This is a genomic window from Frateuria sp. sgz306004, from assembly GCF_057750885.1.
This window is the reverse complement of the sequence record NZ_JBYLFE010000011.1, coordinates 1-57,671: the sequence shown is the minus strand read 5'-3', so window position 1 is coordinate 57,671 and position 57,671 is coordinate 1. Positions and strand designations below refer to the sequence as shown.

The 57,671-nt window shown below is 57.3% G+C and carries 50 protein-coding genes, 1 tRNA gene and 3 pseudogenes (1 of these 54 running past the window's edge); 28 read left to right on the top strand and 26 right to left on the bottom strand.

Annotated elements, in window-relative coordinates:
* Positions 1–2,148 carry the 3' end of an Lhr family helicase gene (locus tag AC3G2C_RS18950; protein ID WP_488386182.1) on the top strand. The gene continues 2,283 nt to the left of window position 1, outside the view, so the window shows 2,148 of its 4,431 coding nt (coding positions 2,284–4,431); the start codon falls outside the window, past its left edge; its stop codon occupies positions 2,146–2,148.
* On the opposite strand, the gene AC3G2C_RS18945 is transcribed toward AC3G2C_RS18950, so the two are convergent.
* Positions 2,136–2,507, bottom strand: coding sequence for a nuclear transport factor 2 family protein (locus AC3G2C_RS18945; RefSeq protein ID WP_488386181.1), 372 nt, complete (start codon positions 2,505–2,507; stop codon positions 2,136–2,138). The two genes, AC3G2C_RS18950 and AC3G2C_RS18945, sit on opposite strands and share 13 nt — an antisense overlap.
* Positions 2,508–2,693: 186 nt before the next feature.
* Here AC3G2C_RS18945 and AC3G2C_RS18940 point away from each other — a divergent pair.
* A tRNA-Ile gene (locus tag AC3G2C_RS18940) sits at positions 2,694–2,769 on the top strand.
* 1,539 nt (positions 2,770–4,308) lie between these two features.
* On the opposite strand, the gene AC3G2C_RS18935 is transcribed toward AC3G2C_RS18940, so the two are convergent.
* Both AC3G2C_RS18935 and AC3G2C_RS18930 read right to left on the bottom strand, forming a co-directional pair.
* Positions 4,309–5,289, bottom strand: coding sequence for an AAA family ATPase (locus tag AC3G2C_RS18935; RefSeq protein WP_488386180.1), 981 nt, complete (start codon positions 5,287–5,289; stop codon positions 4,309–4,311).
* Positions 5,290–5,330: 41 nt separating this feature from the next.
* Positions 5,331–7,718 (bottom strand): TnsA endonuclease N-terminal domain-containing protein, encoded by a 2,388-nt coding sequence (locus AC3G2C_RS18930; protein ID WP_488386179.1) that lies wholly within the window; start codon positions 7,716–7,718, stop codon positions 5,331–5,333.
* Between the two features lie 1,017 nt (positions 7,719–8,735).
* Between AC3G2C_RS18930 and AC3G2C_RS18925 the strand changes: the two genes are divergently transcribed.
* A complete protein-coding gene (locus tag AC3G2C_RS18925; RefSeq protein WP_488386178.1) occupies positions 8,736–8,996 on the top strand; it encodes a hypothetical protein in 261 nt (86 codons plus the stop codon).
* Between the two features lie 249 nt (positions 8,997–9,245).
* On the opposite strand, the gene AC3G2C_RS18920 is transcribed toward AC3G2C_RS18925, so the two are convergent.
* The 4 genes from AC3G2C_RS18920 to AC3G2C_RS18905 all read right to left on the bottom strand — a co-directional run bounded on the left by AC3G2C_RS18920 (position 9,246) and on the right by AC3G2C_RS18905 (position 12,505).
* Positions 9,246–10,004 carry a hypothetical protein gene (locus AC3G2C_RS18920; RefSeq protein WP_488386177.1) on the bottom strand — a complete coding sequence of 253 codons (759 nt, stop codon included), beginning with the start codon at positions 10,002–10,004 and terminating at the stop codon, positions 9,246–9,248.
* Positions 10,005–10,129: 125 nt separating this feature from the next.
* Positions 10,130–10,594: a ubiquitination-like system serine protease family protein gene (locus tag AC3G2C_RS18915; protein ID WP_488386176.1), complete on the bottom strand. Its 465-nt coding sequence runs from the start codon at positions 10,592–10,594 to the stop codon at positions 10,130–10,132.
* Positions 10,582–11,778: a ThiF family adenylyltransferase gene (locus AC3G2C_RS18910; RefSeq protein WP_488386175.1), complete on the bottom strand. Its 1,197-nt coding sequence runs from the start codon at positions 11,776–11,778 to the stop codon at positions 10,582–10,584. The genes AC3G2C_RS18915 and AC3G2C_RS18910 overlap by 13 nt, the downstream gene beginning before the upstream one ends.
* The gene (locus tag AC3G2C_RS18905; protein ID WP_488386174.1) at positions 11,753–12,505 is read right to left on the bottom strand and encodes a multiubiquitin domain-containing protein; all 753 of its coding nucleotides are present in this window, start codon (positions 12,503–12,505) and stop codon (positions 11,753–11,755) included. The genes AC3G2C_RS18910 and AC3G2C_RS18905 overlap by 26 nt, the downstream gene beginning before the upstream one ends.
* Before the next feature lie 293 nt (positions 12,506–12,798).
* Between AC3G2C_RS18905 and AC3G2C_RS18900 the strand changes: the two genes are divergently transcribed.
* The 6 genes and pseudogenes from AC3G2C_RS18900 to AC3G2C_RS18875 all read left to right on the top strand — a co-directional run.
* Positions 12,799–13,167 (top strand): helix-turn-helix domain-containing protein, encoded by a 369-nt coding sequence (locus tag AC3G2C_RS18900; protein ID WP_488386173.1) that lies wholly within the window; start codon positions 12,799–12,801, stop codon positions 13,165–13,167.
* Positions 13,168–13,179: 12 nt separating this feature from the next.
* The gene (locus AC3G2C_RS18895; RefSeq protein WP_488386172.1) at positions 13,180–14,058 is read left to right on the top strand and encodes an ImmA/IrrE family metallo-endopeptidase; all 879 of its coding nucleotides are present in this window, start codon (positions 13,180–13,182) and stop codon (positions 14,056–14,058) included.
* A 198-nt stretch (positions 14,059–14,256) separates the two neighbouring features.
* The gene (locus AC3G2C_RS18890) at positions 14,257–14,640 is read left to right on the top strand and encodes a hypothetical protein (protein WP_488386171.1); all 384 of its coding nucleotides are present in this window, start codon (positions 14,257–14,259) and stop codon (positions 14,638–14,640) included.
* The gene (locus tag AC3G2C_RS18885; RefSeq protein WP_488386170.1) at positions 14,633–15,676 is read left to right on the top strand and encodes a serine/threonine-protein kinase; all 1,044 of its coding nucleotides are present in this window, start codon (positions 14,633–14,635) and stop codon (positions 15,674–15,676) included. Before AC3G2C_RS18890 ends, AC3G2C_RS18885 begins: the two co-directional genes overlap by 8 nt.
* Before the next feature lies 1 nt (position 15,677).
* Complete coding sequence (locus tag AC3G2C_RS18880; protein ID WP_488386169.1) at positions 15,678–15,842, top strand: hypothetical protein; 165 nt, start codon at positions 15,678–15,680, stop codon at positions 15,840–15,842.
* Between the two features lie 53 nt (positions 15,843–15,895).
* A pseudogene (locus AC3G2C_RS18875) lies at positions 15,896–16,496 on the top strand (integrase core domain-containing protein); the annotation flags it as partial.
* Positions 16,497–16,705: 209 nt separating this feature from the next.
* On the opposite strand, the gene AC3G2C_RS18870 reads toward AC3G2C_RS18875, so the two are convergent.
* A complete protein-coding gene (locus AC3G2C_RS18870; protein WP_488386168.1) occupies positions 16,706–17,608 on the bottom strand; it encodes a LysR family transcriptional regulator in 903 nt (300 codons plus the stop codon).
* Between the two features lie 161 nt (positions 17,609–17,769).
* Here AC3G2C_RS18870 and AC3G2C_RS18865 point away from each other — a divergent pair, with 161 nt between their 5' ends.
* The 6 genes from AC3G2C_RS18865 (at position 17,770) to AC3G2C_RS18840 (ending at position 25,364) form a co-directional block, all read left to right on the top strand.
* Positions 17,770–18,381 carry a helix-turn-helix transcriptional regulator gene (locus AC3G2C_RS18865; RefSeq protein ID WP_488386167.1) on the top strand — a complete coding sequence of 204 codons (612 nt, stop codon included), beginning with the start codon at positions 17,770–17,772 and terminating at the stop codon, positions 18,379–18,381.
* 405 nt (positions 18,382–18,786) lie between these two features.
* A complete protein-coding gene (locus AC3G2C_RS18860; RefSeq protein WP_488386166.1) occupies positions 18,787–20,496 on the top strand; it encodes a thiamine pyrophosphate-dependent enzyme in 1,710 nt (569 codons plus the stop codon).
* 237 nt (positions 20,497–20,733) lie between these two features.
* Positions 20,734–21,021 (top strand): YtcA family lipoprotein, encoded by a 288-nt coding sequence (locus AC3G2C_RS18855; protein WP_488386165.1) that lies wholly within the window; start codon positions 20,734–20,736, stop codon positions 21,019–21,021.
* 39 nt (positions 21,022–21,060) lie between these two features.
* On the top strand, positions 21,061–22,059 hold the full coding sequence (locus tag AC3G2C_RS18850) for a hypothetical protein (RefSeq protein ID WP_488386164.1): 999 nt from the start codon (positions 21,061–21,063) through the stop codon (positions 22,057–22,059).
* Complete coding sequence (locus AC3G2C_RS18845; protein ID WP_488386163.1) at positions 22,043–23,974, top strand: FUSC family protein; 1,932 nt, start codon at positions 22,043–22,045, stop codon at positions 23,972–23,974. Before AC3G2C_RS18850 ends, AC3G2C_RS18845 begins: the two co-directional genes overlap by 17 nt.
* Positions 23,955–25,364, top strand: coding sequence for a TolC family protein (locus AC3G2C_RS18840; protein WP_488386162.1), 1,410 nt, complete (start codon positions 23,955–23,957; stop codon positions 25,362–25,364). The genes AC3G2C_RS18845 and AC3G2C_RS18840 overlap by 20 nt, the downstream gene beginning before the upstream one ends.
* 194 nt (positions 25,365–25,558) lie before the next feature.
* Here AC3G2C_RS18840 and AC3G2C_RS18835 read toward each other — a convergent pair whose 3' ends face one another.
* The 3 genes from AC3G2C_RS18835 to AC3G2C_RS18825 are packed head-to-tail and all read right to left on the bottom strand — an operon-like array spanning position 25,559 to position 28,132.
* Positions 25,559–25,699 carry a DUF2474 domain-containing protein gene (locus tag AC3G2C_RS18835; RefSeq protein WP_488386210.1) on the bottom strand — a complete coding sequence of 47 codons (141 nt, stop codon included), beginning with the start codon at positions 25,697–25,699 and terminating at the stop codon, positions 25,559–25,561.
* 2 nt (positions 25,700–25,701) lie between these two features.
* Positions 25,702–26,709, bottom strand: a complete 1,008-nt coding sequence (gene cydB / locus AC3G2C_RS18830) for a cytochrome d ubiquinol oxidase subunit II (RefSeq protein WP_488386161.1) — start codon at positions 26,707–26,709, stop codon at positions 25,702–25,704.
* A gap of 19 nt (positions 26,710–26,728) precedes the next feature.
* Positions 26,729–28,132, bottom strand: coding sequence for a cytochrome ubiquinol oxidase subunit I (locus AC3G2C_RS18825; RefSeq protein ID WP_488386209.1), 1,404 nt, complete (start codon positions 28,130–28,132; stop codon positions 26,729–26,731).
* A 553-nt stretch (positions 28,133–28,685) separates the two neighbouring features.
* On the opposite strand from AC3G2C_RS18825, the gene AC3G2C_RS18820 reads away from it, so the two are divergent.
* The gene (locus tag AC3G2C_RS18820; protein ID WP_488386160.1) at positions 28,686–31,829 is read left to right on the top strand and encodes a sensor histidine kinase; all 3,144 of its coding nucleotides are present in this window, start codon (positions 28,686–28,688) and stop codon (positions 31,827–31,829) included.
* A gap of 157 nt (positions 31,830–31,986) precedes the next feature.
* Positions 31,987–32,598 (top strand): response regulator, encoded by a 612-nt coding sequence (locus AC3G2C_RS18815; RefSeq protein ID WP_488386208.1) that lies wholly within the window; start codon positions 31,987–31,989, stop codon positions 32,596–32,598.
* Positions 32,599–32,684: 86 nt separating this feature from the next.
* On the opposite strand, the gene AC3G2C_RS18810 is transcribed toward AC3G2C_RS18815, so the two are convergent.
* The 3 genes from AC3G2C_RS18810 to AC3G2C_RS18800 all read right to left on the bottom strand — a co-directional run bounded on the left by AC3G2C_RS18810 (position 32,685) and on the right by AC3G2C_RS18800 (position 36,754).
* A complete protein-coding gene (locus tag AC3G2C_RS18810) occupies positions 32,685–34,223 on the bottom strand; it encodes a LuxR C-terminal-related transcriptional regulator (RefSeq protein ID WP_488386159.1) in 1,539 nt (512 codons plus the stop codon).
* A 463-nt stretch (positions 34,224–34,686) separates the two neighbouring features.
* Complete coding sequence (locus AC3G2C_RS18805) at positions 34,687–35,187, bottom strand: hypothetical protein (protein ID WP_488386158.1); 501 nt, start codon at positions 35,185–35,187, stop codon at positions 34,687–34,689.
* Positions 35,188–35,740: 553 nt separating this feature from the next.
* On the bottom strand, positions 35,741–36,754 hold the full coding sequence (locus AC3G2C_RS18800; protein ID WP_488386157.1) for a catalase family protein: 1,014 nt from the start codon (positions 36,752–36,754) through the stop codon (positions 35,741–35,743).
* Positions 36,755–38,616: 1,862 nt separating this feature from the next.
* Here AC3G2C_RS18800 and AC3G2C_RS18795 point away from each other — a divergent pair.
* Entirely contained in the window at positions 38,617–38,874 is a 258-nt protein-coding gene (locus AC3G2C_RS18795) for a hypothetical protein (RefSeq protein WP_488386156.1), read from the top strand.
* 61 nt (positions 38,875–38,935) lie between these two features.
* Entirely contained in the window at positions 38,936–39,211 is a 276-nt protein-coding gene (locus AC3G2C_RS18790) for a hypothetical protein (RefSeq protein WP_488386155.1), read from the top strand.
* A gap of 91 nt (positions 39,212–39,302) precedes the next feature.
* Here the strand turns inward: AC3G2C_RS18790 and AC3G2C_RS18785 are convergent, their stop codons facing one another.
* From AC3G2C_RS18785 to AC3G2C_RS18760, 6 genes are all read right to left on the bottom strand, one after another.
* Positions 39,303–39,734, bottom strand: a complete 432-nt coding sequence (locus AC3G2C_RS18785) for a hypothetical protein (protein ID WP_488386154.1) — start codon at positions 39,732–39,734, stop codon at positions 39,303–39,305.
* A gap of 44 nt (positions 39,735–39,778) precedes the next feature.
* Positions 39,779–40,297: a hypothetical protein gene (locus tag AC3G2C_RS18780; RefSeq protein ID WP_488386153.1), complete on the bottom strand. Its 519-nt coding sequence runs from the start codon at positions 40,295–40,297 to the stop codon at positions 39,779–39,781.
* An 84-nt stretch (positions 40,298–40,381) separates the two neighbouring features.
* On the bottom strand, positions 40,382–41,659 hold the full coding sequence (locus tag AC3G2C_RS18775; protein ID WP_488386152.1) for a TniQ family protein: 1,278 nt from the start codon (positions 41,657–41,659) through the stop codon (positions 40,382–40,384).
* Positions 41,652–42,677: a TniB family NTP-binding protein gene (locus AC3G2C_RS18770; RefSeq protein WP_488386151.1), complete on the bottom strand. Its 1,026-nt coding sequence runs from the start codon at positions 42,675–42,677 to the stop codon at positions 41,652–41,654. Before AC3G2C_RS18770 ends, AC3G2C_RS18775 begins: the two co-directional genes overlap by 8 nt.
* Positions 42,678–43,354: 677 nt before the next feature.
* Entirely contained in the window at positions 43,355–44,350 is a 996-nt protein-coding gene (locus tag AC3G2C_RS18765; protein WP_488386150.1) for a VOC family protein, read from the bottom strand.
* A gap of 236 nt (positions 44,351–44,586) precedes the next feature.
* Positions 44,587–45,342 carry an SDR family NAD(P)-dependent oxidoreductase gene (locus AC3G2C_RS18760; RefSeq protein ID WP_488386149.1) on the bottom strand — a complete coding sequence of 252 codons (756 nt, stop codon included), beginning with the start codon at positions 45,340–45,342 and terminating at the stop codon, positions 44,587–44,589.
* Positions 45,343–45,478: 136 nt separating this feature from the next.
* Between AC3G2C_RS18760 and AC3G2C_RS18755 the strand changes: the two genes are divergently transcribed.
* The gene (locus AC3G2C_RS18755) at positions 45,479–46,405 is read left to right on the top strand and encodes a LysR family transcriptional regulator (protein WP_488386148.1); all 927 of its coding nucleotides are present in this window, start codon (positions 45,479–45,481) and stop codon (positions 46,403–46,405) included.
* Positions 46,406–46,418: 13 nt separating this feature from the next.
* Here the strand turns inward: AC3G2C_RS18755 and AC3G2C_RS18750 are convergent, their stop codons facing one another.
* Positions 46,419–46,661, bottom strand: a complete 243-nt coding sequence (locus tag AC3G2C_RS18750; RefSeq protein ID WP_488386147.1) for a hypothetical protein — start codon at positions 46,659–46,661, stop codon at positions 46,419–46,421.
* A gap of 113 nt (positions 46,662–46,774) precedes the next feature.
* A complete protein-coding gene (locus AC3G2C_RS18745; RefSeq protein WP_488386146.1) occupies positions 46,775–47,521 on the bottom strand; it encodes a sensor histidine kinase in 747 nt (248 codons plus the stop codon).
* Positions 47,522–48,011: 490 nt separating this feature from the next.
* Between AC3G2C_RS18745 and AC3G2C_RS18740 the strand changes: the two genes are divergently transcribed.
* On the top strand, positions 48,012–49,277 hold the full coding sequence (locus AC3G2C_RS18740; protein WP_488386145.1) for an MFS transporter: 1,266 nt from the start codon (positions 48,012–48,014) through the stop codon (positions 49,275–49,277).
* Positions 49,278–49,641: 364 nt separating this feature from the next.
* Here the strand turns inward: AC3G2C_RS18740 and AC3G2C_RS18735 are convergent, their stop codons facing one another.
* Both AC3G2C_RS18735 and AC3G2C_RS18730 read right to left on the bottom strand, forming a co-directional pair.
* Positions 49,642–50,343 (bottom strand): pirin family protein, encoded by a 702-nt coding sequence (locus AC3G2C_RS18735; RefSeq protein ID WP_488386144.1) that lies wholly within the window; start codon positions 50,341–50,343, stop codon positions 49,642–49,644.
* Positions 50,344–50,370: 27 nt separating this feature from the next.
* A complete protein-coding gene (locus tag AC3G2C_RS18730) occupies positions 50,371–51,123 on the bottom strand; it encodes an SDR family NAD(P)-dependent oxidoreductase (RefSeq protein WP_488386143.1) in 753 nt (250 codons plus the stop codon).
* Between the two features lie 106 nt (positions 51,124–51,229).
* Between AC3G2C_RS18730 and AC3G2C_RS18725 the strand changes: the two genes are divergently transcribed.
* The gene (locus AC3G2C_RS18725; RefSeq protein ID WP_488386142.1) at positions 51,230–52,156 is read left to right on the top strand and encodes a LysR family transcriptional regulator; all 927 of its coding nucleotides are present in this window, start codon (positions 51,230–51,232) and stop codon (positions 52,154–52,156) included.
* Between the two features lie 5 nt (positions 52,157–52,161).
* Here AC3G2C_RS18725 and AC3G2C_RS18720 read toward each other — a convergent pair whose 3' ends face one another.
* Positions 52,162–53,181 carry an alpha/beta hydrolase gene (locus AC3G2C_RS18720; RefSeq protein ID WP_488386141.1) on the bottom strand — a complete coding sequence of 340 codons (1,020 nt, stop codon included), beginning with the start codon at positions 53,179–53,181 and terminating at the stop codon, positions 52,162–52,164.
* A gap of 158 nt (positions 53,182–53,339) precedes the next feature.
* Here AC3G2C_RS18720 and AC3G2C_RS18715 point away from each other — a divergent pair.
* A pseudogene (locus AC3G2C_RS18715) lies at positions 53,340–53,615 on the top strand (ATP-binding protein); the annotation flags it as partial.
* A 67-nt stretch (positions 53,616–53,682) separates the two neighbouring features.
* Here AC3G2C_RS18715 and AC3G2C_RS18710 read toward each other — a convergent pair.
* On the bottom strand, positions 53,683–54,126 hold the full coding sequence (locus AC3G2C_RS18710) for a GFA family protein (protein WP_488386140.1): 444 nt from the start codon (positions 54,124–54,126) through the stop codon (positions 53,683–53,685).
* 432 nt (positions 54,127–54,558) lie between these two features.
* On the opposite strand from AC3G2C_RS18710, the gene AC3G2C_RS18705 reads away from it, so the two are divergent.
* The 5 genes and pseudogenes from AC3G2C_RS18705 to AC3G2C_RS18685 all read left to right on the top strand — a co-directional run.
* Entirely contained in the window at positions 54,559–55,191 is a 633-nt protein-coding gene (locus tag AC3G2C_RS18705) for a response regulator (protein ID WP_488386139.1), read from the top strand.
* An 86-nt stretch (positions 55,192–55,277) separates the two neighbouring features.
* A complete protein-coding gene (locus AC3G2C_RS18700) occupies positions 55,278–55,607 on the top strand; it encodes a hypothetical protein (protein ID WP_488386138.1) in 330 nt (109 codons plus the stop codon).
* Positions 55,604–55,921, top strand: a complete 318-nt coding sequence (locus tag AC3G2C_RS18695; RefSeq protein ID WP_488386137.1) for a hypothetical protein — start codon at positions 55,604–55,606, stop codon at positions 55,919–55,921. The genes AC3G2C_RS18700 and AC3G2C_RS18695 overlap by 4 nt, the downstream gene beginning before the upstream one ends.
* A 402-nt stretch (positions 55,922–56,323) precedes the next feature.
* Positions 56,324–57,097 (top strand): helix-turn-helix domain-containing protein, encoded by a 774-nt coding sequence (locus AC3G2C_RS18690; RefSeq protein ID WP_488386136.1) that lies wholly within the window; start codon positions 56,324–56,326, stop codon positions 57,095–57,097.
* Positions 57,098–57,148: 51 nt separating this feature from the next.
* A pseudogene (locus tag AC3G2C_RS18685) lies at positions 57,149–57,508 on the top strand (alpha/beta fold hydrolase); the annotation flags it as partial.
* Positions 57,509–57,671 lie beyond the last annotated feature (163 nt).

Here is a 57,671-nt window from a genome sequence, read left to right as displayed (position 1 = left end):
GCGCTGCCGCGCTTCCAGGGTGGCCGCAAAGTGCCGCCGCAGCTGCAGCGCATGAAAAGCGAAGACCTGCTCGCCACCGTGTTCCCCGACCAGGTGGCGTGCCTGGAAAACATCGTCGGCGAACGCGAAATACCCGACCACCCGCTGGTCAACCAAACCCTGCACGACTGCCTGCGCGAAGCCATGGATGTGGATGGCTTGCTGCACATTTTGCGTGGGTTGGAGCAGGGCGATATCCGTGTGCTGGCGCGCGACCTCGCCGCGCCCAGCCCACTCGCCGCCGAAGTGCTCACCGCCGCACCCTACGCCTACCTCGACGATGCACCGCTGGAAGAGCGCCGCACCCAGGCCGTGCAATCGCGCCGCTGGAGCGATGGCGACAGCGCCGATGACCTTGGCCGCCTCGACCCCGACGCCATCGCCGCCGTGCGCGACGAAGCCTGGCCGCAAGTGCGCAGTGCCGACGAAATGCACGAGGCCCTGGGCATACTTGGCGGCGTCACCGCCCACGAGGCCGAGCTCAACCAAGGCTGGAGCGCATGGCTCAAAGCGCTCGCCAGCAACCACCGCGCCACGTGCCTTTCCCTCGCGGGCAGCGACATCTGGACCACCGCCGAAAGCCTGCCCAAATGGCAGGCCGTGCATGCCGGCGTAACGCTGCATCCACCCATCGATGCACCCGCCGAATACGCCGCGCAAGCCTGGACCCGCGAAGACGCCCTGCTGGAGCTGGTGCGCGGCCGCCTCACCGGCCTGGGCCCCGTCACCGTGCCCGCCCTGGCCGCCTCGCTCGCCGTACCCATCAGCGACGTGGAGCTGGCACTGCTGCGCCTGCAGTCGGAAGGCTACGTGATGCAGGGCCGCTTCTCGCCCGAGGCGCCCGCTGTGGAGTGGTGCGAGCGCCACCTGCTCGCGCGCATCCATCGCTACACCATCGGCAAGCTGCGCCGCGAAATCGAGCCCGTCAGCCGCCGTGACCTCATGCGCTTCCTGTTCGAGTGGCAGCACGTGGCGCCCGGCACCCGCCTGAGCGGGCCCGATGCACTGCCCGCCGTCATCACCCAGCTCGAAGGCTTCGAAGCCGCCGCCGGCGCGTGGGAAACCGAACTGCTGCCGTCGCGCATCGACGACTACGCCATCACCTGGCTGGACGACCTGTGCCGCGCCGGCCGTGTGAGCTGGAGCCGCCTGCGCAGCGGCGCAGGCAGCAGTGGCCCCGTGCGGGCCACGCCCATCGTGCTGCTGCCGCGCCGCAGCCTGCCACTGTGGACCGCCACCGCCAGCACCGACGACAAACCGCAGGAGCCACTGGCCTCCTCCCGCGCGCAAGCCGTGCTTGAGGCACTGCGCGACCAAGGCGCCCTGTTCTTCGATGAACTCATGGCCGCCACCCACCTGCTGCGCACCGAGCTGGAAGACGCGCTCGGCGAACTGGTCGCCGCCGGCCGCATTACCGCTGACAGCTTCGCTGGCCTGCGCGCGTTGCTGGTGCCCGCTGCCAAGCGCGACGCCCACCGCCATCGCCGCCTGCGCCGCCACATGCTCACCGGCATCGAAGACGCCGGCCGCTGGTCGCTCGTGCGCACGCCGCGCCCGGTGAGCAAGGCGGCGAGCAGCACGGAAGAAGGTCGCACCACCAACGAGCCAAGCCGAGTCGAGTCACCCGACCCGCTGGAGCACATTGCCCGCACCCTGCTGCGCCGCTACGGCGTGGTGTTCTGGAAGCTGCTGGAGCGCGAGGCGCCCTGGCTGCCGAGCTGGCGCGAGCTTCTACGCGTTTACCACCGCCTGGAGGCACGCGGCGAAATTCGCGGCGGCCGTTTCGTGGAGGGCCTGGTGGGCGAACAGTTCGCCCTGCCCGAGGCTGTGGCCCGTCTGCGCGCCGTTCGCCAGCAACCGCCCGAGGGCGAGCTGGTATGCATCAGCGGCTCAGACCCGCTCAACCTCGTCGGCACCGTACTGGCCGGCAACAAGCAACCCGCTGTGGTGGGCACGCGCGTGCTCTATGAGGGTGGCGTGCCAGTGGCCGCCTGGGTTGCCAACAAGGCGCAGTGGCTGGTGGAAAGCACCAGCGAACAACAACAACGCTGGCGCAACGCCCTGCTGCGTCGTGCCGAGCCCGACATGCTGCGCGATTACTCGCTGTAATCGGCGATATACACCAGCAAGCCGTCGCGCTGGCGGAACATGCTGCGACCACTCATGGTGATGGATTGGCCCGCGCGCACGCCATTGGGCAGATCCACCGCAAACGTGCCGTCAAACAGAATCTGCGCCGTGGCCGTGCCCTCGTGTTCCTCATAGGCCAGCACCAGCTGGCGACGGGCCGAGAACAAGTAGCGCGAGCTTTCCGCCAGATGACGCAATTCATCCATGCCCTGCGTGCGCACGCTCAGCACGCCTGCCGTGTAGTTCTCAAACACCACCTCGCGGTGCATCGTGGCGAGCATGCCGTCCACGTCCATGCGGTTGTAGGCGCCAAGGTAACGTTCAATCAATTCGCGCACGGCGCTAATCCCAAAAAGCGCCAAGCCCCGGCGCATTGGCCGCGAGTCTACGTTACCCACGCCCAGAATCCGAACTTTCCGGCCCGCCCAGGCGGCCTAAACCCCCCAGGCCCGTCGACGCCCCCACCCCAACCCCGCTACCATGTCCGGCCTCCCAAGCCCGCGCGCAAAGCGCCGGCACACATTGGGCCTATAGCTCAACGGTTAGAGCAGGGGACTCATAATCCCTTGGTTCCAGGTTCGAATCCTGGTGGGCCCACCATATATTTAAGGCGTTTGGGGCAAATTTGCGCGGTCGCACATAGATTGGCCGCTTTGGCCAATCTATGAGAGATATTCCCTATCTTTGTCCATTTTGGGTGGCAATCCCAGGGATGCGCGCACTCATAGCGGGCAGCTTTTGTGGCTAGTGTGCCTGGGAGGTACATGGGTGGGGATTTAGCCCAGGTCTGAGCCTGGCGACGAACGTCGTGTCGTCGGACACCGCGGGGTCAGTCCGGATCCAGAGCGTTATTTTCGCCGCTCGACTCTTTTAGCGCGACAGATCGCCGCTGAAACCTGCTTGCGAACCACGTGTTTCTTCGCGGAACAGGTCGTACACAGATGATCTACCAGTTCATCTTGACTTGAATACTCACCTTGGAGAAGCGCTGAAGCCAGACCATTGTCCAGCGCCTGCTTCACAGCATGCCGCTTCGCAAGAAAAATCCTGCAGTTTTGGAGCTTCACTCGTCGCGTGTACTCCTTGCATAGATCGGGTTCTCGGTAGCGCAAATATCCCTTCGATACACAGAGCTCAAAGGCCAGTTGTGCAAAGGTCTTTAGCACATCCTCCTCAGGTCGGCTTATTTCTAGCTCTAGGCGGTGCTTTACCGAAAGAGCTAGCTCGTCGGTTCTACAAGGTTTTGATCGAACTGGAACATTGAGTTTCCCGTATTCCAATTCACTGCATGAGTGCGCGGCTCCGATTGGATCGGTTAACACGTCAATCAACTTTGCACCCGTAATGTGGCAGCGCTTGAGCAGCGTCAAAAATGTTGGCGTAGACCTATTCTTCCAGGTACGGGGGCAACGTCTATGGACTCTTGGGAGTCCCCTTAGTGGAACGCAAAGATCGGCCATCACGTCTGAAAAGATCTTGCATGCGCCTTCTACCGATTTCGTGAGCGTTCCTGTCGCAATCGCCTCGACAAGGGTTACGCAGTCCTCTTCGCCGAAGCTTGGTCTATCGATGAATGCCCACTGATTGGGCTTACTTATCAGTGATCGATGACACCTCCAGCACAAGAGCATGCTCTTCGATTCATAATATCTTTGAGGCGCATTGCATGCTGGACACACCCCAGAGAGCTCCGTTCGATGTGCGATACATCTCTTGATCGGAAGTAGGCTCCAGATTAGGCGGTCATAGAAGGTCTCGCCGTTGCGTTCTGCCCAGTACATACAGGCTGGGCACCAAAAGCGGCCAGCCTTTGTCACTTCGTGGCAAACCCTGTCCGCCGCACCTCGAAGTGCAAGGAGCGTTGTCTGAGCTATATCGGAGCGTTGCGCTGCTGCTGATACTAGTTCGACATACGACAGCGTGGCATCGCTGTAATTGCCTAGCTGTCGACCGCGGCCGTTGTATAAGGGTACGGAGCAGAGCTTAAATGGACGGCCTATCTCTTTAGACCACCAGAAGGACAGATGGTTGGCCATGGGAATCATCGTCGTGGAATGGAGCCTCGCGAATCGGTGGAAGTAGGAGTGAAAGATTTCAACCTCAACGGTGCCAAGACCTTTGGGCTCCAACGTGAAATAGTCACTCATCATCCACCTCCGGCATCTGTTGGCCAGAGTGTCGATTTGGATTTCGCTTGAACGGCCGCCGGCTACGAGGCTTGGCTTCGCTACACGCTACGTCAGAGTGTGTGAGAGCTATTGTTGGCAGAGATGCGAGTGCTTCCCTTCCCCTATTGATGTCTCTGTGAATAACCTCGTGCTCCCGCTTCAAGGGGAATGAGGCAAGGAGCGCACGCCCATCGATAGCCCTCTCTGAATTCTTTGCTCGGCAGGACCAAAGTATTTTTTCCAAAAGGCCAAATGATCCATTGCACGCAGCGAGAAGCTCTACTGCGTGGTCTATGAGAAGAGTATTCGGGCTAAGGTTTAGGTTGGCGCTGAATGCTTTTAGAATCCGAAGCCATTCTTCGAAGTCTCTCCTGCAATCGGTGTAAGGGCTAAACTCGACACACACTAGGCGACCTGCGAAGTGCGCAGAGTCGAAAAGACCCCGGTAGGCAAGCTCATAGCCACCGCACAAGAATAGGGTTCTCTCGATCGCGCTGAAGCACTTGATTGATTGAAGTACGTTGGACCTGACGTTCGGGTCGCGCGTATGGGTTAGGTGATGTGCTTCGTCCAGGTTTAGATACATGGTCTCTCTGGCTTCAAGAGCGCTTTCCAGCGCAGATCGAAGAGTTCCCTCATCAGATCCCCTCGACGGCCGATAGTGCTGAAGCTCATCCAGGTCTCCGATATGCATGTATATCGGATGGCGGACTGCTTTAAGCAGCTTGAGCGTGAGGTGTTTTGGAGAGATCCGGCCATCTTGGCTCGCTGCAATTGTCAGAGACACAACTGGCATTGCCGCGGGGTTGCCCGAAACCAAACATTTTCCAAGCTCTGCAACTACATGGCGAAAAATCTTGGATTTTCCCGTTTGTGTCGGACCCAGCAAGGCGACGACCTTTCCTCCAGGTGAATTCTTGAGAAGGGTGGTGACGGTGTCGCGAGCGGACACGAAATTTCTGTGTAGGAGCGCTGAGCTAAAGAAGGGCGACTTCATGGCGAAGGCCCGTCGAACATCAGGTCATCAATTTGATCTAGCGACGGCTGATTGTTACTGTTCGCCTGCGGTTGATTGACTTGTTTCGTCCTGGTGATGCTCTTCGTGGATCCTAAGCATTTACGGCTGAGCAACTCGAGCTTTGCCGTATATGCGCGGACAGAAGCTTCATCTGAAGCCATGTTCCGAATTGCCCGAAGCTGATAGTACTTTGTGCTTTTCGATACAACTTCTAGGTCAGAGATTGAGTTATTGACGATGGATTCGCTACTTCGGCAGACATGCCATTTGCTCTCAAGGCATACATAGACGATTGAGCTGTCAAAAGGATCAACGCGGAGGTCCACGTCCTTTTTGAAACCTCGATAGTCCAGGATGGCCTCATTGGCGTACCACCTGCCGAGTACTCGAACCCCTTGGTTTGGGTAAAACGTATATGTTTCGTCTGGAGCTTCAATCGAGGTCAGTATGAGGAAGGCCTTGTTCCAGGCAACCGGTCTGCCGGAGAAGGGGAAATTTGAGTCAGACAAGCATCGAAGTTGATGGCGGCTTTCTAACTGCTCCGGCTTCGGCGCATGGTTGTAACAACCATATGCGTAGTGTTCAATGCTTTCGACAAAGTCACTCAGATCAAGCTTTGCTCGACGTTTTGGTGCATGGCTTCCTGAAATTCTCCTTGTGTACTTGATTCCAGGAATGAAGCCGGGCATTCCACGCAAGAACAGCTCTTTGAATGAGCCAAAGACCCTTTCAACTTCCTTGCCAAATCTCGGATCCACGGGTGGTCGATTTGATCGTGTGATCTGAAGGGAGGCGAGCATTACTGTGTAATGCACGCTCTCAAAGTCAGGGCCGCCATCCATGATAAGCACTTCGGGTACTCTGCCGTGGCGAAGGACACAGCAGCGGATTGCCATTGCACAGCTTTCGCGGCATGGAGTGCGGAAGGACACCCAAAGAGCAAGTACTTCGCCAGAGTAGGAGTCGACTATTCCAGTGACCCATGGGCGCTGTGTCACGGTTTTGCTTTCTGTAGTGCAGACGATCAGTTCGATGTCAGCTTGCCAGTGGTCTACATGGGCAATTGAGAACGCGCGCGTTGGAACTAGTGCGCGCTTGGAAGGATCGATAGGCCTTTCCTTCAAATTGCGCAGTCGCCGTCCACCTTGGTGGCCTGCGCTTTCCGCGATCCTGTGTACGTATCTCCAGTGTCGATAGATGGTTGACCTTGCCAGTGGAGATTCTGAATGGAGGACTGGGTGAGTCTTTAGTAGTGCAAGATACACTCTGCGTGCATGTGCAGGGTTTGCGTGATCCTTGTTTGCTTGCGAATCGTGAATCACCTGGTGGAGAAAATCATAATGTTGTTGTGATTTTCGTAGAGTGTGATTCCCGCACTTTTCCCACTTTGGAAAGAGTGAGCGTATATCTCCTCCCGATCTTCGAAGAGCCTCCCTGTATCGTCGTGCTGACCGTGCCGATCTCGCTTCTGGGTCAGATTTGTTCCCTCCGAGGGGCCCTTCGCAAGTTTCCAGCCTCTTTGTTAGCTCTACTAGATGTCTCGGATGAGCAATTGTATCTGTTGTGATTGCCTCGCCAGCCTGAAGGCATGAAAGGGCTTTCGCGCGTGATCTGGTAAGGGCATCTGCCTCCTCGTTTGAAGCGCAGATCCATGTGTCTCTGATCGATGTTAGTAGCGTTGTGTCTAGATCGGCATGTACGATTCTTGCGTCGACGAGTTGGAAGATTGCGGTGGTATCAGCTAATCCGAGGTCGTTCAAGAGATCTGAAAGTCTGATGATTCTTTCTTTGCATATGATCCTTAGCGCTCGTTTTCTGACTCCTTCGAGATAAGCGCTGTCAAGAATGCCGCGCACTGCTGCTAGCAGGCGGAGATTCTCGGCCCTTATCGACGAAGTCGTACTGTTGCGGATGGTTGTATGGGTTATGCCGAGCTTCTCGAAGTGTCGGTAGGCGGTCTCGTAGCGGAACCCGTCATCCGTGCGCACCCAGTCGAATGGACGCTCTCTGCATAGATTTTCCAGCTTTGAATCTTCTTTGACCTCATAGGCAACAACACAATCGTTGTGGATGATGAGGAAGTCAGGTGTGTAGGAGATTGGAGTTCGTACGCCACGCTTGTTGGTGATCATCAAATGCACCGCATTTGGCTGATCAAAGATCGCAACAATGTCCTCATCACGAGATCGTTCGAGAAGGAAGAAATATTCTCCGGAGCCAGACTCCGCTTGAAGGACAAGTCCAAGTCGCGGTATCGGTACATCAAAGATGAGGTTTCGATTTCGGTGTTCACCTACTAGACGGCTTGGCGGGGATGTTGCGACGTCTAGTACGTATTCCTCCCCTTTTGTGGGAAGCGACATCCTTCGCAATGCCGTGCGTATGTCGTCTGCTGTGGGTGGCTTTGCAGTCGGACGAAGTGAATACGTCGGCGATCGAGACTCGCGAATCACGGCACCCTCCTTCGTGCTCAGGGGCAGGTGCGTCGAGAGCACTAAGAATGTGAGCTACCAAGAGCGTCAAACAACCTTCTCGCGTGATGTGAGAATGTGCGGCTTCTTGACAGGGGATATCGAGGCTCGGAGGATAAGGGGCGCGGGGTTCTCGTTCCGCATGCTCCAAGAGAAGCCCCGTCAGCAGAACGGGGCTTTCTCTTTATCGACGAGCCCTCGTGGGTTAGCTATCCACTGGGGCGTCCTCCTCCGTCGAGCGTTGGGTAGTTGTGCGCGGCATTAGCGAAGCTTCGAGCCACGATTTCACAATTGAAGTGGCTGCAAACCAGCCACGTCTTCCCGGAAGTCGGAACATTTCGATAGGGAGGCGACCGGCTTGTCTCGCTTTGTAGAGCGCTTCGGTTGTCGGAAAGCCCATAAGGCGTGCCGTCTCCGCGCCGGTCAGAACCGGAGTCCGAGGAAGATATAGATCCAGGTCTATCGGCGATCGATCGCTGACGCGCATGTTGGCGCCTCTACGTACGGTTTGGTCCGGACTAACCGGGACAGAGGGGGCTGGGTATTGATGACACCAACCGAACCCAGAACCGCTTACCGTTGAGGAAAGGCTGGCATGATGGCGCTGCAGAAGTCAAGTAAACACATGAAAATAAAGATATTTTCTTTACGCCGAACGTACATACTACGGAAAACGTGAGGGAGTTAGCGCCGGGAGCTGAGGGTGCCAGGTAATGCGGTTAGCTGATCGCTCCTAACACGAGCTCAAAGTCAAATCTGCTCGTGTTCAGGATCATGGCAATCTTGCCAATATTAGGTTCGGAGCCGTTGTTCTTGGCACATCACTTTGGCCGATCTCTAATAGGGCCAGGGCGCCGTAGGTTTCCTGAATCTTGGCGGAAACTTAGGAGCTTGAGGGCGAGGTCGCACATGAGCAACGAAGAGAAATTTGCCGTCACGATAAGACCTGAGCTTCTGAAGTCGATTGAGGGAGCGCTCAAGACCGAAGAGACGCTGGTCCAGTTTGTTGAGGCCGCGTTGAGTGTCGCCTTAGCGAATCGCGAGGCTCGTAGCTCATTCACGCGCCGGGCATTGGCGTCGCGAGATGACGCGCTAGCGACGGGAAAGTACGCAACTACCGAAGAAGTGTTACAGGATCTGGAGGAGATTCTGCGGAAACACTCTTCCTGACAAGTGCGAATCATCTGACCATCTGACCTGCTCTCGGGTTGGCGACGCGACTACAACGAAGTGCGATCACGCAGTTCGCTCGGCAAGCGTATGCATTCCGCGTTCGTCGCTAGACCGTCCTAAGCAGAGGCGATTACTCTGAACCCTGGTGAAGTGGAGTGGGTGCTGCCTGTGCTGTCGAGCGGCCCTCACCGCAGCCGCTCGTCGCTCAGCACTCCGGACGAGTTAAAGCCAGGGACGAATTTGCCATCACTTATCGGGCGGTGGTGAGTCGGCCCACACGACAGCCGATAAAGGTGCAGTGCTGGCGTGGCCATTTCCCCAGAGCGCACAAAACTGTGGGCCGCAGCCAAGCTCCCGCAACTCCACGATGTCGCCTTTGGCCGACTTTACCGACACCAGAGGCTCTTTCTCGAAGTTGATAGCCACCGCCTTCTTCGCTTCGTAGCGGCCCAATTTGTAGAACGGAAGGCTCAACGCTGCAAATCCAAGCGTCATCAAGGAAATAAGCTCGATGGCTAGGAATAGGGCGAGTGCAACAATCACGGCGCGCGAAAAGACGGGAGAAGCAAGTGCGACCAGGCGGTTCTTTACTTTGAAAGGGCGCTCTGTCTTCCTTCCGCCTTTGTCCATCCTACGGTTGATCCATGCGAAGACGGACCAAATTAGCGCGATGGAAAAAATCGTCAGCAGAAGGACGAACCAATGGGTGGCGATCGACTCAAGAGTTGCGGCTATCAATTCTGCCAGTGCGTTGCCCCAAGCAACCGCTCCCTCGGTCAACATTCCAGGAGTGTCTAGCGGGAACATCTGTTGGTCGAGATGAAGGTAGTCATACCAACCGTCGTGATAAGCGCGACCGTTGAAATACGTTACAGGTGTCATCACCACGAAGAGCAATGAAAGTAAGGTGAGGATCTGCGTCCCTGTTTGTAGTCGAGCGGATGGCTTATCCGTAGCCAGTGTGGCCGACGGATCGACGGCAATTTGTGGTTCTAACTTGGTCATGAGGTTCCCCTGGTTGATTAGCGTTCGGTGGCCTTTTGAGAAGTCGATCGTCTTGTAAAAGGCCCACCCCAAATTCCTTAGCCTTCCAAGCTCACATCATTCGCTGAGATTGAAGAGCGCTTGCTCTAGAGCTGTCGCAACCAGTTTCGCAGTCGCTCCCATATGGATTCAGTTGTTGGTTGCGGTACCGAAGCGGGCGGTCTCGGCGCAGTGGTCGGGTGCTGCGCCAAGGCGGCATTTGGTTCCGTTTGGTAATACCGCGCGCGGGCGATTGCGTCGCTCTTCCGAGCCTTGGCAGTCAGCTCATCGGTCATTGCGCGGCACCAAACAATCCGGTTGCCTCGGATGAAGTAGTGAGACCGACAGGAGAGGCGGCTACTACCAATGGATGGATCGAGCGTGACGGCATCGCCATCGAACCGCATCGACCAACCCGCCGGCGAAAGAGGCGTGACCACCTTGTTGCCGCATCCGCAGGCACATAAATGGGCGGCCGTGCGGAATCGGAGCGAGACATAGAGAACACCCCTTTCCAGGGGTGTTGGGAAGCTTTCCACGAATCGGTGTTCAACGCGACTCAGACGGGACATGGGGTGGCCTCGCTGGCAGCCATGGTGCTGTTGGAGGTCGCATACACGGTTAGCGAGCTGGAGGATCGAGACGCGTAGAACCCAGATCGCTTTTTCCACGTTTCTACCGCCATGACGGCGTTCAGGGCGTTGAGGTCGGCGACCTGGATATTCGTGGCGTAGAGATTGTCGTCGTCATGGCCAGCCAACGGCAGTGTGGCCATGGCCTCGGGATCGCGCCCTGGATCGACGACGGTGACACGGCACTGCCCGAGAAGCGCCTGCGCGGCGTTCATGCGGACACCCATGCCGACATCGATGAGCGTGGCCGACGATCCCTCGATCGCGCTGAGGATAAGGCGTCGGGCGTCGGCTCGGTCGACGCAGGCGAACACGTAGTCGAAGTCGCGAAGCAGATGAGCGTTGTCCGCAGTGATCATCTCCGGGTGCGGGACGATGTGCCGGTGCACGGCCTGGTAGATGCCGGCCAGATACCCGACCTTGGTCGGCGCCGCTCGAAGGGTCTCGAGTGGTACCGCACCTGGATAGCGAAACGCGTTGTGCTGCTGGAGGACATCGCCGTCCCAAAGATCGATCTTGGCGACGGGCGTTTTCGCCACGAGGTCGAGCACATAGGCACCGGTGCCCCCCAGGCCAACAATCGCGATGCGCTGCGATTTAAGGCGGTCGGTGGGTACGCCAATGTGGGCTCGCGTCGAAGCGGTGTCTTCGTATGCGAACACGGATTCATTGCCGTCGGCCACGACGAGCGGAAACGTACGCGCACTGATGCCTGGCGAGAGGTGCTGGGCATGCCCTTCGAGCTGCGCAACGTACTTGGTGACCTTCTCGTAGTAGGACTGATAGAGGTGGTCAGCCGTCCGAGGTTTTGCGGAGAGGTAGTGGTTCACGGTGATGTCGTTTACCACCATGGTCGTGCTGTTGTTGATGATGGCGGACAAGGGTTGTCCCTGCGAATCGCAGGGACATTTGCCGATGAAATAGGCCGTGTGCTCCTGCGGCTTGACCGCGATGTCGCCGGTCAAGTCCAGGCGGAAGGCAAGCGTTCCGCGCTCCACACCGCGCTCCGTGTTGACGTACGGCACATCGTGGACGAGCAGGTAGCCTCCCTGCGGCACGAGATGAAAGCCCTCATTTCGCAGGCGCAGCAGATCAGGACTACGAGCGATCAGTGAGGAAGACATCGAATTCCATGCCCTGTTTGAGTTGGACGGACTGGCCCTTGACCAAGGTGCCGCTCGGGTTCTGTTTCGGTCCCTTGGCGTAGGTAACGGTGTAGGACTCCAGCTCATTGCAGGGGTTGGCCTGCGGGTACTCGAGGCGGACGATGCCCCAGTAGTCCATGACCCGCTGATGGACCGTGTGCGAGACGGTGTTGACGAAGATTTCGATATTGATCCGCACCGTCTCGAACCGCTCCACGCCAGGTTCGGAAAGGTCCACGCGATCATCGTCGCCCACTACGCGGTTCTGGCCTTGCGGGTGAAGGAGGACGACGTCCATGTCATCGGGATTGACCCCGGCGAGGATCTTCAGCACCCGCCCCGTGATCCACTGACTGCCCCAGTCGACGGAGCGATCATCCAAGGTCAAGCGGTAGATGCGGTCGCCGTAAAAGGCCAGGAACTTTTCCAGGCCGGGAGCCCGTAGGTCGACGAGGTCCTCAGGCCGCACCTCCCGGATCGTTCCGTTCGTCATCACCTGAAACAGCAGATGCTCGCGAGTGGGCCGCAGTTCCGCCACCACCAAGATCTGTTCGCCGGTCGGAACCGGATCAGCCACTACGACGGGGCGGAAGTGCAAATCGCCGTCGCCGACCAACAGGCCATAAGGACCGTGATCGCGGGGAGGCCGGCCTTCGCGGGAGGCCTGTGCAATATCTTCTACGTGGTCTTCGAAACGCTGATTCATCGGGGTAGTCCTCGATCGGGGGAAGGGGCCTAGAGCGGCTTTGGTTTGTGTCGGGTGGCAACGACCAGGCGGTAAGGGCCGGGGCTGAACGACGACTTCGTGCTCGTCACTTGCTCCTGTTGCCGAATCAGGCAACACTGGGGTACTTAAAAAACGGCCCTCCGGCCGTTGCTTTTCCAGGCAACACTTGGATTTTTAAAAAACCGACTAGGTCGGTTGCACAAGATCTTGGGTGTTGACTAGTTAGGCAACAGCTTATCTGGGGTGTCGTAAGAAATCAACATGAGGTGTTTATGGAACTTTCTGGTTTCCTCGCGGCAATGCGTAGCCGGGAAGAACTGAGCCTGCGAGAGCTCAAGGACAGGGCAGAGGAGCTGGACCACACCTACATATATAGGTTGGAGAAGGGGGACCGAGGGTCGCCCTCCCCGGAGGTGCGGCAGAGATTGGGCACGGCGCTGCGTTTGGATGAGCGCGAGCAGCAGGTTTTGGAGCTGCTGTCTGAGCAGTCGGTTGATGACGCCCTTTACGGGATCATGATGTCGGATCGCACTATCCCTTGGGACGATTTGCGCGACGTTGCGCGCTTAAGTTTCCGAGGTGAACGGCCGACGACTGAAGAAGCATGGATGAAACGCATCCGCATGATTCAAGAACTTTAAGGCACTCCCCTCATGGACGAGAACACGGCAGTTCTCCGCGCACGACACTTTCTGCAGGTTCACGGTGTCACCTCGGCGCCGGTGGATGTCATGGCGCTAGCCCAGGCCACGGGCTTTCAAGTGAAATTCGTGGAGCTCCTCGAGGGCGAGGCCGGTAGTACCGGGGTGCGCCGTGGCCAGCGGTACATCTTGGTGAACAAGAATGACCCGCTGATGAGGCAGCGTTTCACCATCCTCCATGAGATTGCTCACCACGTCCTAAACCTGCCGTCAGTGCATGGGCAGGCCAGTGGGCCGAGCGAATCGGCGCTGACGTCCGCGCCGGCGCGGCCGCCGGAGGAGAAGGCGTGTGATGCGTTCGCCTCCGAGTGTCTGGTGCCGTTGGCTGTCATCAAGCCACTGATCGAAGGAAAACCTTTCGGCGTGCAGATCGTCGCTGAATTGGCGCGGTCTTTCGGGGCTTCCCAGCACTGCATCGCCTCGCAGTTCATCAAGGCATCTACGGACTGCGTGGCCTTCGTCTTGGCGGAGGAGGGTCGGATCAAGTTGGCCTTTCCATCAACTGCATTACGCGCTGCAGGTGTCCGCCTTTTGCGCGGGACAAGGGTGCTGCGAGGTTGCGCAGCAGAGGTCGCCATGAGCGCGGAAGATGGCGCTGTCCGTACCGCAGAGTCGGAGGGTACGGATTGGAGTCATTCGGATGCTGCTGGGCGCTTCAGCGTCTACGAGGAGGCATCCTTCTATGCGCCAAAGCAACAAACGTATTCTTTCCTCACATTTGAACCGATGGAGTCCGAGCGCCCTTCGGATAGCGCGCGATTCACCCAAGGAGAGGATGAGTTGCTTCCGGAGCTAACGGGTGAACTCACATGGCGACCGAGAGCGCGGTGATTGTGCAGAAGCTTCTTAGTGGAACTCAGTAATGAATAGTCGGATTTGAACACAGCGTTTTGTGTTCGGCCTGCGTTCGACCTTCGGTTTTCGCGAAAATTGTCAGATGTTACGGAGAAGACAATGAGGACTCTTGGAATACGAGCAAAACCTAGGGAGGTTGTATTTGCAGTCTTCGACACCGAAGACCGATCACTCTTGAACGTTGAGGTAATCAAGATCCCCAAGGCCTTGGCAACACCGGATGGATTGAAGTACGTGCGAAATAACGTGCTCGATATCATTCGCGAGTACGACATCGATAGGGCGGGAATTCGGGTGACTGAGAGCAGCGCGCAAACTTTGAGCTTAGAGCGCATCGAGATCGAAGGCGTAATTCAGGAAGCTTTCGCAAGTAGTTTCCTCCGAGGCTACTACGCCGGTCAGATCGCTAGCATTTCACGTCGGCTTGGCTTTGCGAGAACTCAATTCAAGCCATTTGTCACTAACCAGGTGGCCTTCGATCAGGTGCCTGGGTGGGGGGATCTTAACCAAGAGGAACGCGAAGCCGTGCTTGTTGCCATGGGGGCCGAACATGCTTAAGCCGTACAACGTGGCTGATGTGACCTTCGAATTGAGGCGAGAAATCGGCGCAGAGGGGCGCAACTCGAGCGTCTTCGTTGCTCACGATCCCCAGCTGGATGCGGAGCTTGTCATAAAGAGGATCAGCAAGGCGAATCTAGATGTTGATGGCTATTTCGATGAATCAGCATGCATCTACGCAAGTTCACATTCAAACGTAGTGCCGATCCATTATGCCTGCCAAGACGATGAATCCATCTATCTGGCTATGCCTCACTATGCCAGGGGATCACTCAAGCAGCTGATGAGCCAACGGTTCCTCACCGTGCGAGAGATTGTTACGTTGGCAACGCAGTTCCTAAGCGGTCTCCATAACATTCATACCAAGGGATTCGTCCACTTCGACGTGAAGCCAGACAACATTCTCTTATCAGATCGCGAAGAGGCGCTGATCGCCGATTTCGGATTGGCTCGTGCGCGAGGTCTTGATGGCTTAGTTGAGCAAGACAGGCACTATGGAAAGATGGTTCCTCCTGAGTTCTTCACGCAGGAGGAATACGATCATCGATACGATATCTATCAGGTCGGACTAACGCTCTTCAGAATGAGTGTTGGGGACGCCCTTTTCTATGAACAGTTCAGGACCTACATGCCTGGTGGGCAATTTGATCGGTTGCTATTCAGGCACGCTGTAATCAACAACCAGTTTCCCAATACTGAAAGCGACGTGTTTCCAGAACACATTCCGGATACGTTGATCAGGGTAATTCGGAAGTGCCTCGAAGGCGTGGATGATCGTTACAAGTCGTGTATCGATGTCGTCAACGGACTTGCGGGCATTGAGGGAAAGCTCTTGGATTGGCAATACGCTAAGGATCCTGGCGGGGCGACCTGGGCTAAGCGGATAGACGATATGACCACTACGCTCCACGTAGCGCTAAACGGATCTTCTGTTGCAAAGAAGGGGCGTGTCGGTGGTCTGGAGCGTCGCATTGCTGAGTACTGCGTTGAGTCGTTGAGCCGGCAGAGGACAAAGAAATTTCTTCGGGAGAACTGACATGAAGAAAAGTCAGGCCAGCAAGAGACAATTTCTTTCTAGGACTCAGTTAGTTCAATCCAAAGATGTGGCCAGGTCTCCAAAACGTCGTGGCAAAGAGGCCGATTACGTCATTGATGATTCCGGCTACTTCATTTTGCCGAAAAAACCAAAGAAGCTTGCCTAGTAGAGAATTCCCGTCAGACGATCTTCTTCTGAGAATCGAGACAGATCTCCCTTGGGTGGCGAGGTAGTCTTGGGCGTTTGCTACGCGCCCGCTTATCGCTTCGGCATTGCCGTCCGCGTCGCAGTCGCAGCGCGCGTCGGCGTCAACCCAAGATGGTCGCCACGACTCCGAACGAACTGTGGGGCATGGACTTTGTCAGTGACGCGTTGTTCGATGGACGTCGGTTCCGCTCATTGACGGTGGTGGATCACTTCACCCACGAGTGCCTGGACATCGTGGTAGATCAGTCACTGCGCGGCGAGCATGGCCAGGCTGGTGGAACAACGTGGCAAGCCCGCGGCGATCAAAGTGGACAACGGAAGCGAGTTCGCCGGGAAGGTGATGGATCGCTGGGACTATGAGAATGGCGTGGAGCTGGACTTCTCTCGACGCGGCACGCCGACTGACAACGCGTTGGTGGAAAGCTTCAATGGACGGCTTCGGCAGGAGTGCTTGAACGAACACTGGTTCTTGTCGCTGGAGGACGCACGGAGCAAAATCGCAGCGTGACGGTGCTTCTATAACGAGGAACGACCCCACTCTGCACTGGCATGGAAAACACCTGCCGAATTCGCCCGAGAATACGGGTCCCAAGCGAATTCACAGGCGCCGTAAACGGTCGGATTCTCTACCGACGGTTGGCCAAGAAAACGGGGGTGGGTCAACAGGTCGGATTCTCTACCGACCGTTGGCCTAGAAAACGGGGGTGGGTCACGGGCATTAGACTGACGGCCAAGGGTGGACCGATTTAGGGGAGAGATGGGTGACGAAGAATTCGATACCTTCCTCGCGAAGTAAACGACGAGCTGGAGTCGAAGAAAGCTTCAGGTGCCTTCAATCAAATCGCTGCAGCGAACTCGCAAGTAATCGCGCAGGAGCTGGATTGCCGGTGTCACTAGAGATCGGTGAGCGCAGATCAAGTTCAGGGGAACGGATTCACCATAGGCGGCGGGAAATAGCTCCATCAGGCGTCCCGCCCTTATGTCCGGCAGGAGGTCGATACGCGACTTGTACACAACCCCGCGCCCGGCCACGGCCCAACGACGTACCACGTCGGCATCGTCACTGACGAGATCGCCAGTCACAGCCACGGTCCTTACGCCGTTGGGCAAATTGAAACGCCACCGATCGTAAATTTGATCGCCCCACACGAAGCAAAGACAGTTGTGATCCTGCAGATCCTCAGGCGTGTGCGGCTGGCCATTCGCACTCACGTACGCAGGCGAGGCGCAAAGCGCTCGCCGATTGTCCTCGTTCAACGCTTGCGCGACGAGTCCGGACTCCACGAGCGGTCCATACCGAATCGCTGCATCTAGCGGCAGGCGGTACAAATCGGCCACGCGATCGCTGATATGCAATTGCAGATGCAGACGTGGGTGCTGGTCCTGAAACCCTTCCAGCCATGGCAGCAAGATATTGCGACCAAGATCCGATGGCGCCGAAAGGCGCAGTAAACCTCGAATCTCCTGTTGCCCAAGAGCCAGCGCCTGCTCCCCATCCGCGATTGCCGCCAGAGCCGCGCGTGCATGAGGAAGGTACCGTTCGCCATCTTCGGACAAACGCAAGCTGCGAGTGGAACGCACAAATAGCCTTACGCCTAAGGCATCTTCCAGCCGCTGAACCGAGCTGCTCGCCAACGCGGGCGTCATATCCAGTCGCTTGGCGGCGGCGGAAAAGCTTCCTGCATCCGCAGTTTCGACAAATACCTGTATGTCGTCTATGCGCATGATTTTCGCCGAAACGCCGAAAGTGTTTCCACGTTTACCGGATTGATTGTGCGGGGCAAATGGCGAACCTTGTATGTGCCATAGAGCATCCGCAACAAGACTGTATGGAGAGCGCTCGACAACGGCAACCGTACCTCGGCAAATTCATGGTGAGAGTGCCTATGAACCCGCGCCCGACCTCAATCTGGCCCACCGCTCTGGATACCGCCTCTGGAGTCGACCTGGCCCATCGCGCGTCATGGCCGAATGCTTCCGATGTCTCAGCATTGTTACACCTATTGAGCCGCGCGGCTGCCGGGCGGGAGGGCGAATCCATCATCGTCAACCTGCTGGAGCAAACCGGTAAAGCGCCGGCATCTCGCCGCCGGGACACCCGTAAGCTTCTCGCCATCGGCTACCTCTGGCAGGGGGATGTAGACAGTGCGGTCTCCCTGGCGTGTGACATGCTCTGCCATCCGGCGCCCGCGGGATTTCGGTCGTTGCTCCATCTTCTTCTCCTGTTCGGCCAACTAAAGGCGTCCGCCGCCAACGGCAACAGGGAAGGCCCCTGTTCCGATTCGCCACATGCGTCTCCGCTCTCTGGCATGCTGAGCACCAAAGAGACCGCAGTCCTTCGGCTAATGGGTAGAGGACATAGCAACAAGAGCATTGCGCGCGAATTGCACGTCGCTCCGGAAACGGTGAAGTGTTACGCCAAGAAAATCTTCTTCAAGTTGTCGACTCACAAGCGTGCGGAAGCAGTGGCCCGTGCGTCGGCGATGGGCATTCTCTAAATCCATTTCGCAAGCTGACTCACCTATCGGGATAGCGATCTCTCGTAGGCGTCCGCCAGGTCGGTGGCATGAAATGAGAGCTCGCCAGTGCCGCGGACACGCAGCGAGCACCGCGCCGCTTGCTAGGGTTGAGAAATCCTTGGATGGCCGCCAAGGCGTTGCCGCGCGCTTCGCGACGTAACGGGGTCACCGCCCCGGTCGGGCATGGCTCAAAAGACGACGTGTCGATGATGCAAAACCCCCATCAGGGGGATAGGGCACTGCTTATCCCAGGGGCACACTCCGCGCATCACAACGCGCCGTCACACGTTGATGAACGAGCAAGCGTGACAGGTTGACACCCGAGAGCTGCCTGGCGTGTGCCGGGTAGTAACCCTGCTTTTATCTGTTTCCCGGAGTACGTCCATGGGCAAGAAAGTCGCTGAAATTCTCGTTGAGGTCCTGGAACAGGCGGGTGTTGAACGCTGCTACGGCATCGTTGGCGACACCCTCAATCTGTTTGCGGAAAGTTTGGACAGGAGTTCCATCGAGTGGGTCCATGTGCGCCACGAAGAAGCCGGTGCATTTGCAGCTGGGGCCGAAGCTCAGTTCACTGGCGGACTAACCGCATGCGCCGGCTCGTGTGGTCCCGGTAGCCTGCACTTCATCAACGGCCTGTACGAGGCCAATCGCAATCGTTCGCCGGTGGTCCTGATCGCGAGCCAGGTCATGAGTAGCGAGCTTGGCTTTGAATTTATCCAGGAAGTGGATTTCAAGTCGCTATTCAAAGAGTGTTCGGTCTACTGCGAACAGATCTATACGCCTGAACAAGCACGCCGAAAAGTCGTGGCGGCGTGTCAAGCGGCGATCGCCTTGAAGGGCGTCGCGGTTCTCATCGTGCCAGTCGATATCTCGCATGGCGAGGTGAAAGAGGACTTCCCGTATCGCGTGCATAACGCGCAGCCGCTTATTCGACCGAACGACCAGGAAATCAGCGACATCGCGAGGATCCTCAACGAGGGTCAGAAGATCGCCATCTATGCGGGGTCCGGTTGCGAAGGTGCGCTCGACGAGATCAAGGCGGTGGCTGAGAGGCTCAAGGCGCCAGTCGCCCATACGTCTCGTGCTAAAGATGCACTGGCCTACGATAACCCGTACAACGTCGGCATGACCGGCATCTTAGGTAACGAAGCCGGATACAACGCCATCCTGGAGTGCGACACGCTACTCATGCTGGGCGCCGACTTTGCCTGGCGCCAGTTCTACCCAGACCACGCCAAGATTGTGCAGATCGACATCAAGCCGACGCACCTGGGCCGACGCCATCACGTGTCGCTCGGGGCGGTGGGCGACGTCAAGGCAACACTGCAGGCGCTTCTTCCGCATCTGGAAGAAAATCCGGACGAGTCGTTCCTTGGGGAATTTGTCGATCGCTACAAGAAGGTTATCGAGGAAACCCAGAAGCACCTCAAGCCGGGTCACGACGACACCATCCCCGCCTCATACCTGATGTCGCGCATCAATAAGTATGCGGCCGACGACTCCGTGTTGGTCGCTGACGACGGATCACCCATTGTTTGGGCCACTCGCCATTTCGACGCCAACGGCAAGCGACGCATCTTCGGCAGTCTGCTCCACGGAACCATGGCCTCCGCCCTGTCCAGCTCGTTTGGTTTGCAAAAAGCCGCCCCTGACCGCCAGGTCATCGCCTGTTGCGGCGATGGTGGCCTCACCATGCTCTTTGGTGAACTGATCACGACCATTCAAGAAAATATACCGGTCAAAATCATCGTGTTCGACAACGGCAAGCTGGGTTTTGTGGAAATCGAGCAGAAGGCCGAAGGTATCCTGGACACCTTCACCAAGCTCAAGAATCCGGACTTCGGCAAGGTGGCTGAGGCCATCGGGCTGTGGGGGAAAACGGTCAATAAAGCTGCCGATCTCGATGGCGCGATCCAAGAGTTGCTGGCCCAGCCGGGCCCTGGTTTGCTCAACGTCATCGTCAATCAGTTGGAGCTGGTGAAGCCACCCATGATTGAGTTGAAGCCGGTGGTAGGCATGGCCTTGTATTCCGCGCGCGCCATTCTGCACGGACGTGGCGCAGATGTGCTGGAAATGATTCGCGAAAATATCTGAGGTTTCTGGGCCGCACGCAGCCGCGTTCACAGGCCTTTCCGGAGCCACCCTTCGGGGTGGCTTTTTTCCAGAGCGTTCCCGCGATTGACGCAGCCATTTTGCACACGGTTGTAGCAAATCGTCCTAAAGCGGGCAGTGCCGGGCCCACGACAAGATGCCGTCGGACACGCCCCGTTGCCTCATCACCTTGGTCGACACACGACCTTGGCCAGCCCGACTCGCACAGGGGGTTGTCGGATGCACATCTCTCACAGGCAAACTTTCCATTGGGCAACGCGCACGGTGACGCTGATAGTCGCCGTTGTGTCGCTCTGCGCATGCAGCCAATCGCCATCGCGAAACATTTTGGGGTCTTACTTCCCGACATGGATGCTTTGCGCTTTGGTCGGCATCGTTGGCACCTTTGTTTTGCGTGCTGTGTTGGTCAAGTCCGATATCGACAAAGATCTTCCCGTTCCCGTGCTCGTATATCTAAGTCTCTGGATCGCCATCACCCTGGCGGTCTGGTTTTTCTGGTTGGGCTGAGGAGAGACGCACATGTCTACAAAGCGTCTTGCCGCACGCGTGATCGCCTTCCTTTCCTTCGCTCTGGCGCTGGTACTCATCGTCGTGTGTGTGATCGTTGTGGACCAGCGGCCACGCACGCATGACGGCTATGTCTACGCCTATAGCGCCTTGCTCACGCCCGAGGTAAGCGGTCGCATCGTTGCGATCCAAATCCGCAATGATCAAGTCGTGCATAAGGGCGATGTGCTTTTGCGCATCGATCCCGAGCCCTTTCAATACAAGTTGGAACAGGCAAAAGCACAGGTAACTGCACTGAGGGCGCAGATCGACCTTACCGGCCGACAAGTGGCTTCCCAAGGTTCCGGGGCCGAGGCTGCCGCGCGGCAGGTGGATCGTGCACGCCAGCAAGTCTCCCTTGCGCGGGACACGCGAAAGCGTCTCGAGCCACTCGCTGCCCGGGGCTTCGCCACCGCACAGCAGCTGGATCAGGCGCAGACTGATGAGCGTAGCGCGGAAGCACAATTGGCTGCGTCCATTCAACAGGCATCGCAAGCGAAGGAAGCCATCGGCGATGTGGAAAGCCTGAAAGCGCAGTTGCTGGGAGCCATTGCGGCACAGCAGCTGGCCGAGCGTGAACTGAGAGAAACGACGATCACCGCCCCTGTCAATGGGCGCGTTGTCGGTTTCAACCTGGCGCTGGGCTCCTTCGCCACGGCGGGGCACCCGCTGCTGACCGTGATCGATGACGACAATTGGTACGCCGTCGCCAACTTCCGCGAAACAGACCTTGCGCATCTACACGCGGGGGACGTGGCCACGGTATGGATTATGGGCCATGACGACCAGCCGCTTGCCGGATCGGTCGAAAGCCTGGGTCCCGGCGTGCAGCCCACCGGTTCCGTGGGACCGGGTTTGCCGCAAGTAGACCGCAATCTCAACTGGGTGGTGGTGGCGCAGCGTTTTCCCGTATGGATACATTTGCGACGCAGCGACGCGTCTTTCCTGCGCATTGGTGCAACGGCTTCGGTGCGGGTGACACATGATCACGCAAGCTGAAACCGCGACGGATCGAATCTCGTCATTCATAGGTCGAGAGCTGGCGCTCACGCCCGAGCGTCGACGTTCCATCGCACGCATCGCGCTTGGCTGTGCCGTCATGGTAGCCATCACCATGACATTCAAGGTTCCGCTACCTGCTTACGCTGCCTATCTTGTCTTTATCGCCAGCCAGGAAGACGCCGCGTCCACCCTGAAGACCTCACTGGGCGGCGTCGTCGCGGCCACCATCGCGGTAGCGATTTCGCTGCTGTTCTACATCTTCGATGCCGGTGAGCCAGCGCTGCGCATCCCGCTTCTCGCACTCAGCACCTTTGCTGGTGCGTTCTTTACCCGTACCAGTTCGTTGGGGCCGATTGCGTTTTTGTCCGGCTACATACTGGTACTGACCCAAACGCTGGCGGATGAAATCCCTCTCACCGATCCGCTGACCCATCAATTACTCTGGCTGTGGGTAGTGGTGGCGGCACCGATCACGGTCACCGCCACCATGCAACTTTTGTTTGGCGAAAGCCCCGTGGCCTTGTCACAAAAGCGCGCGGCAAATCTGTTCGAACGCCTGGCTCGCCATGTCGAAGATCCTTCCACTGAGCCGGCAAGCAGAGTGCGCGATGAACTGATCGCGCTTAGCCAACTCAAGAGCAAGGCGCTTCAATGGGACAAGAAGCTAAGGGTGTTTGCCCAGGAGGACGACACCCTGATTGCCTTGCTACTTGAGATCCTGGCGATTTCCTCGCAGCTGTCAGACGACGGCCTGGACACCCGGCGCAACGCATCCGCGGCCATACGCGCCGCCGGAACAGCATTCGTCCGGAGACGCCATTCGCGTGCCGACCCTGAGCATCCTTCCTCACTTGACCCCGTGAAGCCATCGACGCAGGCGACTGGACGCTCACTGCAATTAGCCGTTCGTGAGCTCCTCGACTGCGCCCGGGATGGGTCTGCTGTCGCTGCCCAAGTCGAGCCGGCTCCGACGGGCACGCATGGCTTCCTGGTGCCCGATGCTCTTCTGAACCGTGGACACGCGCGCTTCGCCATCAAAGTCATGCTGGCGGTGCTCGCCTCGTACGCAACTTATACGCTGCTTGACTGGCCGGGCATCCGCACGGCCGTTACCACCTGCTTCTTCGTGTCGCTGTCGACGTTCGGCGAGAGCATGCATAAGTTCATGCTGCGTGCTTCTGGCGCTCTTATCGGCGGTCTGATGGCCGGTCTGTGCATCGTCTTTGTCATACCGCTGCTAACGGATATCGGGCAACTCTGCCTGTTGATCGCTGCGGTATCGGCTTTCGCCGCCTGGATATCCACGGGAAGTCAAGCGATCAGCTATGGCGGCATGCAACTGGCCTTCGCCTTCTTCTTGGGCGTACTGCAAGACTACGGACCGAACACGGATCTCACGGTTTTGCGCGATCGCACCGTCGGCATCCTGATAGGCAACCTATGGGTGACGCTGGTCTTCGCATCCCTATGGCCTGTAAGTGCTGACCAACAAGCGCGCGCCTTTCGTGCAGCTGCCTTGAAAAAGATCAGCGCCATGCTGCGAAGCTCGCATGGAAGATCGCACCAAGGCTTTTTTCAGATCCAGCAGGACTTGTCGCGCGCCGACACGATGCAGGCACGCGCCGCCTTCGAATGGCGAAACATCAGCAAAAACAAGCAAGAACCGTCACTCGACGCCGCCGAGCGCATCGCGACGCATGCGCTCATCCTTCTACGTGTGCGTGACGCAGAAGCGCATGGCACTGCGATGACAGAGGCGGATACTCAGCTCGCTTTACAGATCGATGCGCTGCTCGATCCCGGCCAAGCCCCGCCAAGAATGTCAGACCTACCAGAAACGACATCTTCATTGCTACATCAAGCCCGAGCTCAACTTGAAGAGGATCTTGGCCATGTCGCGCGTCCCGGCTGAGCACCGAACACTTCGGCGTCGGATGCTGGCTGTTGCTCTAGCGCTCTATGGTGGAGCGGGGCAAGTATATGCACAGTTTGACGACTCCCGTTCAACGGTATCAACGACGAAGCTCATCGGTGAGCAAAAGGTTTATTCACTGCAAGATCTGATTGGCGTGGCGCTGGAGAGCAATCCCTCGTACCTTGAGGCAGAGCAGCAGGCACTTCACGCTCATCTCGAAACGTCCCTGGTGAGGGCTCAGTACGCCCCGCAAGTCAACATCAAAGCCCTGGCTGGCAACGAGCACACGCCTCTACCGATTACGCGCAACGTCTCGCCTCGTGGCTACATCGTATCGACTTCTCGCGAGATTATTCCTTCTCTTCAATTGAAGTGGCTGCTATTTGATTTTGGCCGCAAGAAGGGCCAGGTGGAGGAAGCCACGCAGCTGGCTCTGGCCGCTGAGTCTGGCCTATTGGGAGCGCAAGAGAAGCTCGTGTTTGACGTTTCACACGCCTACTTCGACGTGACGTCTGCACAGGGAAAGGTGCGTGCGGCAGAGAAAGGCTTGCACGCGGCCCAGCTCATGGAAGAAGCCGTCAACGATCAGAAGCAGCATGGACGCGCCACGGTAGTTCAGGTGGCCGAAGCCCATAGGCAGACAGCGGCTGCGCAAGTTACCCTCACGAGAGCCTCGGGCGGTGCGCAGACAGCATTTGCGATGCTAGTGGCCACGGTGGGGCTGCCCGCGGAATCGCAGTTTCAACTGTCGTCACCTTCAGGCGTAAGCCTGGACGCCGTCCAGAGACCCACTCTTGCGGCGCTGATCGATACCGCCATGGGCAATCGGCCGGACATTCTCGCCGCGCAAAGCAAGGTGGCAGCTGCAGCCGCAAAGGTTGCGGTCACCAAGGCCGACTACCACCCTACCATCAGCATCGAAGCCCAGGTCTACCAGAACATCGGCAAGACCAGCAGCGACAACAGTCCGTTCTCCAGTATCAATCTCACTGGCAACAGTATTTTCGTAGCGTTCGAGCTCCCGCTATTTGACGGTGGAGCGCGCGCAACCAAATTATCCCTGGCCAGTTCGGAGAGAGCACAAGCGGAAGACGCATTGGCCGAGACCAAGAATCTCGCCGTTCAGCAAGTCGTGCAAAGCTATAACGACCTCAAAACCAGTGTGGACAATCGCAAGCAGGCGGTCGAATACACCCAGGCGGCCGAGATCGCGTATCAGGCCTCTCTTGACTCGTACAGGCACGGCATGGCCAGCGTCACCGATCTAACCAATGACGAGGCAGCGCTCGCTCAGGCTGAAGCCAGTCAGGAAGATGCCAATGCAGACGTCATGATCGCGCAAGCCGCGTTAGCGCTGGCAACTGGTCAGCGCACCATGGGGCCTTAGCCTAGTGTCTCTCGCGCCCGTTCGCAGGCTTTGTGGCCTGATCCCACCGTCCTGCCGATCTTATGGGGCCATCTGACGAAGTCGAATCGCGATGGCGCGTTGGCCTGCGTTCCCGATGCGTCGAAGAATGGGACTTCAAGGATTTGCGCTGCTCCAACGCAGGGCGCCGCGCCAGCGTAGGCATCTACAACGGGTTAGCCTTGCATACCACATAGCTTCATGATCAAGCGTAGCAGTGACGCCGCGACGGCCAAGAAGCAGACGCCTGCTAGCCATATGGCGATAAGCCAGCCGAAACGGCGAATCCAGAGACTGACCGGCGTTGCTGCGCCCATCATCAGTGATAGCCCTCGGTCGTTCCGATCTTGCCGCGAAACACAAAGTAGGACCAGGCGCTGTAGGCAAGGATAAACGGGATGATCAGTAGGGCGCCCACAAGGGCGAAGCCCATGCTCTGCTCCGGCCCGGCTGCGTCGCGGAACGAGATGGATGGCGGGACGATATGGGGCCATATGCTGATAATCAGCCCTGTATAGCCCAGGAACAGAAGAAACAGCGTCAAGACAAACGGCTTTGCCTGACCGTCGCGTCGCAACGACCTCACGATGGCCAAGGATGTAAAGAGAACCAAGATCGGCACGGGGCAGAAGAACGCGATATTCGGCAACACGAACCATCGCTGTGCGATACCGGGATGAGTCAGAGGCGTCCACACGCTCACTATCGCTATAGCAACCAGCAAGATCGTGAGCAGCAGCTGTGCCGCCCTGCGCATGAGACCCTGGATGAAGCCATCGGTCTTCATGACTAGCCATGTCGTGCCCAGGAGGGCATAGGCGACAACGAGACAGAGGCCTGTGAATACACTGAAGGGCGAGAGGAAATCGAGCGCGCCTCCGGTGAAGACCAGGTTGTCCACGCTAAAGCCGTTGATGATGGCACCCAAAGCGATACCCTGCGAGAGGGTGGCGATGAATGATCCCCACGTGAAGGCTTTGTCCCAGAACGGCTTGTGCGCTTCGTCCGCCTTGAAACGAAATTCGAAAGCGACGCCGCGCAAGATCAGCCCGATCAACATGAAGATGAGCGGAAAATACAGCGCGCTAAGCAAAATGGAGTAGGCCGTAGGAAACGCTGCGAGCAGTCCCGCTCCCCCCATGACAAGCCACGTTTCATTGCCGTCCCACACGGGCGCCACCGTGTTAACCATCCGGTCGCGGTCCTCCCGATTGCGTATCAGCGGCAGAAGCATGCCGATACCCAGATCGAAGCCGTCCATGATGACGTACATCATCAGCCCGAAGCCGATGATGACCATCCAAATAAGTGGCAGATCAATGCCCATCAGTTCACCCCTAGCCAGTTCATTTGGTGATCGCAGGATCGATGTTGTCCGGCGTTGCGGAAAGCGGTCGCACCGGACGCCTGACTTGGTTTTGCTCCAGTCGGTGCGCGCCGCGGACGCCGTGCGGCCCCTTGGCTACAAGCTTCAACATGTAGCTCACGCCGGTGCCGAACACGAAGACGTACACGACCACGAAGATGGCCAGTGTGGTGGATACGGCTGCGGCCGAATGGTTCGAAACCGCGTTTTCCGTTCGGAGCAGCCCATAAACCACCCACGGCTGGCGGCCAATTTCAGTGGTCATCCAACCGGCCAACAGGGCGATCAAGCCGCTGGGGCCCATGAGCGTTGCAAATCGTAGGAAGAGGTGCGAGGTATAGAGGCGTTTGCGTGCGCGCAGCACGGCACCCCACAGACCGAGGAGAAACATCAAGAAGCCGAGCCCCGCCATCAGGCGGAAGGTCCAGAACACGATGCTCGAATTGGGTCGATCGGCCTTGGGAAAGGATTTCAATGGCGGGATTTGCCCATGAAGACTATGCGTAAGCAAGATGCTGCCCAGACGCGGCACTTCCACGGCAGCGTGGGTTACTTCAGCTTCCATGTCGGGGAACCCAATTAGAACCAACGGGCTGCTGTCTCCCTTGCTTTCCCAGTGCCCTTCGATGGCAGCAATTTTTGCGGGTTGGTATTTGAGCGTGTTCAGGCCATGCGCGTCACCCAGAAAAATTTGGATGGGCGCAACGATGACGATCATCCACATGGCCATCGACAGCATCGTGCGCACTGCCTCGTTGCTGTGTCCCTTCAGGAGATGCCACGCGCCTGAAGCGCCGACGAATAGCGAAGTCGATAGATATGCCGCCACCGTCATATGAGCCAGGCGGAACGGGAAAGAGGGGTTGAAAATCACTTTCAGCCAGTCAACCGGGATCGCGCGGCCATTGACGATGGCAAAGCCTTGCGGAGTCTGCATCCAGCTATTGGACGCCAGGATCCAGGTGGTGGATATCAAGGTGCCGACGGCTACCATGACCGTGGCGAAGAAGTGCAGGCCAGGCCCCACCTTGTCGCGACCAAACAGCATGACGCCGAGGAAGCCGGCCTCAAGAAAAAATGCTGTCAGCACCTCGTAAGCAAGCAGTGGTCCCGTAATACCGCCAGCCATTGAAGAGAACTGGCTCCAGTTGGTGCCGAACTCGTAGGCCATCACTAGGCCTGAAACGACCCCCATCCCAAAATTGACGGCAAAGACGTGCATCCAGAACTGATAGAGGTCTTGGTAAACGCGCTCTTTCTTCCATAGCCATAAGGCTTCAAGCACCACCAGAAAGCTGGCCAGGCCGATGGTAATGGCCGGGAAGATGATGTGGACCGACACCGTGAAGGCAAACTGCATTCTCGACAATTCGAGCGACGTCAAGCCAAACATATTGGGTCCTCGGGGCGCGTGGCGGGCTCGCGATCAAAAGGGGCTGAGCCGGCTATATGCGGGTTAGTAGCGTGACGGTAAGCGCGTTAACCTTCGCAGATGTCACCGGGCAGCCAGGAGTGATGGGGCTAGCGATTATGTTGATCGGCTCGGCATCGCAACTAGCAGGGCCTGCAATCGAAAGACGATGCATCTAGCCTGCGCTGTCGATTCGCTGGAAAAGGCATGTTTGTCATTTCGATGGGATGCTTTGACCCTCACTGCCGACGTACTCGGTTGGGCCCACTCTCCTACGTCTAGGATCCCCGATGCGCTGCTGCAAAGCGGCCCCCCGAAAGGGGGCATTTCCTGTTTCCAGTCAGCCCGGACCCAAGCTCGAACGCCTGTCGAGCGCATGTGTCATGGCTGTGACTAGTGGGGCGGTTGTACAAAACTGGCGCCCGGCCATCCCGATCCGTAAGCGAGGGCATGGGTTATTCTTAAACGACCGGGGCTGACGCGGTCCTGGCGGAAAAATCTACGTACCGACATAGGGCGTACCGCGGTGGCTATCGGGTTCAACAAGATTGACCGTCTGATCCTGGTGTTGTGGCTAGTATTGGCCACTCCGCTGGCGGCGCCGAGTTTGGCGCGCGCCGATTCCCGCCCATGGACACTGGATCGTTACCAGCACTCGGCATGGACAACACGCGACGGCGCGCCTGTAGGCGTTACCAGCCTAGCGCAGACGAAAGACGGATTTATCTGGATTGGATCGTCTGAAGGCTTGTTCCGCTTCGATGGCCTTCGCTTCCAACACGTCGAAAAAATCGGTTCCGTTGCTCTGCCAAAACTTCCGCTCATGACCGTTTTCTCCGGGGCGGATGGCGGCCTTTGGCTGGGCTACTCGCACGGGCCTATCTACGAAATCAAAGGCGACACCATTACGCATGCGAGCTCCGAGGAACATGGACCGGTCAGCACCATTAATAGTCAGTTCGTCGATGGTCCGGGCGGTGGTATCTGGGCTTCGGTTGCGCCCAATGTCATGACCTTTGATGGGAAGCGATGGAAAGTTCCAGACGAAGGCTTCCAAGAAATCTTGGCTCAAAAAGAATTTGTTACCCGCGTACTAGTCGATCGCAACGGAAACGTGTGGACGGGCACGCTAGACAAACTTCTCTATCGGCCGGCGCATGCAACGCGGTTCACGACATTGGAGACATCAAACAAGAAAGGTTTCGTCTCAGACATTGTGCAAGGTAAGGACGGAAGCGTCTGGGTTTGCTACACCGAAAGCAACATCGAGCGGTGGGACACTCGTGCGCCTACACCAATCAGATCCAACGCCGGCGCGCTGACCGCATTGGTCGCACGCAACCTGGCATTCGATGAACAGGGAAATGCTTGGCTAAGGACCCAGAAAAGCGGCATTGAGCAAATCCCAGCAGCATATCTAAACGATCAGCCAGGGGCCGCAGAGGGCGCATTGGCTATCGGCAAGTTCGATAGTTCAAACGGCCTCAGCTCGGACGCTACTTGGACGCTCTTGGTCGATCGAGAAGACAATCTATGGGTGGGAACGAGCCACGGCATTGATCGCTTCAGTCGGAGTAACTTTGCCCGATCGCCGTTTCCCCAAAACGGCAGCATGTACGCGCTCACGGCCGGGAAGGATGGCTCGGTCTGGGCTGGAATGCAGTTACAGGATACCCAGAAACTGAAGGATGGGCATCTCAGTACATCGATCCCAGGATCAGTGGATGCAATCTATGCCGATCGCGACGGTAATACATATTTTTCGCGCGAATATTCAGGCAATTCGTTTGATATCTGGGTAAGTAACCGCGCAGGCACTAAGCTGCTCGCGCACTCGACGTCGCCGTTGCACTACATGACGGCGATCGTCAAGGACAGTCGTGATGTCCTTTGGGGTTTATCGGAGAATTCGACGAGCGGTAGCTATAGCTTGTTCAATCTCAATGGAGACCACTGGGTGCCGTTCGCAATCCCCAAAGTAAATCGTCCTCCATCTGCACTGTATGCGGATGACAGCGGACGCGTTTGGTACGGCTATTTGCGAGGTCGTTCGAACATTGATCTCATCGGAGTTATCGATGGCGGTAAGGTCTCTTTGCTCGGTGCAGATCAAGGAGTAACCATCGGCAGTATAGGCGCCTTTATGAGTAACGGTCGACGCCTTTGGGTGGGTGGAAGTGAAGGTCTGGGTTTTATGGATGGGATGCGCATGCAGGTCGTTCGGCTGTCTCAACCGTCGTCGTTGGGAACGATCACCGGCATCGTCTTCGCTTCTAACGGTGACATGTGGATACACACAATGTCAGGCGTTTACCGCGTGCCATCAAGGGATGTTGTCCAAGCCGAGAGCGATGCCTCACATGCTCTAACTCTCACGAAATTTGATGGTTTAGATGGATTGCCCGGTCCCCCGGATATCCACTACGGTCATCCAACCATCGCCAAAAGCACAGACGGACGATTGTGGTTTGCCACCATCAATGGCGTGGTTTGGCTGGATCCAAGCCAGCTTGTAAGCAATCCCGTTCCGCCATCGATTGCCATTACGAGAGTAGCCGCCAACGACATCGCTTACGGTCCACATGACAAACTGGTATTTCCGGCGCTGACGCGTAACCTTGATATCGAATTCTCGGTACTCAGCCTCTCCATACCGGAGCGCACCGACGTCAAAGTGCGTCTGCTTGGCGTCGACCATGACTGGAAGGAAGTTGGAACACGTCGGGAAGTCAGTTATTCAAATCTGGCACCAGGAATGCACCAATTCGATATCGCAGCTTCCAACAACGATGGAGTCAGAAACCAAGAGGACGCGCACTTGGTCTTCTACATCAAACCCGCCTTCTACCAGACCCAGTGGTTTAGGGGTATCTGCGTGTTGGCTATCTTGGTCGCCCTATGGCTAGCAATAGCTCTGCGGCTTCGCCATCTCTCTCGGCGCCTGCGTCTCAGCCTCGAGGCCAAACACAAAGAGCGCGAAAGCATCGCCCGCGAGCTTCACGATACGCTGTTGCAAGGCATGCAGGGTCTGCTAATGCAAATAGAGTTCTGGGCCCGTAGAACCGACCTTGCCCCGCATCAACGCGATGCGGCCACCGCGATCGAGGAAAAGATGCGCGACGTTCTGATTGAGGGCCGCGACAAAATTCGCCTCCTCCGGCAAGAAGACAGGCGCGATTTGGATCTTGTCTCGGAATTGCTCACTGTCGGCCAAGCCGCGTCTGCAACTTCCCCAGCCCTCTTCTCCTTGCGTGTGGAAGGGGAGCCTTTGCCTATTCGTCAGGAAGCTGGTGTTGAGATCTTCGCCATCACTCGTGAGGCCATCCTTAACGCCTACCATCACGCTGATGCAGACAATGTCGTTGTGACGATCATCTATGAAGCGAATACGCTTCAGATTGTTGTTAGCGACGATGGGGTGGGTATCGACAGAGAGCTTATGGAGGCCAGACAGCGTGCGGGCCATTGGGGCATTTCGGGTATGCAGGAGCGTGCGGAGAAGATCAACGCGCGCCTTAAGATAGATGTGTCGGCACCAGGTACCACCATCCGCTTGACCGTCCCTAGACGTGGAGCCTACCTCTCTCCTTCCCGTGGGAGCGCGAGCCGAATCCAACGGTGGAAGCAGCAATGGCCGAGAAGACATCAAACGGAAAAAGCTGGTGCGTGAAGCATATTAAATACCCTTTCGAGCGTTGATATATCGCGCCTAGTTGTGCATATTTAAACGATCCCAAACGTAAATTCGATCGCGCCATCTCCTCTAATCATCGGCATCTATCACGTGTTTGGATGAGACCTTGAACGAAGAGGCACAGCGGTTCCGCATCCTTATTGCCGACGACCATCCCATGATTCGGGATGGCCTTCGGTCTATGCTCTCTGCAGAAGATGACATGGTTGTCGTCGGTGAAGCCGGAGATGGTAAGGAAGCCATTCAGGGCTTTCGCGACCTGAGGCCGGATCTGTTGCTCATCGATCTACAGATGCCTGAAATAGACGGTTTGCAGGCCATATCTATCATCCGCGGAGAATTCGCGGACGCCACTATCATTGTTCTCACGAGCTTCCTTGGGGATGCCCGAGTCGCGAGGGCATTCGCGCTGGGCGCAACGTCATATCTCCTCAAGACAGCCCGCGGCCAGGAGATCGTCCGTGCCATCCGTAGTGCGCTCGCCGGTCGGCACACTATCGCTCCAGACGTGGCACAACAGGTTGCCCGCCACATTGGTGAGGAGCCGCTGACGGAGCGAGAGACGAGCATCCTTAAGCTGGTCGCCCAAGGCCGCAGCAATCGCAATATCGCCAATACGCTCTTCATCTCCGAAGACACGGTCAAGGCGCGCATGAAGAGCATTATGCGCAAGCTCAACGCCGACGATCGAACCCACGCGGTGATGATCGCTATCGGTCGCGGCTTCATCGACGCAGTGGAGTAGCTCTAGCTGCTGCTCGTCATTTGTCGTCAGAGCCCACTGAGTCGCTAGGAGCGGGACTTGGCTCACCCGGTCCAACTGCCGTTTGGTCAGATAATGCCAAGTGACTTTCCTAAAGCGACAGCCTCCGCGCGCGTCTTGGTAGATAGTTTAAGCGCAATACGCTTAATGTGACTCTTAACGGTCTCTGGTGTGATGTACAAATCCCGCGCGATCGTTTTGTTGGAATACCCTTTGCTGATTAGATGAAGCACCGCTACTTCGCGCCGGCTAAGTATTCGAGCCTGGTTTTGATTGAGGTTATCCTCGGGAATTGCGGTCAGGGCGCTACGGGTGGCAAGGATCGCATTGATATATGCATTGAGATGACCCAACTGGTGCTTCTTCGCTGCGCGAATCCTGCGCAGACAAGGTGCTATGTATTCAAGCTCATCGACGAAGGTGCGAAAAAGACCTGCTGAAGCACCCTTCTCGAGGGCTCTAAGTAAACCTGCACAAGCCTCGTCTGAGTGTTCTCTATGAAATAAACTGGCTGCCGCCAACGCTGCGTACCGTACGGCGAAGGTCCCTTGGTTGCGCTCGTTCAGCCAACAACTTAGGCGCGTGAACCCGTCTGCCGCTTCGGTGCGATCGCCGGTGGCAAACATTAGTCGCAGACGGGCAGCCTCCAAAGGCCACGCCGATCTGTCTATCGGCACATCCAATTGGGAACCAAGCGGATCGCGCTGCAATGCGTGGGAAAGCACCTGGGTTGCCAACGACAAATTTCCCTCCTTGATGAGCAGGGTGACCTCATGCTCCGCAAGATGTGCCGCCAGCGTCTTCCAGCCGCGTTGCCTGCTTGCCACTTGGCCTCTGCGAATCAGAGCCAGCGCGTGTTTAGCATGCCCGTTCGCAATCGCCACCCGGATGGCCACCGTCATGCCCCATAGTGCGGTATCGACAGATCCATATTGATCAATGGCTGCATCCCTGCCGCGGATTAGCGTGAGGGCCTCGTCCTGCTCACCCATTTCATAGGCGATGGTCGCGAGCACGCAGCGCGATGGCAGCGAAGCGTTGGCATCGATACCGAACGCGAGATCCCCCAATTCCAAAGCCCGGCGAGCGTTGCGTTCCGCCAACTTCAGTCGAAGCTGCTCGGCTTCAGCCGCAGCCTCAATCGAGAGATTGATGATTTTGAGCGCCCGCATATTCAGGCGCCCACAGTAGTGCCGAGGCATTGAAAGTTCGTAGAACAGGTCGAGCCTTCGGGTCTTCCAACAGGCGTAGCGTATGACCGTTAACAAGAGCAAACGAAAGCACGTTGTCGCCGATCGTGATACCACGGATCGCGCCAACTCCAGAGCGCGCTCGGCATCGTCCTGCCAAATGAAACCGATCGCTAGAAGCGCCTCCAGTTCGTCACGACTGGTCCATCGTTGTTCGATCAGATCCTGGCGCTGAATCAGCGATCTGACGACGGTAAGATGCCTCATCAGTTCATCACGCTCAAAACGTTCGGCCGCTAGCCAAGCTGCATCAAGAAGCTCGCGCGTATGCGTAACACTTTCTACGCCGGAATGAAGATCGACAAAGCATGGCGCTTTCACAACCGCAAGTGGCCGCTGATAGCTGATGTCATCCAAACGGACGCACCCATTCATGAGTCACCTCGAAAGCTTGCATAGCACAGCAGATGAGTCTGTGGTGTGGCTTGTTCTAACTCTTTATCGACCCACGTCACAGCGAACTAATTGCGAAGCTAACGTACGCCTTAGGCAGCGCGGGCGATGCCTTCTAAGGGGTATCGTTAGTGGCCACAAAGAGGGCGGCGCCCGACTCAAAAGTGTCGGGCGTCGTTTTTACTCGGAATGCCGAGGTAACAGGCGCAGGTGGGTATGTGCGGCAGAGCCATAGGCATTTGCTATCGACTCGCAGGTTACCTGATACGACCTACAGAGCGATAAATGCTAGTCGTGCCTCTGCCACTGGTGGTTCCAACGTCTTCTCTGGCGCAAGCGCGAGGATGTCCGCGAACCAATGCTCGTGGCCGTAAACGCCCTAGTCCACAAAAGACGTGGTTGACGTAAGCAGTGCGACAAGCGCCGGTTACGGCCCTTCGGCGATACGATGGACGGTCAAACGTCGAATCGATAACGCAGTCAGTTGCACAAACAGGGCCAGAGCTAGCCCTTGTATCAGCAAAAATGGTGCTTCCTTGAGCGTCGGCGAAAGTGCATGCAGAGCCTTGACCTTCGTGAACGCCTGCGCAATTGTGACGAATACTAGTAAGTATTCGCTGGTCATCAAGCCCGTGACGAATATCGCTACCAGCGTTTGTTTTCCGCTGCTTATCTGCGTACGGGCTAGCAATGTTGCGATCAACACGGCGATGGAAATCAGCCCGATGAGGATGGCTGGCGTGACACCGTGAAACGGTAACCCAAAGCCGGTCAGCGTCGCAGTCAGGTCTGTGTAAAGGAACGCCGACTCTTTTGACGGCTTGCGCCCTACAAGCGCATAACGATAGACCGCACGGGCACCCAGCAGCAGCGCTACTAGGCATAGCGCCACATGCACCGTTGTCACCAAAACAACCCAGATATTCATTGCCACCTCGGCTGATGTGTTTCTTCGGTATTGAATTGACCGCGACGGCCAGTCGCTCTGGGAGCTCCCCAGCGCTCTCTCTACAGGAGTCATAGACCGCGTTACATCTGCCCACGGCCCCTCTCATTGGAAGCCGCGATCACATCTCAACCAGGCTTCGCTGATAAGCCCCCGTCAGGGGGATAGGGGAGCTCAGGCTCTATGCAGACTGTCGGCCAACCTGCCCAGTCTCGATTCGATGATCTCTCAAGCGCAACAAGGCCGCAGGTCCGCCCCAAAGCCATCGTGGCGATCTGTCCGATCCGCCCGTGATCGGGGAAAACGGCTCGGATACGCAATCCCTAAGCATTGGGCGTAAGCGAACATCGGCTACACCCTAACCGGACTTCTGGCGGCCCTGGCCTGCTTCGCGGGAGAGAAGATGCGCTATTGCTTGAAGAGACATCGCGCCACGATTGACGCGTAGAATCACAGTGGTGCTCGTCCCTTCCATCGAAAAAAAAGGTCCTGTTTTTCAGACCAGGACCCGAATGGAGCTGAGCGGAGATAGCGGTCAGCAGCGAGGGGCGGCGCTCCAATTTTTCGCACTTGCTCCGTACACTTCGCCGCGCGCCCTATTAATATTTCCCAATGGCCGAAAGAGGCTTGGGGCATTCCATGGATTGAATGCGAGCTCATCCACGTGAGCCAAGTCACGCAGGCCGTCTTCACTCAAGATATTCTGCGATGGAATCACGAGGGTGCCCACCTCGATTGGAGTCGCCACGCTCTCGAACCATTCGACGGCAGCGTCCTCGATCGGCGTGTGTTCTTCATCGACGTAGGATTGGATGGCGAGCCGATACGCTACGGGCCGACTACGCAGCACTTTTGCAAAGCCCTCGCGTAACCCGTCTGCGGTCGCCGGAGGTGCTTCGTTTTGTTCTATACCTGAGTCAGGAGAAGGGCGAAGCATCAGGCGTACCGGAGATGCGCCCCAAAGTTGGGCGCCGCGACCCCAAAAGGCTTCAGTTTGCAGTCCCGCACTGGGACGCATGCCATTCATCACCGTTGTGATCATTCGCATGGCCTCGTCGGCGCCGAAGTGCGCAACTAGTCGTTCTTTGAATGTTGTCTGATCTCCCATCGCTATCGTTGCAAATTCCACGAACTGTTTGGCGTTACGCGCGTGCGAGACTGGATAGTTCGTCATCAGTAGATCGTGTACCTCGCCATCCGGAAGGGTGAGCTTGATCGCTATCCCACGCATGTCCGCCACATCATCCCGCTTGGGTACGCCGCTTGCGTTAGAAAACCGGACGGAAGCGCGAAGAACTGCGCCTGGCATGAAGTGTCCGACATGAAATATTCTCGGAAGAGCCAAGTCCATGTGCAGCTCAGCGTTAGTCACACCGACCAAGATCTTTGAATGGAGCGTCCGCATCGCATGTGAAGCGCCTGCGGACTTTCGGTTCATTTCTTGGATATCCAGCATTGCCTGTGCAAGCTGATGAAAGACTTCTCGTTCGGCTTCGAGGCTGCCTCCGTCATACACCTCTGCCCACGCGCGTTGTTCTGTGTTTTTCACGATCGGTATCCTCATGTGGACCTGGCCAGCATCGCCGCGACTACGCCGAAGGCTCTCGCTGGCGATGACCTTTAATCCCCCACAAGTGTCGCTCCTTTTTGATAGTGACCAATCCCCCCTTTTTGGGGGAAGCTCGGGATTCGCACTGAGCGCAGTCTCTCTCTGCCAGATACGGCTGGACGCCCCCAATAGGGGGCTGTTCGCGATCGCGTCGGCATGTCCCAATGTTGAAGGGCCATTGAACGACTTGACGACGAGTTTAGCTTTCTAGAGGGACTTCGGGCTCAACGTCGGTGTGGAGCGTACGTAGGCATGGAGTAAGAGTTCTTTGAAGCGTTCGCTTCTTAGGCGGTGACGCCGCAAGAGAGGGTCAATAGTGAACACGGACGCGAATCCGCCTGGGCATGACCCTTCTATTGCTGACCACACCCACGCTAAGTCTACAGACGTCAGTCGCGTCCTCATCGCAGTCATCAAGGAAGCGGCCAGAATTGAACCCGACGCGATGGATCTTCTTCGCTGGTATATGGAAGACCCTATCAATAGCCTCGGCGGACGGACTGCAGAGGAACTGGTGGCTTCGGGTCATGGTGAGCTTGTCGTTCGTTTTCTTCGTCACATTGGCGGCGTGACAATAGGTCGGTAATTGCTACACTGACTTCAGCTCCGCACATACGGTGAAGTCGCATCATCTGATGTCAACTATTGGTATTCCTGTGTTTGAAATCGGAGCGAGTACGAAACGCTGTGGCAAATGCGCAAAAAGGACTTCCCCCAAAAGTGGGATAGCGATAGCTGACGTTAGAGATAAGGTCCACGAGGGCAATGTGTAGCACATTCATCTTTAGGCCAAGCAGAGGTACTTATGAGCTTTAAACATGCGATCGCAGCAGGGCTTCTAATGATTGCCACGGGTCAGTGCATTGCGGCACCGAGGCAAGCCACCTCCACCTTTCCTACTACGTTTGTCGCTTCCGCAAAGTCGTTCATTTCGCGCATCGTGGCTTTTTACGATGACGGTCCAACCGACTACACGCCCCGCCGCTGACTTCACTTACAACAGTGATCAATGGCGCACCAATGCCCGCGTGACCCTGAATATCAGAGAAAGACGACGGGATGCCTAGCAGGGTCTTGCTCCGACGATCTTACGGCGGATCCGCCGTTTCTCCGGAGAGCGAGCATTGCCCAGCCGATGGGTTGGGTGGGTTACGACCGCTCTGGCGCAACATGGATCCTTCCGGGTTCTATACCGGATCGACAGACCCAAGAGTTGGAAGGGCAGCTTGGTCGTGCTTATGCACGGTTATGAGCCGAAGAGCGTGCCACGTCAGTATCCATGGCCGTAATTGCTTTCCCTCGTCTAGCGGCCGAGGCATCGTTCTATCCAGAGCTAGTTCTGGTTGACGACTTTCCAAATCAGGATGAACTAGCTGCGCTAAAACAGTCTGCAGTCCAGTGCTGGAAGGTTGCTGACAAGGAAGAGATTGCCAGCTCTACGTGACCGTTTTTTCGACCATACCGGCCACGATCAGTAGCCCGAGAGGGCGGCGTAGATGGTGAAGTCCTCGGCTTCCAGGCTAAAAATGAAGAAATTTCAATGAATTGGCCTGATCGACTTGCGCGGCCAAACTATGCGAGACGGGCGTGGCCAAACTATGTGAGATCGCGCAAAATTGTTCGTTAAAGCATAAGTTGGCCGTTTTGGACATTTTATGGTTGAAATAAAGCATAAAGTGGCCAGAGGGCTCAGATAGGCGCTGAGGGGCTGGCCGCCTACCCGCTTGGAGAAACAGACCTAGTGGTGAGGCGACCCGCAGCGGGCACCGGTAAGTTGCAGATCGACCACAAGGGGCCGGGCCATGCGCGCGTCATTAGAAGACTGGAACAATGGTTGGGCCGAGGTCGAGGTAAGCCTGTCTGCCGCTGACATTGATCGCCTGATTGCCTTGCTGCAAATGATCAAGGCCGACTCAGATCAGCACTTCCATGCCACAAGCAATTTTGTTGGCACGGGCGGAATCGGTCGGATCACGTTTCAGATTCAACAGCCTGACGAGACGGACAACCTGAGCTTGGGTGGCAGGGCCATGGGCGAAGGCGAGTCAATTAGCCAGTAGGCAAGGCGTCCGCTACCGGCCCGTGGCGGACCCAAGCCAAGAGCATTGAAAGGGGGAGTTTGTGTCGGTCCAGATCACCGAATTTCGCCGGTTGCTCGATGGCGCGCGACGCTACCTTGATGGCGCTTGCTCGATCCAAGAGTTGAATGGATTGGACACCCAGTGTCTTGACGCGTCCAAGTTCTGGCATGGTCACCCGGCATTGGTTCGGGCTACCCAGGACTGGGTAGCCATGATCGATCGACGCTGGAATGAATGGGATCATTCTCCGAGCCGCGTTGACGAGGGCACCTTTAGAGCCTGGGTGCGAGATCAATTGGTCAATGTGGAAGGCTAAACGGTAAGGTCCGCTTCCGACAGCGGACGCTCACCAAGGAGGCAACATCGTGGTTCTTCTACTTGTTGTGATCGGACTCTGTTTGGACGAACTAACTCTGGTCCCAGGCCTGAATACTTAATCGGTCTTCAGGCAAGCAAGCACTGGCGAGAGTGAGGTCCAATCGAAACTTACCCGACAATCCACCCTTCGATACGTAGTCATCGCCAATGACGAGCGGTGCCGTGTGTCTCGGCGGACCGTTCTTGATCAAAGAGAATACATCGCCGGCATTGGCATGGAAGAGATTCGGGTAGCCGTTCCAGCTTGTCTGTTCGGCCTTTCCAGCCGCGACGAGCTTGTCGAGCCAGGCAAGTCCACCAATGCTTGCCTCCCAGGCAGCGATCTGAGGTCCGGCTTCTTCACCTTCTCGAGTAACGACAATCCACCAGCCGAGCATAGAAACCTCTTGGATTGCATCGCGCAGTTTTTTGATGGCGTACTGGGCAGTAGAACTGTCCAACGGACGGCCACTTGAACGCATCGGCCCATACCTGCAGTCGCTTGAGCGTGATGGGATACCTCAGGTCAGTCTCCTTTCGTCGCTCTTTTACGGATATCGGAATCTGATGCTCTGGGGAGGGCGATGAAACCGATCTCTGGCATGACCTCAAATCCTTCTGTAAATGGAAGGTAGAGTTCGACGAGCCAGACATCGCCAGCAAGGCGGCCTGAGTAGGGGTGAAGGATTTCGCCATCCGATCGGCATCGATCAAAGCGCAATACACCATTGTTCGGGTAAGTCGAATCTAGCTCAGCCTCCATCATGCGCAAAACCGCAACCGCGGAATATCCAGGGTGCGCGGCTGTCTTGTGTTCCTGAATCGAAGCAGCTAGCGCTTCGGCATCACTCGAGTAGCAGCGTTTTATGTCGTACTCATCGAAGACAGTCTCGCTGACGATATATGGCGGCCCTTGATACCAGATGGGATCCGGCTTATTGAGTTGCACGGCCGAGATCGTTCGGGTGCCGATGTCAGTACAACGCCATCTCAAACCGGCAGCTGCGACAAACTCCAGGCCGATATGGAAGTCAGCATGCCTCATAGATACTCCTTCGCTACCAAGGAGACATAGTTGCTCGAAGACCGTTGGTAACTGGATCGATGGAACAGGCGATGCTCGAAGGTTCTAGGTTGAAAATAGGGTCGGCGCGCCGTGGCTATCCATCATTGCCTTTCTGATCTGGCGTACATGGCTGATCGAGGTTGATACCTCTTGAGCGACACACCTGATTCTCTCTTTCTCGGTAGTCACGTCTGCAGGCCACTTGAAGCTCGTGAGCATCTTGGCAGCCCTCCTCGTCTTTATGTGCTTAGAGGCCGAGTTTGTCCTTCTTCTCAGCGCCACCAGCTCTGCCACTTTGTCACCGTACTTTGCTCTTAAGTAACCACTACTCGTACCGGCGAGTGACGCGACAGCCGGTATACTTGGGTAGGGAGGCTTTCCATTGATCGCTTCACCTAAAACCCGCAGCACAGTTGCCGCTTTTACCGGATCTCCGTAGCGTCGAGTCGGACGGCTACGTACGATGGGATCGAAGCCGAGCCCAGTTTGGGCCGCTGTTAGGACAGGATCCGTCAAGATCCAATGGACCGGTGCGTCGAAGTACGAGGAGATAGACAGCAACGTTGCTAGCGTGGGTGAACTATGTCGCCAGCCAGTGTGGAAGGCGCCTCCTAGATGACTCTCTAACGTCCGTCCGTCATGGCGTTTCATCATGAGTCCCCAAAACGTTGTGAGATGACGTCGTTTGAACTCAACATCGGGGACGGAAGACGTAAATTCGAGAAGCGATTCAACGTGATTCATGCTGAATATGTCGTCTCGTGGCGTGCAGCGATCCGTAGATTGATTGGCTAGCGACGCATCGCACAATGCGCAGCGATCAAGCGTCGTCGTTGAGGCATTGCCTTTCTGAATGCCGCCGCATTGCCAACATCGTTGCGCGAGGCGAACGTTGTGGATAGGACATCTATGGATGCCTTGAATTTGCCAAAGAAGTCGGTCATAGGGTGGCAGGCCGGTCGCCTCGGCTTCTCGGTAGCATGCGGGGCACCAAGCACGATAGCGCCTCATCACGCCAATACCATTGCGCGCACAGACTTGATTTAGGGCGAGTAGAGTGGTGCCTCGGAGGGAGCGCGCCCCCGTCGCGGCCTCAGTGATCCGAACAATGTGGCTGACATCCGTAGCGTATCCGCCGTACTGTCCGTCCTGACAGCGCTTAGATAGATGCATCGTAGGTCGCTCACCTTGTAAGCGGGACCATGCATCAAGGTGGGTGAGGAGTTGAAACAGGGTTGCCCCGTGATGGGCGGCTAAGCGCCGCAAGTAAGAGCCAAGGGATTCCACTTCAAAGGTGCCTAATCCCTGGGGCTCTAGCTGGAAGTAAAATGAACTAGCCATGGGTCTGTTCTCTGGCACCTACTGGATCCCGTGTGGGCCTTCGATGGAAAGGCTTGCCGCGTCTTATCGGCGATTGAACCGGAACGGCAATCTGATCGTGTTTGTGCTCCCTAAAGGTGAAATCGGCCAGAAGCGACTTGCCGAGCTCAATGTCATTTTTGATGGTTCGGACCTGTTCCAGCCTCCTCGTCGCCAAGAAGTGACGGAACTTTATGCGCTGACAATTGAGGCTTTGCATCTCGGCTAGGGCAGAAAGGCTCCAGTGAACCAGTTGGCCATAGCAGCCATGACTACCTTCGTAGATCTGTTCCCGAAATTGATAGAGAGAGAATCCCCGCGCCCATGGAAGCCATTCGTCGAGGGTGACCAGCAGCCGATCGAATTCCCGCAGATCGTCTGCATCGACGCCGTAGTTGGAGAACTCAAGGACTGTCATCCGTCCATTGAGGTGGGCGGAGTAAAATAGGTGTCGGAGAAGATCGTAGCCGCCGATAAAGATCGTCACGCATCCCGTTTCGTTTCCGAGGCATTTCACAGAGTCCAAGACGCCTTCGGCGGATCGGTTATTTTTTGTGCGAAGAAGATGATGTGCTTCATCTACAATGATGTACTGAGTGCCACGAGCGCGTAGACCGGCCACCGCCTGTCTACGTAGAGTCGATTCAGTGTCGCGCATTCGGAAGATCGGGCCTCCGTCGACGTAGAACGGGTGCTTTATGGATCTCAAGATCTGAAGCAGTAGGTATCGCGTTGATATGAAGCCATTGTCGGTCGCCGATGCTTCTATCCGGGCTATAGGGACGTAAGACGATTTGTTCTGCTTGGTGGGGTCGACAAGGTTCTTGATTAGCTCGTGGGATAAGTATGTCTTACCAACCCTTGTGGGGCCTACCACCGTGATCACGCTGCCCGGCTGGGCAATCGCGCTAAGGTTGAACAGGCGGCTGTGCGTTAGAACGAAATGTGGATGTGGAACGACCGTGCTACGGAGCTTATTTGCGATTGATTGAACGTCCATCGAGGTTCCCCTCGTGCGTTAGAAAGGGGGTTGGTCTTGGAGCGTCGGTTCCTGGCGGCGGCAGCCCTTTACGTTTACCTGTTGAAGAAGATGCCGGTTCCGGTTCCGGTACGGGCGGAGGAGGCAGAGTTAAGCGTCGAGTGCCCGTGCTGTTGCCGGGCTTGGCCTCGGTATCGGAAGGGGGGTGGGTCGGGTTCGCGTCGCGTATTCGAGATAGCTCCCGCTCAAATGCGATGCGACGTTCCGCCGCTTCATCTCTCCTCTCGGATTGATTTTCGAGGAACTCAATTGATCGAAACATACGAAGTTCTGGCGAGCTGTTCGCAGAGTGGCCAGTTCCGGATAGGCAAGTCACCCACTTGTGGTTGACTGAGGCATATATCCGATAGTGATCCCATCTCTCCTGCCTTGGCGTATCGCACCCCGCACCTAGCCAAAACCAGCTATAGCCTCCGGGGCGGCCGGCGCTGGAGGAGATAAGGAATGGCGAGAATGTCCTTCGCAAACTATGGTTTCAGGCGCCGTCGCTAGAGATGGCGTACATAGCGCAGTTGGCGAACCAGATCGGGCTCCCTAATAGAGCCGCGCGCTGGCTTCTCAGCGACTTCCTGAATCAAAAGGCGTAAATACGGTGCATTCGTGAAGGCCGGCCCCACCCACTCGCCGGGCTAGCGGGCTCACTTCATCCAGAGGACGAAGACCACGGTCGAGGCGACCTTTCCGTCACGAATCTCGATGACGTCCTCGCCGCGAACCATGGCTGTACCGTCTGCTGGACCCATCTTCCAGGGGACGCGTGCGTAATGCCCGACGACCTTGACGTCACCTTCGCGCGACAGCTTCCAGCCCGGGAAGCGCTGGTGCAGATGACCCATCAGTTCGTTGAGCCCGTCAATGCCGGTGACTACCGCCTCGGGATCGGTGAACTGGGTGTCCTGGGTGAAGAACTCGGCGATCCGCGACGCACGCTTCGTGGCGTCATCCTCATTGAATGCCTGCAGGTAGCGGTCCGCGAAGTTTTCAACAAATGACACGGTAAGCATGGTCTCAGATCCTTCGTTGATGGAGTTCGAAGCGGACGCCGGCTTCCACAGGCGGACGCTCGGATGTTCGCTCTCGTACGCCTGGTGCGCGTAACTCACCAGCTCAAGCTTCTGGCCCCAAGGTGACAGAAAGTAAACCCACGATTCGCCCGCCGTGGGGCCTGCCTTCATGTCGATCGGGTCATTCAACAGTTTCACGCCCGCAGCGCGGAGTGCGGCAACACTGGATGCCATGTTGTCCGTGTAGAACGCCACATGCCCGGTGCCGGGATCGTCGTAATACGGCTGTGCGGTCGGTGCCTGCCGTGACTCGTACTGGAACAGTTCGATATTTGCGCCGTTCCCGGCGCGCATCATCACAATGCTGCGCACCTTCGTGTCGGGATGCATGTGGTACCGCTCCTTCCACGCGGCATCAACCGGCGGATCTTTCATTTCCGTGACCACCGTAAACCCAAAGGTCTTGGAAAAGAAGTTCACCGCTGAAGCCATATCGGGCACGTTCAATCCGACATGGTCAATGCCCCGCACGTGCACAACAGGCTGGCTCGCCGATTGCATGGCATCGGTGGCATGTGTAGCCATGGCGGCAACCGCGACCAGGCCACCAAGTAGATAGTTGAGACGCATAAACCATTGCTCCATAAAGTCATGAGTCCACCTGCGTCGGCGAGCGAGGGCCCACCAACGTCAGGTATCGATTGAGTTAGTTCAGCCGGGTTGAGCCGGACGCTTGCGACTCCGCGATCTTTGACGGCTACGCATCAACCCGTCTTGTCGTTTTGTGTTCGGGTCTTTGAGGAAGAGTGGGGCATATTGCTTCGCCCCACGTGGACGTCCATCGAGCCTGAACTCAAAGGCGCTGCTTACACCTGTGCCTGGCCACCGTCGGCAAAGAGTTCCGCTCCGTTGATGAAGCTCGAATCATTGGAGGCCAGGAACGTCACTGCCTTGGCGATCTCTGCTGGATCGGCGAGGCGCCCCATCGGCACAAGCGATGCCAGGTAAGACAGAAGACCTTCCTGAGCTTCCTTGTTGTCGCCGGCCAGTTCGGCAAGACCAACCGTTTTGGTCGAACCTGGGCTAATTACGTTGACCCGGATACCACGCTCCTTCAGGTCCAGAACCCAGCTACGAGCAAGGCTGCGGACGGCTGCCTTGGAAGCGCTGTAGATGCTGAAGGCTGCGGTACCAGTGATGCCCGCGATGGAGCCCATCAGGACGATGGATGATCCGGCCGGCATCAACGGGAGCATGGTCTGCACCGAGAACACCAATGCTTTCACGTTTCGATCGAATGTCTCGTCGAAGTGCTGCTCCGTGATTTCTCCCAGCGGCGACATGCTTCCACCACCGGCATTGGCGAAAAGGAAGTCGAGCCGGCCCTCTTGATCGTGGATAAGCCGCTTGAGTGCATCGAGATCACCCTGCTGGGTGACGTCGCCGCGGACGCCCACGACACCCTGGCCGATGGCGGTGACCGCCGCGTCCAGTTCAGCCTGTCGGCGGCCCGTGATGTAAACCTTGGCTCCTTCATTGGCCAGATCCAGTGCAGACGCAAAACCAATACCGCTGGTGCCGCCAGTAACCAGTGCCACCTTGCCCTTCAGTCGATTCGTCATGTCGTACTCCTATTTGAGGTGATGTCGATAGGGAGACGATATGCCTGCGCTGGCTGCGGATTAAGATGGGAGGATGGAAATGACTATTCATGGACATGGATAATCAGTGCCAACCAATCCGTAGCCTGGAGCCCTTATGGATCAGCTTGCTGCCCTCAAAGTCTTTATGAGAATTGCTGAGACCGGCGGCTTCGGAAAGGCCTCCGATGCGCTGGACATCCCTAGAGCCACGGTGACCAAGCTTGTGCAGGATCTGGAGCAACACCTAGGCGTCAAACTCTTCCAGAGGACCACCAGGAAAGTGTCTGTCACTGAAGAGGGGCGTGCGTACTACCAGCGTGCCTTGCAGTTGCTCACGGACTTGGACGAAATGGATGTTCTGTTCTCCGAATCCAAGCATGGGCCACGCGGGCGACTTCGTGTCGACATCGGATCATCGCTTGCGAACATCATCCTCATTCCGAAGCTGATCGATTTCCGCGAGTTGTTTCCTCACGTACGCCTTGAGTTGGGTGTCAGCGATCGTCACGTCGACCTCGTCGGTGATGCGGTCGATTGCGTGATCCGTGGCGGAGAACTCACCGATACGTCGCTGGTCGCCCGGCGAATCGCCAGTTTTGACTACATAACGTGTGCAAGCGCCACGTATGTCCAGAAGCACGGCATGCCATCGCACCCTGATGAATTGAGGGACGCACATGAAACCGTCGGATACTTTTCATCATTAAGCGGACGCCCTTTTCCCCTCATGTTTCAGCGCGAAAACGAACAGATTGAGATAGATCCGAGGAGCTCGAGAGGATTGCTACTCAACGAGAGCACTGGTCATTTGAACGCGCTTGTTCAAGGCCTTGGTGTGGGTCAAACCTTCGGTTTTATGGCCAAGCAATACCTGGAAGACGGAACCCTGATACCTGTCCTCACCGAGTGGACCAGAGCTTTACATCACATCCATATTGTCTTTCAACGATCAAAGCACGAGAGCGTTCGCCTGCGTTCCTTCATTGAATGGGCGGTCGACGTGTTCGCGCCCTATGATCGCCAGAATAGGAGTCTGCGATAGGTTCTTTGGAGCTTCATCCTCGCAGGCCGTTGATGATGTCCATCAGGAACCTAATGACATCGCGACCTCGCCCCTGATGGACAAGCTGCGCTGCCGTTAGCTCGCCCAACTCGTTGATCGGCTGCTGTAGATACCATCTGCGCGAGGACACAACGCAGCCTTCGATGGCGGCCGCCAGAAGGATAACCTCGTGCTGCAATGCGCGGACGCCTCTTTCGCGTCGTGATTCGATGGCCACCGGATTGGCGATATGCATGATGGGCATCCTGGCTTCATCAAAGGGAATGTCTTGCCTAGCTCTGCGCCAAAATGAGGCGGATGGTTCGAGAGCTTGTCAGGTTCGAGCCTTTCCAACGCGTAAGCGCTTGCTCAACGACTCGCTCCCCAGCTTGCATCGAAGGCATGCTGAGTATTGGCCAAGCAATGCTCCCCATATGTCATGGCTATACGAAACGTGGTTCCAAAGCCGATTCTTGAGCGCATAAGCATGGTGGCTCCGATCAAGCGTGAGCGCTCTCGAACGCCAATCAAGCCCCAATGCCCGGAGCCATCCCCTTCCGAACTGAGGGGTGGAATACCGAGACCATCGTCCCTAACCACGATGATGATCTGTCGCAAGCCAAACGTTACGCGAACCCGAACGTTGTTCGCACGGGCGTGCCGAAATGCGTTCGTCATCAGCTCACTTGCGATGAGGACGAGCTCGTCCGACGTCTGCGCTGAAAGCGCTCTGTCGCCACCACTCTGGTGAATCGAAAACGAGCCACCATAGACATCCTCCAGGATACGACCGCGCCGGCTCAGTCGCTCAATCAAAGATGCGTCAGCCGAGCCATCCCTGAGGCGTAGAATGCGTGATTTGCCCTCCATAACGGCATGTCGCGCCAGGGTTTCAAGCACTTGAATTCTGCGCTTCATCAAGGGATCGGTGGTATCCGTGGCGATGCCATTGACCTGCAACAAGACCGCCTGGGCACTTTGCAAAAGCGTGTCGTGCAGGTCGCGCGCCATGGAGATCCGCTCTTCATCGCGCGCCTTTTCCACATGCGATTCGACGAGAGAACGATGCTTATCCGCCCTCCGCGCCATCACAATTAAGAAAGCAAGATTGGACAACAGTAGCGGCCCCAACCACCAGAAGTCGTTATGTGATCCACACGATGGAGGCAACCCGTCGAGGGTGGATCGACAGTTCGCTGGCGACGGCGAAGTTATGCGCTGGTCACGATGTAAGCGACCAACTATCGATTCGTGGAGCGGCAAGGCGGTGATAGCAAGCAGTGCCATGATGCAGGCCACGACAGCGGCGCTTGCTAATGCGTTTTTGAGCCACATAGAACCTCCCGCCTGCGCCATCGCGAATCGTGATACCCAGCCATTAGCAACGTCGCTGATGAGTACATGCTGGCTAAACGCATTAGAGAATTCTTGTCTGCTTATGCTCAACTATTGGTATGGCTCTACCTTTTGATTACAGAAGGAGCCTTGCCATCGAAGGGTCGATCGACACATGTGGCCGTTCTGGTCTTGCCCAAAGCGACTTCGACACTCTTATCGGATAGAACCATTTTCGACAATCCAGTGATCTTTGATCTGGTGACTCTTGATGGCGATGGCCTTTCGTCATCAACCTTTGAGGGATAGCCTTCTTCGCTCAGGACAACCAGACACCGTGACGAATAGATCATTCGAGTCACCAAGCAGGCGCTCCAACTGGATAGCCGTCGGCTCGGTTGCGTTTGCCGCTTTCGTCATGGTGACGAGCGAATTCCTCGCCATAGGGTTACTTGGCCCTATGGCGGTTTCGTTCTCCGTCCCCAGCGGAACGGCAGGCCTCATGGTGACGACGCCTGGCATTGTCGCCGCAGTGACCGCCCCCATGCTTGCCCTGGTGAGACGCGACCTGGATCGGGATGTCCTTCTCAGGCGGCTCGCCGCCATGGTTGTTCTTTCGAACATCATCGTCGCCCTAGCGACGACATTCTGGGTGGCACTGATTGGCCGAATGGTGCTCGGCGTTGGCGTCGGCGGATTCTGGACGTTCTCGGCCGCAACCAGCCGAAAACTTGTTCACCCCAGTGATGGTGGGCGCGCCACGGCCATCATTCTCGCTGGCATCTCCCTGGGATCCGTTATTGGGATGCCACTTGGCACGGCGCTTGGCTTGGCCACCAGTTGGCGAGGGGCGTTCGCCATCGTCACCGGGCTCTCTACCTTGGCGTGGTACTGGCAACTCCGAGCGCTTCCACGGGTTCCTGGTGATGATCCGGTGGGTTTCGGCGGTTTGATCGCGATCATCAAGCAAAGCTGGGTCAGCTCTGGCCTGATCGCTGCAGCTTTGGCGGCGGCCGCCCACTTCAGCGCCTATACCTACGTGGAGCCTTTCCTCATCCGCTCGGCTGGATTCTCGCCTCGGGGACTGAGTGAGGTCTTGATGGCGTACGGCGCGAGCGGCGTTGCGGGCACATTTGCCGCTGAGCGATTGGCTGCTCGATCACTTCGCTGGGCCTTCGTAACGTCCTGTGTTGGCATAGCCACCTCCATCCTGATCGCACTTCTCTTCGTAACGACGCCATCCGTGGTGGTGGTTGCTCTACTTCTTTGGGGTGCAGCGTTCGGCGCGGTCCCTGTTTGCGTCCAACTGTGGATCTATTACGCCGCACCCACTCAGTTTGAGAGCGCGTCTTCCCTGGTGGTGACATGCTTTCAGATCGCCCTGGCCACGGGATCTCTTGCGGGTGGCCTAGCACTGAACGCTGTGGGTGCGTCGGGAGCTTTCATTCTCGCCGCCGCGGCTGCATTAGCCGGAGCCACATATATCGCCCTTGCGAAGGGGGTCCCGCAATCCCTGGCGCTTCAGCCCGACGGCTAACTCTTGCTCGCTCGCGCTGCTCAGTTTCTTCTCCGGCATGGAGAGGGAGGTTTGGGGCGATGCTGGAGCGTGTCATCAACGGGCGGATGCATCGGTTGATTCATGGGGTACGCGCGATGGTCGTAGTCACGCGCTGGAGGGCGTGATTGCCACGACGCCTTCAGCACGACGACCTGGACGCCATGGCCCATGAAGGTGCACACCATGATTGACGGCGACCTAGCATTGCCACCGGGCTTCAAGCCCGCCATCGGGCGCCCGCGATCGACGCTGGGGCCATGTCGGCTCTGGGACTAAGCGGATAGCGATTGTATTCCTCTTAAGGCCGACAGGGGTCTCCAAAGGGCACGTTGGCCCTGAGGATCTACTCGTACGCCTCAACCATGACCAGCTCAATTCTATCCAGCGCCTCTATCACTAGGTCGCTTTCGTCGATGGCGCCGACACCGCCAAAGGCATCAAAAGTCTGGCCGTTGATGCGGACACGCCCGCCGATGGGCACGAGATAGGCGTATTTGGCTCGGCGGAGGTCATGAACCACCCTCTCACCAGGATCGAGCGAGACACCCAGGACGCGCGCATCCGCGTTGATCCGAAGCACATCTGCGTTGGCGTCCATACCACTTGCAAGGACACGAAACTGCCTTTCGACGCCGACGCTCGTGGCCTTCCATGTCTGCCATCGTGGTTCCCCGCCGAGGGATCGCGGCTCGAACCATATCTGGAACATCTTTGTCGTAACGGCCTCCGCATTGAACTCCGCATGACGGATGCCTGTTCCCGCGCTCATTGCCTGCAATTGGCCGGTTTCAATACGCCCGGTATGGCCCAGGCTGTCTCGATGAGTGATGGCCCCCTCCCACACGTACGTAACGATTTCCACGTTTTTGTGCGAGTGAAGAGGGAAGCCGGTGCTCGGGGCTATCTCGTCATGATTCCAGACACGCAAGGCGCCCAACGAACGGTGCTGCGGCTTACCGAGGCCAGCGACGGCAAAGTGCAATCGAGCCCTTAGCCAAGTCTGGTCGTTGCTGCCGAGGGTATCGAAGGGGCGTGCGAGAATCATGACGGTAGCCTCTCGCTTCAGCGTTTCTCAGACCTGCGCTTGGCCGCCGTCCACGAAGAGTTCGGCTCCATTGACGAAGCTCGAGTCATCGGAGGCAAGAAACACCGCGGCTTTGGCAATTTCGTCAGCTTCGCCCACGCGCCCCATCGGAATGAGGGAGGCGAGGTAATCCAGAAGCCCTTGTTGCTGAGCGTTGTCCGGACCTGCAAGGTCCACCAACCCCGGCGTCTTCGTCGCGCCAGGGCTCAGCACGTTGAAGCGAATGCCACGCTCCTTGACGTCAAGAACCCAGTTACGAACGAAAGCGCGCACCGCGGCTTTGGAGGCACCGTAAACGCTGAAGGCCGGGGTACCCGTACTGGCGGCCGTCGAACCCGTCAGGATGACGGACGCATTCTGCGCCAGTAGCGGCAGCGCCTTCTGCACGGTGAAAAGCACGCCCTTTACGTTGCGGCCAAACGTGTCATCAAACTGTTCTTCGGTGATAGCGCCCAGGGGAAGCATTGAGCCACCGCCCGCATTGGCGAACAGCACGTCAATGTGCCCTTTCTCCGACTGAACCTGCTGGAACAGCTGGTCCAGCTGGGCGAGATCCGACGAATCCACCTGAACGCCCGTGGCGTTGCCCACGGCGGCGACGGCCGCTTCAAGCTCAGGCTTGCGGCGACCCGTGATGTAGACATGGGCACCCTCGGCGGCGAAGCGTTTGGCCGTAGCCAGACCGATGCCGCTGGTACCGCCAGTGACGACTGCGACCTTGTTTTCGAGCTTGCGATTCATGGTGAGATCCTCGTTTGGGGTAAGTGGAACTGCTTGGTGATTAGGCTATCGACGTAGGGCAAACAACAAAATAGAATCAATTGCAAATCATCGTTGCAGAAATGAAATGACACGACTGCCAGATTTCGAAGGCTTGGCGCTGTTTGCCAAGGTGGCCGAGGAACGGTCCTTTGCCGGCGCCGCGCGGGATTTAGAGCTTTCAGTGGCCACTGTCTCCCGCGGCGTTTCACGACTGGAGGAGCGCTTCGGGGCGCGCCTTTTCAATCGAACATCCAGGCAACTGGCGCTTACGGAGTTCGGCGCCCAGCTCCTTGAAAGGGCCAGCCGGCTTTCACGCGAAGCAGAGGACTTGGAGGCCGAGGCCAGGGAACAATCGACTCAACCCAGAGGGCTCATCCGGTTGGCGGTCCCGATGGCATTTGGATTGCGATGGCTCGCTCCGTTGATGCCTGAATTTTTGGACCGATACCCCGACGTCTCGGTCGATCTACATCTCTCCGATGCATCCGTTGATTTGGTAGGTGAGGGTTTTGACGCTGCGCTCCGCATCGCGGCTCTCCCCGACTCCTCGTTGGTGGCGCGACGCATCTGCGTCATGTCGCGCTACATCGTGGCTGCGCCCAGCTATATCGACAGATACGGCAGGCCTGATCATCCAAATCAACTGAATCGCCGACACTGCCTCGCTTACGCATACCGCGCGCACAGCGACGCCTGGAAGTTCTACGACGAGCAGGGGCAAGAAGAGTCCATCCGACCTCAGGGTGCACTACGTGCAACGAACGTTGAGGCTTTGGTACCGCTCGTCCTTTCCGGCGCGGCCGTCGCGGAGCTACCCGAATTCATTGCGGGTGAGTATCTCCACGACGGCCGGCTTGAGGCTTTGCTACCTAATTGGCGTCAAGCGCAAGGTGGCTTGTACTTGGTTACACCGACTGCCCGTTCGAGACCGGCCAAGATCGAAGCATTGAGTGACTTTCTCTTCGAGAGGCTGTCCGGACTGCAATGGCATTCAAAGCCTGACAAGGCGTAGAACCGTCAGCGATCGGTCTGCAGCGCTTTGCGGAGCTTTTCGTTGGCCTGTTCAATTGCACCGCGAGCTGCAGGCGTCTGCGCCAGTGCATTGAGCATCACGAAGTCATGAATCGTACCGAGGTAACGAACGGCCGTGACGGAAACGCCCGCGTCCTGCAGCTTGTGGGCATACGCCTCGCCTTCGTCGCGCAGAACATCGTTCTCGTCGGTGATCACCAAGGCAGGCGGCAGGCCCTTCAGCTGCTCAAGAGACGCGTTCAGCGGGGTCACCAACGGATTCTTGCGAGCGGCCACATCCGGAACGTAGGCATTCCAGAACCATTTCATGGCGGCCGTGGTCAGCCAAGGACCGTTGGAAAACTCGCGATACGATCCGTTTTCGAAGTTCGCATCGGTCACTGGGTAAAACAGAACCTGATAGACGAACTTCGGACCACCACGCTCCTTGGCCATCAAAGTGACGGCAGCCGTCATATTGCCACCCACGCTATCGCCGGCAATGGCCACCCGGGCCGGATCTAGACCGTTCTCCTTTCCGTGCTCGGCGATCCACTTGGCCGCCGCGTACGACTGCTCGTCCTGCACCGGGAACTTGGCTTCCGGGGCGCGTGAATAGTTCACGAAGACGATCGCCGCGCGAGATCCCACGGCAAGTTCGCGCACCAGACGGTCATGGGTGTTCTCGCTACCCAGCACCCAGCCAGCGCCGTGGATGTAGAGCACCACCGGGAGCTCCCCGGAAGCACCCTTGGGTCGAATGATCGTGACCGACACGGGGCCAGCCTTCGCATCCTTGAAGGTTACATCTCGAGAGTCGACGTCTGGCTTCTGCACGGGACCCGATTGAGCGTCTTCAAGGACCTTGCGGGCATCTGCCACGGGCAGCTTATAGATCGGCGTGCCTCCCTTTGCCGCCAAAGCATCGATAAATTGCTGCGTCGTTGGTTCAAGCGAAGCCGCGAAACTCTGTCCGCACGTCAGGGCAAAGGCAGCGCAAGCCATAAGGCTGCTTAGGCGTTTCATAGAGTTCTCCAGTTTCATTGAGGAAAGGGCGTCGCTGCACCTGCGATAAGGCTCATGGCGTCCATGTCGGCGCATGCAAGCATCGCGATGGAGTAGCGTTCGCAAACTCCTATCCGCGAACCACATGAGCAACCGACGCTCGCAAGCCCCACAGTGGCGCCATCACTGTTCACTTGCTCATCCGTTTCGACAAGCGCGGCCTTCTTGCTCGCGTCTCGGACGATGGCCAAGGGGTGGACCAAGCCATCCTTGCCGCGGGTGGCAGCCAAGGTCACTGGGGGCTGCCAGGCATGCGCGAGCGCGCAGCACGTGCCGGCGGCAAGATGGAGTTCCGTAACCTACCGGCGTCAGGTTTCCGTGCTGAAGTATTCGTGCCTGCCAATCGCGCGTACCAAGGATGGTGGGACCGCATAAGGCGAATGTGGCAGCCGTGATCGCTCAGCGGTAGAACCGCATCTTGCTCGTACTACGCCAACTCAAGCCTGGGCAGTACGGGTTACCTCAGTGTGAAAACAGGAAGTCGGGGTTGAACGGGTACTGCGCCAACCCAGGAAGTGCCCCCAGCCAGTGCAAGCGTTGGCTGGCAAACATCTCGAATTGAGGGCAAAGCGTCGATGAGTCATCGAGCAAGCCTCCCCTGAGAAGAAGGTAGGCCGGCGAAGCGCCTGACTCCAAAGCCACGGAGGATCCGCAGGTCGGGCAGAACTTCCTACAGACCTGGAAGCCGCTCGCCCCTTGCTGATGAGTAACGTGAAGCACGCCATCCATGCGGACCGCACGCTCGGGCACGACCACGTGAAGGGCAAAGGCACTCCCTGATTCACGCTGGCAGCTTAGGCAATGGCATAGCCCTGTGACGACAGGGGGGCATGCGAACTCAAAGCGGATCGCTCCGCAAAGGCAATGCCCTGAGAACAGCAAATCGGCCCGCTCCGGTTTCGACATGGCTACCTAACATCCGTGGTCTGACTCAATGGCCCAAAGCCTGTCCGCATATCAAGATATGCAGGCAGCGCCCGTTTCCCAACCAAAGGCCGTGATGTCTGGAAAACACAGTCCACCAAGGGTGAACAAGTCGTCCTCACCCCGTGCCCTCCCGGATACTAGACGTCGCCCAAGAGCATCTATTGTCTGTTTCTGCGCAATTTGCTTTTAAAACGGCAGATCAACGGTCGACTTATCGGGCGGTGCGTGACGCGCCAGCTCCGGGCTTGGTCTGTCCTGGATTGCTCCAGTGCGCAAAGGGCACGGCCCCGGCAGACTTGGGCTCACAACACTTCAGCCGACGTTTCAAACGGCTAGGCGAAGCGCTCGGTAAGGTGTCAGAATCTTCACACGCAATTCCATGCGTGCCGCATCAAGTTTGGGGGCCAGGGCGTGACTGAGGAAATCGGACCTATTCGTGTGCTCATTGCGGACGATCACCCCGCAACGCGCGAAGGTCTTCGCTTGGCCATCGATCGCGAGCTCGACATGGAAGTTATCGGCGAAGCAGGCGATGGCGAAGCTTGCGTGGAAAGGCATGCGAGCCTCAGCCCGGATGTGACCCTGCTTGACCTCCAGATGCCGGGCTACGACGGCCTTCATGCGATCACCAAAATACGCGAGCGGCAACGTGACGCCGCCATCGTGGTGCTTACGACATTTGAAGGTGACGGGCGCGTGGCGCGTGCCCTTTCGTTGGGGGCGATATCGTACCTTCTTAAGAGCTCCACGCTAGAAGAGATTGTTAGAGCTATCCGCAACGCCCGGCTAGGCCGACGGATGCTGACACAGCAGGTCGCCAAGGACATGGCTCACTATGCGATGCTTGGCCAGCTCACGCCTCGGGAGTTGCGTGTTCTTCAACTTGTTGCACGCGGACGAAGCAACCGCGTGATCGCCGAAGAACTATTTATATCGGAGGATACGGTGAAATCACGAATGCGCCGTATTCTGGACAAACTTGAAGCTCACGATAGAGCACATGCGGTCAAAGTGGGTATCGAGCGCGGTTACATCGACCCCTGAAGCACTGGCGCCTTAGCCAGCGCAGATTCGACAAGAGTACTCCTTGATAGCCAAGTACGTTAATGCTTTCAAACGAGAGCAACGTTATGGCATCCGTCAGTGTCGCTTCACTCAGGGACCGCCGGTATCTCCCGTCGCTGATCGATATCGCCATGCGGTCGAACGATCTTGATGATCTGTTGCCGACCCAAGCGTTTGGCGTGCCGGGCAGCGCCTCAACCCGGCCGCTGGATATTGTGTCAGTGCTGAAATTGGCTGCCCGCATCGATCCCGATACCAACAACGTGTATCACTGGTACACCGGCGTTCTCATAGAAGAGCTCGGGGACTATACGGCGGAGCAGCTCGTCGCTATCGGTCGCGTGCAGGATGTTGTCGACTTCCTCGACTCCATTGAGTCAGGCGTGCGCTCGTGAGCAGCAAGGCGCGGCGCGTATCGAGAGCAGGCCAAATTCAGCAACTGCTGCTGGAACTTCACCACATTGATTCCGAGATGGATCGACTTGGCGCAAGTCGTCACCGCCTTTCCTCAGAAGCCCTTGATCAGATTGAGAGATGCGATAAAGCGCTCGCCGACATGCTCATTCTTCGATTGGGAACACGTCAAAGAGCAGCACGCTGGTTATGTACACGCCAACGCGCCCTGGGGCGCCAATCAGCATTGACATGGGTGGTCAATGGGCAAGCCGACGAAATTTGGGATCTTATCGACCCATCGCTGCCCTTTTGACTGCAAGCCGAAGCATCCAGGGGCCTAGGCGCTGAGGGCGGCGTCACATTCATCCGATCGAGTGAAAACGTACCCAAGCTCCCTGTTGACTATGGGCTTTGACGTAGCCGTCGCGCCCCATCAGTGCCCGATGGGCACATACCCAGGATGAGATTCACCCGATTGTGTGAGGAATAGGCACACAAGCGGTGCATAGACTTGCCCAGACGCTAGTTCATGCCGCGATGCAGCAGCCTTCATGTCGGGAGTCTTTTTATGCAGGCGGGATCATACGGACCCAATCTGGGTCGTGCGTTCCGGGTGAGCAGCCCGGCCGTGATCTACAGCAAAAGTGCTTCCGGGCATTCGCTCGCCGTTACTGAGGTCTCTTGCCCTCGTTCCGGGTTTGGATTTACGGGCCCCTTGGAGACTGAAGACGCCTACCTCGTGGCCGTTGAGCTCAAGGACTTGCCGCATCACGAAATCTGGCTGGGTGGCAAGAGCGTATACGAGGGTCCGGTTCGTCGTGGCGCTTGCAGCGTCCTCGACCTACGGCGCAGCCCTGTTGCTCACTACAGCTCGCCATTTCATACGTTGCTTTTCTACATTCCGTTCGCGGCCCTCCAGGACATCGGCCAAGACGGCCATGGCGGGCCCATCGGGGGCATCGCGTGGCCATCTTCGTTCTATGCCGAAGACCAAGTCATATCCGCTATCGCGCAGTGCTTGATTCGTTCTGGCGAGGACGAGCCTCCGCCCGCGCACCCATTGGTCAATCATGCGCTTGGCCTTCTTCGCGCACACTTGATGGCCAAGTACGGATCGACGGTCGTCCGCAGCAGGCGCCGCCGCATGGGCTTGACACCTTGGCAGCAACGGCGTGCCCAGGATGTGTTGCTCGCACATCTGGCAGGCCGAATAAGCATTCAAGCAGTGGCCAAGGAGTGCTGTCTATCCGGCAGCGCGTTTGTGCGCGGCTTCACGCAGTCGATGGGCACGTCGCCGCACAAATGGTTGGTCATGCGGCGCGTCGAACGAGCCATGGAAATGATGCAGACCTCTTCAGCTTCCCTGGCGGACATTGCTCTTTCATCCGGCTTCGGTGATCAAGCGCACTTCACGCGGATATTCAGCCGAGCGATTGGCGTAAGCCCGGGTGCCTGGCGCCGAAATGCGAGTGCACGAGCAACCGCTTGAACGACCGACAGATAGCACTCCAAAACCAACTTCATCCCCGTGAGGTATCTCATGCGCTTCAGAACACTGCTCGCCGCGGCACTGATGGCTTCAACCGCCGGCGTCGCCATGCCCATTTTCGCCAGTGGCACCACGGACTATTCAGATGCCTCATTGGTCAGGAAGCTACCAGGCTTCCACAACGCTTTCGCAACGGCAAACGGCATCAAGCTCCACTATGTCGATGGCGGCAAAGGAAGTCTTGTCGTACTCCTTCCCGGCTGGCCCGAGACATGGTGGGAATGGCACAAACTCATGCCGCAACTGGCAAAAGACCACCGTGTAGTGGCCGTTGACTTGCGCGGCATGGGCACATCCGAAAGGCCCACGTCTGGTTACGACAAGAAGACCATGGCGCGAGACATCGCCGAACTCGTGAAGTCACTCGGGTATGAGAAGGCCACCGTCATTGGTCATGACATAGGCTCAGGTCCGCGAGCGCGCCGTACGCATGGTGCAGGAACACCGCGGGGACTACCCGTCGCTGTGGGCCGCGGTCGAATCAATTGCCCCGAAGATCGGCTGCGTGCCGCAG

Coding starts and splice junctions, on each gene's coding strand:
- AC3G2C_RS18930 (WP_488386179.1), bottom strand. CDS start 7,718: ATGTCGCTTCCCACAAAAGGGGAGGAATACGTACTAGACGTCGCAACA.
- AC3G2C_RS18925 (WP_488386178.1), top strand. CDS start 8,736: ATGAGCAACGAAGAGAAATTTGCCGTCACGATAAGACCTGAGCTTCTG.
- AC3G2C_RS18920 (WP_488386177.1), bottom strand. CDS start 10,004: ATGACCAAGTTAGAACCACAAATTGCCGTCGATCCGTCGGCCACACTG.
- AC3G2C_RS18915 (WP_488386176.1), bottom strand. CDS start 10,594: ATGTCCCGTCTGAGTCGCGTTGAACACCGATTCGTGGAAAGCTTCCCA.
- AC3G2C_RS18910 (WP_488386175.1), bottom strand. CDS start 11,778: ATGTCTTCCTCACTGATCGCTCGTAGTCCTGATCTGCTGCGCCTGCGA.
- AC3G2C_RS18905 (WP_488386174.1), bottom strand. CDS start 12,505: ATGAATCAGCGTTTCGAAGACCACGTAGAAGATATTGCACAGGCCTCC.
- AC3G2C_RS18900 (WP_488386173.1), top strand. CDS start 12,799: ATGGAACTTTCTGGTTTCCTCGCGGCAATGCGTAGCCGGGAAGAACTG.
- AC3G2C_RS18895 (WP_488386172.1), top strand. CDS start 13,180: ATGGACGAGAACACGGCAGTTCTCCGCGCACGACACTTTCTGCAGGTT.
- AC3G2C_RS18885 (WP_488386170.1), top strand. CDS start 14,633: ATGCTTAAGCCGTACAACGTGGCTGATGTGACCTTCGAATTGAGGCGA.
- AC3G2C_RS18880 (WP_488386169.1), top strand. CDS start 15,678: ATGAAGAAAAGTCAGGCCAGCAAGAGACAATTTCTTTCTAGGACTCAG.
- AC3G2C_RS18870 (WP_488386168.1), bottom strand. CDS start 17,608: ATGCGCATAGACGACATACAGGTATTTGTCGAAACTGCGGATGCAGGA.
- AC3G2C_RS18865 (WP_488386167.1), top strand. CDS start 17,770: ATGAACCCGCGCCCGACCTCAATCTGGCCCACCGCTCTGGATACCGCC.
- AC3G2C_RS18860 (WP_488386166.1), top strand. CDS start 18,787: ATGGGCAAGAAAGTCGCTGAAATTCTCGTTGAGGTCCTGGAACAGGCG.
- AC3G2C_RS18855 (WP_488386165.1), top strand. CDS start 20,734: ATGCACATCTCTCACAGGCAAACTTTCCATTGGGCAACGCGCACGGTG.
- AC3G2C_RS18845 (WP_488386163.1), top strand. CDS start 22,043: ATGATCACGCAAGCTGAAACCGCGACGGATCGAATCTCGTCATTCATA.
- AC3G2C_RS18840 (WP_488386162.1), top strand. CDS start 23,955: ATGTCGCGCGTCCCGGCTGAGCACCGAACACTTCGGCGTCGGATGCTG.
- AC3G2C_RS18835 (WP_488386210.1), bottom strand. CDS start 25,699: ATGGGCGCAGCAACGCCGGTCAGTCTCTGGATTCGCCGTTTCGGCTGG.
- cydB (WP_488386161.1), bottom strand. CDS start 26,709: ATGGGCATTGATCTGCCACTTATTTGGATGGTCATCATCGGCTTCGGG.
- AC3G2C_RS18805 (WP_488386158.1), bottom strand. CDS start 35,187: ATGAATATCTGGGTTGTTTTGGTGACAACGGTGCATGTGGCGCTATGC.
- AC3G2C_RS18795 (WP_488386156.1), top strand. CDS start 38,617: ATGCGCGCGTCATTAGAAGACTGGAACAATGGTTGGGCCGAGGTCGAG.
- AC3G2C_RS18785 (WP_488386154.1), bottom strand. CDS start 39,734: ATGCGTTCAAGTGGCCGTCCGTTGGACAGTTCTACTGCCCAGTACGCC.
- AC3G2C_RS18780 (WP_488386153.1), bottom strand. CDS start 40,297: ATGAGGCATGCTGACTTCCATATCGGCCTGGAGTTTGTCGCAGCTGCC.
- AC3G2C_RS18775 (WP_488386152.1), bottom strand. CDS start 41,659: ATGGCTAGTTCATTTTACTTCCAGCTAGAGCCCCAGGGATTAGGCACC.
- AC3G2C_RS18770 (WP_488386151.1), bottom strand. CDS start 42,677: ATGGACGTTCAATCAATCGCAAATAAGCTCCGTAGCACGGTCGTTCCA.
- AC3G2C_RS18765 (WP_488386150.1), bottom strand. CDS start 44,350: ATGCGTCTCAACTATCTACTTGGTGGCCTGGTCGCGGTTGCCGCCATG.
- AC3G2C_RS18760 (WP_488386149.1), bottom strand. CDS start 45,342: ATGACGAATCGACTGAAGGGCAAGGTGGCACTGGTTACTGGCGGCACC.
- AC3G2C_RS18755 (WP_488386148.1), top strand. CDS start 45,479: ATGGATCAGCTTGCTGCCCTCAAAGTCTTTATGAGAATTGCTGAGACC.
- AC3G2C_RS18750 (WP_488386147.1), bottom strand. CDS start 46,661: ATGCATATCGCCAATCCGGTGGCCATCGAATCACGACGCGAAAGAGGC.
- AC3G2C_RS18740 (WP_488386145.1), top strand. CDS start 48,012: ATGGCGATGGCCTTTCGTCATCAACCTTTGAGGGATAGCCTTCTTCGC.
- AC3G2C_RS18735 (WP_488386144.1), bottom strand. CDS start 50,343: ATGATTCTCGCACGCCCCTTCGATACCCTCGGCAGCAACGACCAGACT.
- AC3G2C_RS18730 (WP_488386143.1), bottom strand. CDS start 51,123: ATGAATCGCAAGCTCGAAAACAAGGTCGCAGTCGTCACTGGCGGTACC.
- AC3G2C_RS18725 (WP_488386142.1), top strand. CDS start 51,230: ATGACACGACTGCCAGATTTCGAAGGCTTGGCGCTGTTTGCCAAGGTG.
- AC3G2C_RS18720 (WP_488386141.1), bottom strand. CDS start 53,181: ATGAAACGCCTAAGCAGCCTTATGGCTTGCGCTGCCTTTGCCCTGACG.
- AC3G2C_RS18710 (WP_488386140.1), bottom strand. CDS start 54,126: ATGTCGAAACCGGAGCGGGCCGATTTGCTGTTCTCAGGGCATTGCCTT.
- AC3G2C_RS18700 (WP_488386138.1), top strand. CDS start 55,278: ATGGCATCCGTCAGTGTCGCTTCACTCAGGGACCGCCGGTATCTCCCG.